Source organism: Azospirillum palustre, assembly GCF_002573965.1.
Taxonomy (GTDB): Bacteria; Pseudomonadota; Alphaproteobacteria; order Azospirillales; family Azospirillaceae; genus Azospirillum; species Azospirillum palustre.
In genome coordinates this window covers 927,226-984,589 of the sequence record NZ_PDKW01000042.1, presented here as the reverse complement: position 1 = coordinate 984,589, position 57,364 = coordinate 927,226, and the positions used below count along the sequence as shown (strand labels likewise).

The 57,364-nt window shown below is 67.4% G+C and carries 52 protein-coding genes (2 of these 52 running past the window's edge); 34 read left to right on the top strand and 18 right to left on the bottom strand.

The window, feature by feature from the left end:
* The 19 genes from CRT60_RS21855 to CRT60_RS21770 form a co-directional block, all read left to right on the top strand.
* Positions 1–310: the 3' portion of a hypothetical protein gene (locus CRT60_RS21855; protein WP_098738609.1), read on the top strand. 731 nt of this gene lie to the left of the window's left edge; 310 of the gene's 1,041 nt are visible here — the last part of the coding sequence; its start codon lies beyond the left edge, outside the window; its stop codon occupies positions 308–310.
* A 17-nt stretch (positions 311–327) separates the two neighbouring features.
* Complete coding sequence (locus tag CRT60_RS21850) at positions 328–1,338, top strand: N4-gp56 family major capsid protein (RefSeq protein ID WP_098738608.1); 1,011 nt, start codon at positions 328–330, stop codon at positions 1,336–1,338.
* 65 nt (positions 1,339–1,403) lie between these two features.
* Complete coding sequence (locus CRT60_RS21845; protein ID WP_098738607.1) at positions 1,404–1,757, top strand: hypothetical protein; 354 nt, start codon at positions 1,404–1,406, stop codon at positions 1,755–1,757.
* Between the two features lie 49 nt (positions 1,758–1,806).
* The gene (locus CRT60_RS36505) at positions 1,807–2,076 is read left to right on the top strand and encodes a hypothetical protein (protein WP_098738606.1); all 270 of its coding nucleotides are present in this window, start codon (positions 1,807–1,809) and stop codon (positions 2,074–2,076) included.
* A gap of 29 nt (positions 2,077–2,105) precedes the next feature.
* Complete coding sequence (locus CRT60_RS21835; protein WP_098738605.1) at positions 2,106–2,609, top strand: hypothetical protein; 504 nt, start codon at positions 2,106–2,108, stop codon at positions 2,607–2,609.
* 15 nt (positions 2,610–2,624) lie between these two features.
* On the top strand, positions 2,625–3,314 hold the full coding sequence (locus CRT60_RS21830; protein ID WP_098738604.1) for a phage adaptor protein: 690 nt from the start codon (positions 2,625–2,627) through the stop codon (positions 3,312–3,314).
* Positions 3,311–5,482, top strand: a complete 2,172-nt coding sequence (locus CRT60_RS21825) for a hypothetical protein (protein ID WP_098738603.1) — start codon at positions 3,311–3,313, stop codon at positions 5,480–5,482. Before CRT60_RS21830 ends, CRT60_RS21825 begins: the two co-directional genes overlap by 4 nt.
* Positions 5,479–6,519 (top strand): hypothetical protein, encoded by a 1,041-nt coding sequence (locus CRT60_RS21820; protein ID WP_098738602.1) that lies wholly within the window; start codon positions 5,479–5,481, stop codon positions 6,517–6,519. The genes CRT60_RS21825 and CRT60_RS21820 overlap by 4 nt, the downstream gene beginning before the upstream one ends.
* A 339-nt stretch (positions 6,520–6,858) precedes the next feature.
* Positions 6,859–7,350: a hypothetical protein gene (locus tag CRT60_RS36265; protein ID WP_098738601.1), complete on the top strand. Its 492-nt coding sequence runs from the start codon at positions 6,859–6,861 to the stop codon at positions 7,348–7,350.
* A gap of 10 nt (positions 7,351–7,360) precedes the next feature.
* On the top strand, positions 7,361–7,615 hold the full coding sequence (locus CRT60_RS21810) for a hypothetical protein (RefSeq protein WP_143273344.1): 255 nt from the start codon (positions 7,361–7,363) through the stop codon (positions 7,613–7,615).
* Positions 7,612–8,262 (top strand): glycoside hydrolase family protein, encoded by a 651-nt coding sequence (locus tag CRT60_RS21805; protein WP_098738599.1) that lies wholly within the window; start codon positions 7,612–7,614, stop codon positions 8,260–8,262. Before CRT60_RS21810 ends, CRT60_RS21805 begins: the two co-directional genes overlap by 4 nt.
* Before the next feature lie 11 nt (positions 8,263–8,273).
* Complete coding sequence (locus CRT60_RS36260) at positions 8,274–8,447, top strand: hypothetical protein (RefSeq protein ID WP_161958102.1); 174 nt, start codon at positions 8,274–8,276, stop codon at positions 8,445–8,447.
* An 11-nt stretch (positions 8,448–8,458) separates the two neighbouring features.
* A complete protein-coding gene (locus CRT60_RS21800) occupies positions 8,459–9,253 on the top strand; it encodes a hypothetical protein (protein WP_098738598.1) in 795 nt (264 codons plus the stop codon).
* Between the two features lie 3 nt (positions 9,254–9,256).
* Positions 9,257–10,018, top strand: a complete 762-nt coding sequence (locus CRT60_RS21795) for a hypothetical protein (RefSeq protein WP_098738597.1) — start codon at positions 9,257–9,259, stop codon at positions 10,016–10,018.
* On the top strand, positions 10,015–10,479 hold the full coding sequence (locus CRT60_RS21790) for a hypothetical protein (RefSeq protein WP_098738596.1): 465 nt from the start codon (positions 10,015–10,017) through the stop codon (positions 10,477–10,479). The genes CRT60_RS21795 and CRT60_RS21790 overlap by 4 nt, the downstream gene beginning before the upstream one ends.
* Positions 10,476–11,378: a glycine zipper family protein gene (locus CRT60_RS21785; RefSeq protein WP_098738595.1), complete on the top strand. Its 903-nt coding sequence runs from the start codon at positions 10,476–10,478 to the stop codon at positions 11,376–11,378. Before CRT60_RS21790 ends, CRT60_RS21785 begins: the two co-directional genes overlap by 4 nt.
* 11 nt (positions 11,379–11,389) lie before the next feature.
* Positions 11,390–12,100, top strand: coding sequence for a hypothetical protein (locus CRT60_RS21780; protein ID WP_098738594.1), 711 nt, complete (start codon positions 11,390–11,392; stop codon positions 12,098–12,100).
* A 1-nt stretch (position 12,101) separates the two neighbouring features.
* Positions 12,102–13,145, top strand: a complete 1,044-nt coding sequence (locus CRT60_RS21775; RefSeq protein WP_098738593.1) for a hypothetical protein — start codon at positions 12,102–12,104, stop codon at positions 13,143–13,145.
* A 7-nt stretch (positions 13,146–13,152) separates the two neighbouring features.
* A complete protein-coding gene (locus CRT60_RS21770) occupies positions 13,153–20,184 on the top strand; it encodes a hypothetical protein (RefSeq protein WP_098738592.1) in 7,032 nt (2,343 codons plus the stop codon).
* On the opposite strand, the gene CRT60_RS21765 is transcribed toward CRT60_RS21770, so the two are convergent.
* Complete coding sequence (locus CRT60_RS21765) at positions 20,165–20,386, bottom strand: hypothetical protein (RefSeq protein ID WP_098738591.1); 222 nt, start codon at positions 20,384–20,386, stop codon at positions 20,165–20,167. The genes CRT60_RS21770 and CRT60_RS21765 overlap by 20 nt on opposite strands.
* 1,179 nt (positions 20,387–21,565) lie before the next feature.
* Here CRT60_RS21765 and CRT60_RS35785 point away from each other — a divergent pair.
* Positions 21,566–22,414 (top strand): hypothetical protein, encoded by an 849-nt coding sequence (locus CRT60_RS35785; protein WP_143273342.1) that lies wholly within the window; start codon positions 21,566–21,568, stop codon positions 22,412–22,414.
* Positions 22,415–22,583: 169 nt separating this feature from the next.
* Here the strand turns inward: CRT60_RS35785 and CRT60_RS21755 are convergent, their stop codons facing one another.
* The 11 genes from CRT60_RS21755 to CRT60_RS21705 all read right to left on the bottom strand — a co-directional run bounded on the left by CRT60_RS21755 (position 22,584) and on the right by CRT60_RS21705 (position 32,584).
* The gene (locus CRT60_RS21755) at positions 22,584–22,934 is read right to left on the bottom strand and encodes a hypothetical protein (RefSeq protein ID WP_143273340.1); all 351 of its coding nucleotides are present in this window, start codon (positions 22,932–22,934) and stop codon (positions 22,584–22,586) included.
* Positions 22,931–23,164 (bottom strand): hypothetical protein, encoded by a 234-nt coding sequence (locus CRT60_RS21750; RefSeq protein ID WP_098738588.1) that lies wholly within the window; start codon positions 23,162–23,164, stop codon positions 22,931–22,933. Before CRT60_RS21750 ends, CRT60_RS21755 begins: the two co-directional genes overlap by 4 nt.
* Positions 23,161–23,436: a hypothetical protein gene (locus CRT60_RS21745; RefSeq protein ID WP_098738587.1), complete on the bottom strand. Its 276-nt coding sequence runs from the start codon at positions 23,434–23,436 to the stop codon at positions 23,161–23,163. The genes CRT60_RS21750 and CRT60_RS21745 overlap by 4 nt, the downstream gene beginning before the upstream one ends.
* A 128-nt stretch (positions 23,437–23,564) precedes the next feature.
* Entirely contained in the window at positions 23,565–25,028 is a 1,464-nt protein-coding gene (locus tag CRT60_RS21740; RefSeq protein ID WP_098738586.1) for a nickel-dependent hydrogenase large subunit, read from the bottom strand.
* Between the two features lie 4 nt (positions 25,029–25,032).
* Positions 25,033–26,046 carry an NADH-quinone oxidoreductase subunit B family protein gene (locus CRT60_RS21735; RefSeq protein ID WP_244592690.1) on the bottom strand — a complete coding sequence of 338 codons (1,014 nt, stop codon included), beginning with the start codon at positions 26,044–26,046 and terminating at the stop codon, positions 25,033–25,035.
* Positions 26,043–27,395 (bottom strand): sensor histidine kinase, encoded by a 1,353-nt coding sequence (locus CRT60_RS21730; protein ID WP_098738584.1) that lies wholly within the window; start codon positions 27,393–27,395, stop codon positions 26,043–26,045. Before CRT60_RS21730 ends, CRT60_RS21735 begins: the two co-directional genes overlap by 4 nt.
* A 58-nt stretch (positions 27,396–27,453) precedes the next feature.
* Complete coding sequence (locus CRT60_RS21725; RefSeq protein ID WP_098738583.1) at positions 27,454–27,663, bottom strand: DUF1656 domain-containing protein; 210 nt, start codon at positions 27,661–27,663, stop codon at positions 27,454–27,456.
* A complete protein-coding gene (locus CRT60_RS21720; protein WP_098738582.1) occupies positions 27,660–29,759 on the bottom strand; it encodes an FUSC family protein in 2,100 nt (699 codons plus the stop codon). The genes CRT60_RS21725 and CRT60_RS21720 overlap by 4 nt, the downstream gene beginning before the upstream one ends.
* 10 nt (positions 29,760–29,769) lie before the next feature.
* Positions 29,770–30,687 (bottom strand): efflux RND transporter periplasmic adaptor subunit, encoded by a 918-nt coding sequence (locus CRT60_RS21715; protein WP_098738581.1) that lies wholly within the window; start codon positions 30,685–30,687, stop codon positions 29,770–29,772.
* A gap of 92 nt (positions 30,688–30,779) precedes the next feature.
* A complete protein-coding gene (locus CRT60_RS21710) occupies positions 30,780–31,232 on the bottom strand; it encodes a MarR family winged helix-turn-helix transcriptional regulator (protein WP_098738580.1) in 453 nt (150 codons plus the stop codon).
* Between the two features lie 182 nt (positions 31,233–31,414).
* Positions 31,415–32,584 (bottom strand): MFS transporter, encoded by a 1,170-nt coding sequence (locus CRT60_RS21705; protein WP_098738579.1) that lies wholly within the window; start codon positions 32,582–32,584, stop codon positions 31,415–31,417.
* A 106-nt stretch (positions 32,585–32,690) separates the two neighbouring features.
* On the opposite strand from CRT60_RS21705, the gene CRT60_RS21700 reads away from it, so the two are divergent.
* The 3 genes from CRT60_RS21700 (at position 32,691) to mazG (ending at position 36,574) form a co-directional block, all read left to right on the top strand.
* Complete coding sequence (locus tag CRT60_RS21700) at positions 32,691–33,677, top strand: AraC family transcriptional regulator (RefSeq protein ID WP_098738578.1); 987 nt, start codon at positions 32,691–32,693, stop codon at positions 33,675–33,677.
* A gap of 325 nt (positions 33,678–34,002) precedes the next feature.
* On the top strand, positions 34,003–35,646 hold the full coding sequence (locus tag CRT60_RS21695) for a sensor domain-containing diguanylate cyclase (protein WP_098738577.1): 1,644 nt from the start codon (positions 34,003–34,005) through the stop codon (positions 35,644–35,646).
* Between the two features lie 118 nt (positions 35,647–35,764).
* Positions 35,765–36,574 (top strand): nucleoside triphosphate pyrophosphohydrolase, encoded by an 810-nt coding sequence (gene mazG, locus CRT60_RS21690; protein ID WP_098738576.1) that lies wholly within the window; start codon positions 35,765–35,767, stop codon positions 36,572–36,574.
* Positions 36,575–36,578: 4 nt separating this feature from the next.
* On the opposite strand, the gene CRT60_RS21685 is transcribed toward mazG, so the two are convergent.
* The 5 genes from CRT60_RS21685 to crtI are packed head-to-tail and all read right to left on the bottom strand — an operon-like array spanning position 36,579 to position 42,856.
* On the bottom strand, positions 36,579–37,691 hold the full coding sequence (locus CRT60_RS21685; protein ID WP_098738575.1) for a sulfotransferase family protein: 1,113 nt from the start codon (positions 37,689–37,691) through the stop codon (positions 36,579–36,581).
* Positions 37,688–38,869, bottom strand: a complete 1,182-nt coding sequence (locus tag CRT60_RS21680; protein ID WP_098738574.1) for a glycosyltransferase family 2 protein — start codon at positions 38,867–38,869, stop codon at positions 37,688–37,690. Before CRT60_RS21680 ends, CRT60_RS21685 begins: the two co-directional genes overlap by 4 nt.
* On the bottom strand, positions 38,866–39,735 hold the full coding sequence (locus CRT60_RS21675; RefSeq protein ID WP_098738573.1) for a lysophospholipid acyltransferase family protein: 870 nt from the start codon (positions 39,733–39,735) through the stop codon (positions 38,866–38,868). The genes CRT60_RS21680 and CRT60_RS21675 overlap by 4 nt, the downstream gene beginning before the upstream one ends.
* A 17-nt stretch (positions 39,736–39,752) precedes the next feature.
* Positions 39,753–41,306 (bottom strand): phytoene desaturase family protein, encoded by a 1,554-nt coding sequence (locus CRT60_RS21670; protein ID WP_098738572.1) that lies wholly within the window; start codon positions 41,304–41,306, stop codon positions 39,753–39,755.
* Entirely contained in the window at positions 41,303–42,856 is a 1,554-nt protein-coding gene (gene crtI, locus CRT60_RS21665; protein ID WP_098738571.1) for a phytoene desaturase family protein, read from the bottom strand. Before crtI ends, CRT60_RS21670 begins: the two co-directional genes overlap by 4 nt.
* Positions 42,857–42,919: 63 nt before the next feature.
* Between crtI and CRT60_RS21660 the strand changes: the two genes are divergently transcribed.
* Both CRT60_RS21660 and CRT60_RS21655 read left to right on the top strand, forming a co-directional pair.
* Positions 42,920–44,392 carry an aldehyde dehydrogenase family protein gene (locus CRT60_RS21660; RefSeq protein WP_244592701.1) on the top strand — a complete coding sequence of 491 codons (1,473 nt, stop codon included), beginning with the start codon at positions 42,920–42,922 and terminating at the stop codon, positions 44,390–44,392.
* Positions 44,393–44,454: 62 nt separating this feature from the next.
* On the top strand, positions 44,455–44,916 hold the full coding sequence (locus tag CRT60_RS21655) for a DUF4126 family protein (protein WP_098738570.1): 462 nt from the start codon (positions 44,455–44,457) through the stop codon (positions 44,914–44,916).
* Positions 44,917–45,031: 115 nt separating this feature from the next.
* Here the strand turns inward: CRT60_RS21655 and CRT60_RS21650 are convergent, their stop codons facing one another.
* Positions 45,032–46,600, bottom strand: a complete 1,569-nt coding sequence (locus tag CRT60_RS21650; protein WP_098738569.1) for a fatty acyl-CoA synthetase — start codon at positions 46,598–46,600, stop codon at positions 45,032–45,034.
* A 218-nt stretch (positions 46,601–46,818) separates the two neighbouring features.
* Here CRT60_RS21650 and CRT60_RS21645 point away from each other — a divergent pair, with 218 nt between their 5' ends.
* The 9 genes from CRT60_RS21645 to CRT60_RS21605 all read left to right on the top strand — a co-directional run.
* Positions 46,819–47,442, top strand: coding sequence for a TetR/AcrR family transcriptional regulator (locus CRT60_RS21645; RefSeq protein WP_098738787.1), 624 nt, complete (start codon positions 46,819–46,821; stop codon positions 47,440–47,442).
* A gap of 210 nt (positions 47,443–47,652) precedes the next feature.
* Complete coding sequence (locus CRT60_RS21640) at positions 47,653–49,014, top strand: globin-coupled sensor protein (RefSeq protein WP_098738568.1); 1,362 nt, start codon at positions 47,653–47,655, stop codon at positions 49,012–49,014.
* Between the two features lie 122 nt (positions 49,015–49,136).
* The gene (locus tag CRT60_RS21635; RefSeq protein ID WP_244592687.1) at positions 49,137–50,234 is read left to right on the top strand and encodes an AbrB family transcriptional regulator; all 1,098 of its coding nucleotides are present in this window, start codon (positions 49,137–49,139) and stop codon (positions 50,232–50,234) included.
* An 87-nt stretch (positions 50,235–50,321) separates the two neighbouring features.
* Positions 50,322–51,467 (top strand): trans-sulfuration enzyme family protein, encoded by a 1,146-nt coding sequence (locus CRT60_RS21630; RefSeq protein ID WP_098738567.1) that lies wholly within the window; start codon positions 50,322–50,324, stop codon positions 51,465–51,467.
* A gap of 191 nt (positions 51,468–51,658) precedes the next feature.
* Entirely contained in the window at positions 51,659–52,933 is a 1,275-nt protein-coding gene (locus tag CRT60_RS21625) for an imelysin family protein (protein ID WP_098738566.1), read from the top strand.
* Between the two features lie 140 nt (positions 52,934–53,073).
* Positions 53,074–54,558: a multicopper oxidase family protein gene (locus CRT60_RS21620; protein ID WP_098738565.1), complete on the top strand. Its 1,485-nt coding sequence runs from the start codon at positions 53,074–53,076 to the stop codon at positions 54,556–54,558.
* Between the two features lie 112 nt (positions 54,559–54,670).
* Positions 54,671–56,023: a di-heme oxidoredictase family protein gene (locus CRT60_RS21615; RefSeq protein ID WP_244592686.1), complete on the top strand. Its 1,353-nt coding sequence runs from the start codon at positions 54,671–54,673 to the stop codon at positions 56,021–56,023.
* A gap of 51 nt (positions 56,024–56,074) precedes the next feature.
* A complete protein-coding gene (locus CRT60_RS21610) occupies positions 56,075–57,190 on the top strand; it encodes an imelysin family protein (RefSeq protein WP_098738563.1) in 1,116 nt (371 codons plus the stop codon).
* Between the two features lie 2 nt (positions 57,191–57,192).
* Positions 57,193–57,364, top strand: the 5' end (the start) of a protein-coding gene (locus CRT60_RS21605; RefSeq protein ID WP_098738562.1) for a DUF1513 domain-containing protein. Its footprint extends 977 nt past the window's final position; only the first 172 of its 1,149 coding nucleotides appear in the window; it begins with the start codon at positions 57,193–57,195; its stop codon lies beyond the right edge, outside the window.

The following is a 57,364-nucleotide window of genomic DNA, read 5'->3' as shown; positions in this document are numbered from 1 at the left end:
GAAGTGGCTGGAAACCCAGCCCCGTTACGTGGTGGAAGCCATCCAGCGCAACGGAGAGGCCATTCAGGATGCGGCCGAAGCCGGTGACATCATCACCCGCTTCAAGGCGCACCAGGGAGTGGGGGCGGCAACGGCGGCACCGTCCGCATCCGGCGCCACGGCGACGGGTGCCCCCGCGAACCTCGCGGCCCGCCGGCAACGCCAGCTGGAGTCAGGGGCTGCGGTCACCAGCCGAGGCGCAGGCCCGGCCGGCGGACCGCCCGACGACTTCGACACTGCGTTCGACTATTACGCCAAGCGGGGCCGCTAAACTGAGGGCAGTGCCCCATGGCCACCGGTCAGACCACCTACGGCGATATCAACCAGCGCACCGCCGCCTGGGCCGCCAGTGAGATGCTTCGTCACGCCGAGCCCGTGCTCGTGCTCCAGAAGTTCGGCGCGACGAAGCCGATGCCGAAGAACAAGGCCGACACGGTCAAGTTCCGCCGTCCCATCCCGTTCACCGCCGCCACCACGCCGCTGGTCGAAGGCGTCACCCCGTCGGCTCAGAAGATGAGCTACGAGGATGTGACGGCGACCCTCAAGCAGTACGGCAAGCCCATCGAGATCACCGACGTGGTCGACGATCTGGCCGAGGATCCTGTGCTGAAGGATGCCTCCATGTTCGCGGGCGAGCAGGCGGCCCTGACCACCGAGATGGTGACCTATGGCGTCATCAAGGCCGGCACCAGCGTCTTCTATGCCAACGGCGCCAGCCGTTCGTCGGTCAACACCCCGATCAGCCTTTCCAAGCAGCGCGCCGTCACCCGCTTCCTGAAGGCGCAGAAGGCAGGGAAGCTGACCAACATCCTCGATGGGTCGCCGAACTACGGCACCAAGCCCATCGAGGCCAGTTACATTGCCGTCGCCCACACCGATCTGGAATCGGACATCCGCGGCATGCCCGGCTTTACCCCGGTGGCCGAATACGGCAGCCGCAAACCGGTGTGCCCGGAGGAGATCGGCTCCGTCGAGGATGTGCGCTATGTCCTGTCGCCCGAGCTGAATCCCTTCGTCGATGCCGGCGCGGCCTACAACGGCTCCGGCACGGCCATGGTCAGCACCAGCGGCACCAGCGCCGATGTCTATCCCATCCTGTACTTCGGCAAGGAAGCCTTCGGCACCGTCCCGCTGAAGGGGGCCGGCGCCATCACGCCGATGGTGCTGAACCCCGGCAAGCCGGACAAGTCCGACCCGCTGGGGCAGCGCGGTTATGTGTCGTGGAAGACCTACTTCACGGCCGTGATCCTGAACCAGAACTGGATGTCGAGGCTCGAGGTGGCGGTTACCGCCCTTTAAGCGACCGGCTCCACGCGGGCCGGCGCTCCCGGTCCGCCCCCTCTCCCTGACGAAGGACAGCCGCCATGGCCTCCAACTTCCGCTCCGGCACCGTCAACGGCACGGGCGCCGCCATCAACGTCAGCCTGGGCTGGCAGCCCGACTACGTGAAGCTGATCAACATCGCCGATGCCGGTAACCTCGACCCGATGATGGAGTGGACGAGCGACATGCCGGCCGCCGCGGGCATGAAGTACCTGCGCATCGCCGACAACGCCACCACGGCGAACAAGAGCCACGCCTACGTCACCACCAACGGCGTCAGCGTCTATGCCGGCTCCGCCTCCGCTGGTGAGGGCTTCACCATCGGTGCCGACGCCGACGTCAACGCGTCGGGCGAGAAGATCGTCTGGATCGCGATGCGCAATCAGCGCGGCTGACAGCGCGGGCCGCTCCGGCGGCCCGGCCCCATGAACAGGACTTTCGCCCATGCCCAGCAACCGCACCGCCGCCCTCCAGCTGATCGGCAAGATCCGCGAAGGCCGCGCGCTCGACACCCTGCTCCGGCAGGTCCACAGCGCGCCGGCCGTCGCCTCGCTGACCGACAGCACGGGAGGCTCCGCCAACAACACCCTCCAGGCGGTCGGCGCCACCAACGGCAGCGACCAGAGCGCCGCGATCAACAACAACTTCGCCGACCTCTCCGCGAAGGTGAACGAGCTGATCACCGCATTCAAGACCGCTGGCCTGCTGCCCTGACCTTCCAGCCCGATCCGAGGAGCTCTGCGATGTCCCAGGACGTCACCATCAAGATCGCCGATGCCACCGTCGACCAGCTGCGCTGGTTCGCCACCGCCGTGCTGGGTGTCGACCTCGGCCCGAATCCAAACATCCGGATCGAGACCCTGCGCTCGAAGATTTCGGCAGCCGGTTACCAGCGCGACGACATCACGGTTCCGGATACCATCGGCACCCCGGCCGCCGCCGCAGCTCCGGCCGGCGAAACCCCTGCCCATGCCGTCGATCCCGGCAGCTACCAGCGCGGACCGCGGGCCAAGATCGTCATCGCCCGCGACGAGAAGCCCGGAGGCGACCGCCCGGTGTTCGTCGCTGTCAACGGCAAGTCGATGCTGATCCCCCGTGCCGAGCCCTGCGACGTCGGCCTGCCCTATGTCGAGGCCCTGCTGCATGCGACGCAGACCCTCTACGACATGGACGAGGAGGGGAACATCACCTCGCGTGAGGTCCCGCTCTACCCGATGCAGATCCTGTCCATGCCGGCGGCGGCCTGATCGAGGCGCCCGGCGATGTCCACCTTCCTCGAACTCTGCCAAGCCGTGGCCCGCGACAGCGGCACCGTTTCCGGTGCGCAACCGGTCAGCGTCAGCGGTCAATCCGGCCGGCTGGCGAAGATCATCCAATTCACCGCCGAGGCCTGGACCGACATCCAGAACAGCCGCAGCGCGTGGCTGTGGATGCGTCAGGAGTTCCAGGCGGTCACCATCGCCGGCACCGCCGAATACACCTCCGCCGCCTGGAACATCACGGACCTCGCGGCCTGGATCGTCAGCGATGGCTCTGTCACCCTCTACGACCAGGCCATCGGTCCCGCCGATGAGCGTGAGATCGCGCCGATCAGCTGGGGCCGCTATCGCGTGATCTATGGGCGCGGCGCACAGGTCCAGCAGCGCCCGGTTGCCTGCTCCGTCAAGCCGTCCAATGGCGCCCTCCTTCTCGGGCCGGTACCGGACGGCGTCTATGTGGTGCGCGGAGAATATCGCGCGGCACCCCAGGTGCTGACCGCCAACACCGATACGCCGGCCATGCCAGTGCGTTTCCACGATGCCATCAAATGGCGGGCGCTCCAGCTGCTGGCCGAGCACGATGAGGCGCCCACGGCCATGGCAACCGCCACGGCCAACCTGCGCCGGGTGGTGGGCGAACTGGAGCGCGACCAGCTGCCGCAGATCGCCATCGGCGGAGGCCCGCTCGCATGAGCCAGCAGACCGGCCATTACCCGACCGTCGGTGGCATGGACCTCGTCACCCCCGCCATCCTGCGCAACCCCGGCGCAGCGCTGGGCGGGGTGAACTATGAGCCGCGCAAGGAGGGCTACACCCGGATTGCCGGGTATGAGCGGGTGGATGGTCGGCCGCTTCCCTCGGTAGCCTCCTACTGGGTGCTGCCCTTCGAGAATGGAATGACCGCGATCACGCAGGGCGACACTGTCACCGGCGGCGCCTCGGGAGCCAGCGGGCAGGCGCTGCGCGACGCCATCCTGCGCCAGCCGCGGGTTCTCACCCTGACCACCCGCGCCGGCAACGCTTTCGCCGCGGCGATGGGCAACCTGACGATCACGGCCGTGCTCGACCAGGGCGGCAGCTATGAAGAGGGCACTGCCCGCGGCTTCGTCGTGCTGACCTCTGTCGACGGGCAATTCACCGACGGCGAGGCGCTCAAGGTCGGCGGGGGCACCCGGGCCACGGCAGCCGATGGAGCGACCGAGCGCGGGGCTTCCAACGACAGCGATGATCGGGCATGGCTGCGCGCCGCTATCGAACTGCAGCGCGCCCAGATCGGCGCCGTTCCCGGCGACGGCCCGATCCGCGGCATATGGGGCTATGCGGGCGCGCTCTACGCCTTCCGTGACAACGCGGGTGGTGCAGCCTGCATCATGCACAAGGCGACGGCCGGCGGGTGGGTGGCGCAGTCGCTGGGCCACCGAGTGAAGTTCACCGCCGGCACTGGCGCAATCATCGAGGGGCAGAGCGTGATGGGCGCCACCTCCGGCGCCAGCGGCGTCGTGACGCGGGTGGTTGTGCGCGAGGGTGACTGGACCGGGGGCAACGCGGCCAAAGGCCAGCTGCTCTTCGCCACCGTCTCCGGCGCCTTCCAGAATGGCGAGAACCTCCAGGTCGGCGGCTCCACCAAGGCTGTGGCCGACGGCGGCTCCGCGGCGATTACCCTATTGCCGGGCGGCCGCTTTGAATTCCAGAACTACAACTTCACCGGTCTTGCCGGCGCCGACCGGATGTATGGTTGCGATGGCGTCAACCCGGCCTTCGAATGGGACGGCAGTGTCTTCGTGCCAATCCTGACCGGCATGGCGACCGACACGCCGCGCCACATCGCTGCCCACTCCAATTACCTGTTCCTCAGCTTCGACGCCTCGCTCCAGTTCAGTGGCTTGGGCGATCCCTACGCCTGGTCGGTTCTTACCGGCGCGGGAGAGTTGTCGATCGGTCAGACCATCGCCGGCATGATCCCGGGCTATGCCGGTACCATGCCGATCTGGGGCCGCAACCGGCTGGCGGTGCTCTACGGCACCGTGTTCAGCGGCTCCCAGGCCGATGGCGACCTGAAGGTGATCACAGAGGAAGCGGGCGCCATCGAATGGTCGGTGCAGGCCATGGCGCAGCCGGTGTGGCTGGATGACCGCGGCGTCCGCAACCTCGCTTCGGTGCAGGAGTTTGGCGACTTCCAGGCCGGCACGCTGTCGCGCCTGATCAAGCCCTACCTCGACGGCAAGCGGAAGGCGGGCGCCACGGTGGTGGCGAGCCTGCGGGTGCGTGACCTCAACCAGTGGCGGCTCTTCTGGTCCGACGGCACTGGGCTGGTGATGGACCTGTCCAGCGACGGTCCGGCCTTCATGCCGCTCGATCTTGGACGCGTGGTGCGCTGCGCCGCCTCGGTAGAGGGGGCCGACGGTGCCGAGCAGCTCTATTTCGGCTCCGACGACGGCTATGTGTTCCGGCTCGATAGCGGGACCAGCTGCGACGGCCAGCCCCTGGCCGGTTATGTGCGCCTCGCCTTCAACCATCTCGGCAGCCCGACCCTCAACAAGCGCTTCCACAAGGCGACGGTCGAGGTGACGGCAGCACCCAACACCACGCTCTATGCCTCCGCCGATTTCGATTACGGCAACCCCGACCTGCCGTCGGCTGCCGAACAGAGCTTCGACGTTGCCGGCCGCGGCGGTTTCTGGTCGGAGGCCACCTGGAACGAATTCTATTGGTCGAGCCCGGTGGAGGGTGTCGCCGAAGCGTACATCGACGGCAGCGGGGTCAGCATCTCGCTCGCCATCGGCACCGAGGCGACCTACGAGGATCCTCACACCATCCATGGCCTGACGCTCCACCATTCCGCGCGAGGGTTGCGGCGATGACGAACGGCTATTTCAACCACGACAACCCGGAATCGAAGCGCACGCTGGCCCGGGCAGAATCGGTCAACGCCACATTTGAGGCGGTCGCCGCCGGCTTCGATCTCTTGCCGGACGACATGACACTGAAGCAAGGCCGGGCGACCTGGGCGACAGCCACGGGCGGGCCGGCCACCTATCTGGTGACGCTGCCCTTCAATCCCCAGAGCTATGCAACTGGTCTGAACTTCCGCTTCAAGGTTCCGGCAACGAGTACCGGGGCTTGCGCCATCAACGTGATGGGGCCGACCGGCCTGCTGGGGGCGAAGGCCCTCAGGCGCTTCAACGGCGACGACACCCTGCCCGACGATCTGGTCGCCGGCGCGGTCGCCGATGTCGCCTACGATGGCGCGAAGTTCGTCCTCGTCGGCCAGCACGGCGCGACCGAAATGAATGCCACGGTCGCCGTCGATGCGGCAACGCGTGCGGAGGCTGCCGCCGACCGGGCCGCCATCTGGGACCCGGCGAATTATCTCTCGTTGGCCGGCGGCGCTTTGTCCGGCTGGTTGCGGAGCTGGGCCGGCGTCGATGCGTCCAACCTCGGCCTGCGGATCGGCGAGGCCACCAGCGGCTTCTATCGTTCGGCTCTTGGCGTGATTGGCTTTGTCGTCAACGGGATCGAGGTGTTCCGTACCGCCGCCAACGGCACGCTGACCTTCCGCAGGCCGGTGGTGCCCAAGGTGGTGACGGTGCCATGGGCATCCACCATTACCCTCGATCTTACCGCCGGCAACAAATTCGCGGTGACGATGGCGGGAGGGACAACCTTCGGCCCGCCCGCCCTGACCGATGACATGGAGGGGATGGAGTTCACCATCCTGCCCATGCAGGACGGCACCGGGAGCCGCTCGGTCGCTTTCGACAGCCTTTTCCGATTCCCAGGCGGTGCGGCGCCCATTCCCAGCGCAACGGCGGGCAAGCGGGACCGCGCCATCTGCGAGGTGGTCAGAACGCTCGCCGGCACGCTCGCCATCGACGCCGTCTATGTGAAGGGGTTCTGACCATGGACTGGCTCCGTCGCCCCTCGGGTCTGCTGGTCCCGCCGGAACCGAGCATCCGGCGGTCGCGCTATTGCGACCTGTTCGGTGGAAGCATGATGGCGGCCAACCAGTTGCCGGCCAATGTCAGTAGTCAAGCGAGGACGATCCAAACCCTCACAATCCCCGCTCCCTGCAACATGACATCAAAGCTGTGGGGTGCCGGCGGCGGGACAGCGACGGGCGGCGGCGGCGGATACGTGAAGGCGACGATCTCGCTGAACCCCGGCGACACCATCGCCTATGCCGCCGGTGGGGCTGGGGTCGGCTCGACCGCCGGGAGCAGCGGTTCCGGCCTCGGGAATGGTGGCGCGGGGTCGGGGGCTGGCGGGGGGGGGCGGGGCAAGATCGGAGCTGTTCATCAATGGCGTTCTGATTCTGGTGGCCGGCGGCGGCGCAGGAGGAACCGGCAACGGTCCGGGCGGTGCTGGCGGCGGATCGTCCGGCCAGGACGGCACGTCTTTCCTCGGCGGCAGCGGGAACGGCGGCACCCAAAGCGGGCCTGGCGCCGGCGGCAGTGCGAATGGCAGCAACGCCCAATCCGGCAGCGGCGGGAATGGTGGCGCAGGAGACGCCAACGGCAGCGGCGGTGGCGGCGGCTATTACGGCGGTGGCGGCGGGGCTTTCGGTTACATGGGAGGCGGCGGGTCTGGCCGCATCGCTGCCGGAACCGATGCCGAAGCCTCCACTGGTGATCGCCAGATCCCTGCCAACCCCGCCGATTCCGACCGCGTGAACAATGCCGGAGAGCCAGAGCATCCCGGCCTCGTCGTCCTGAAATTCACTGCGGCCTGATGGAGGCGACATGAGCAGCCATCACCCCATAGCCATGCCCCGTGTGGAGCGCATTCCCATGCTGCTGAAAGCCGCCCTCGCCGCCGCCCCCGACATCGCCTTATCGGGCGGCTACCTCTCCACGCCCTGGTGGCTCGACGACGTCCACGACATCGGTCAGGTCATCCTGATCGGCATCGGCATCGTCGTCGGTCTCCTGCGCATCGAAGCGATGTGGCGGGCGCGCCGCTCCTCCTCGACCTCCAATCCCGGAGACCAATCATGACCAGCAAGCCGGTATGCCGTGCCGCGGTCGATCTCGTGAAGCACCTCGAGGGCCTGTACCGCGAAGCCTACCTGTGCCCGGCCGGCGTTCCTACCATCGGCTACGGCCACACGGACGGTGTGCGGCTGGGCCAGACCATCACCGTCGAGCAGGCCGATGCCTTCCTGGCCTCCGACATCGCGGAAGCGGCTGGACGGGTCGATGCCCTGGTGAAGGTGCCGCTGAACGATGACGAGCGCGGGGCGCTCGCCTCCTTCGCCTTCAACTTGGGGGCGGGCAGCCTTGCCAGTTCCACCTTGCTGAAGCTCCTGAACTCTGGTGACAGGGAGGGCGCGCGCATCCAGTTCGGCCGCTGGGTCTATGCGACCGTGAACGGAGCGCGGACGCAGTTGCCTGGGCTGGTGGCCCGCCGGGCAGCCGAGGCAGCCCTCTTCAAAGGCCAGACTGCCCAGGCGCAGGCCGTGGTTGCCCCCGAAGGCGACGAGGAAAGCCGCATCAAGGCAATCCAGCGCGTCGTCGGGGTCAAGCCGGACGGTCATTACGGGCCCGTCACCCAAGCCGCCGTGACCCTCTGGCAGGCCGCCAATCATCTCCATGCCGACGGCATCGTCGGCCCCGTCACCGCCCGCGCCATGGGCATCGCCTGAAAGGATCCGTCATGGAACCGATGGACATCTCCACCATCAAGCGCGGCGGCATGCTGGCCGGCAAGAAGCGCTACCTGCTGATCGCGGCGGCGCTGGTTGGCCCGACCGTCGGCTACCTGACTGGCGATCTCGACCTGCAAGGGCTGCTGACGGCCGTCTTCCAGGTCCTGATCGGGATGAACTGAGGAGCATCCCCATGGCCTACAGCGCGGCGAACGGCGGCGGCTCCACGTGGACGCCGGAAGACGACAAGGTCGACAGCGAGGTTTCCCGCATCACGTCGGCCGGCGGCCCGCTCATGCAGCAGGCCAAGACCGACGGGTTGGCGACGGCCCAACGGCGCGGCCTGCTGAACAGCTCCATGGCCGTGGGGGCGGCGCAGTCTTCGGTGCTGGCTGCCGCCCTGCCGATGGCCCAGCAGAACGCCCAGCAGACCGCGGCGAAGAACCTGTCATCGCAGGATTACGGGCAGAACCGCGGGTTGCAGGAGCAGAAGTTCGGATATGACAAGGACCTCTCCGACCAAGCCTTCCGCCAGCAGCAGCAGCTTTCCGAGCAGGAGTATCAGCACCAGCTCGGCACCATCGATTCCCAGGGCAACTGGAACTCCCGCTTGCAGGTCGAGAAGGCGGGGCAGGACGCCTCGCTATCCCATCAGGACTACCAGCAGAAGACGGTGCTGGCCGATCAGGATTACCGGCAGAAGGTCGGGCTTCTCCAGATCGACAATGCGTCTAAGGAGAAGATCGCCGGTTGGAACGTCTCCCAGTACGAGAAGGAGCGGGCCATGTCGGCGGTCACGTCGATGGAGCAGCTCTACGCCAGCCAGTTCAGCGCGCTCGCCAACAACACCGATCTGCCGGCGGAGACCCGCAACGCCTACCTCCAGCACATCGCCTCCCTGCGCGACAGCAGCCTGAATCTGGTCGAGCAGATGTACGGCATCAACCTGAACTGGGCGTCTCCGGCCGCCCCCACGACGGCGGGGTAAGCCATGGACGACGCACAGGGCAACATCTCCCGTCGCGGTCTGGTGGCAGCCGAGCAGGCAGGACGAGGCGGGGACCGGGTGCTGGGGCACCTGACGCCGGGCGAGCTGGTGGTGCCGAAGTCCTGCCAGACGCCGGAGCTGATGGCGCTATTCGCCAAGGTCGCGCATGGGGCCGGGCTCGACCCGAACCGCTTCATCGTCGGCTCGCCTGAGGCGTCGAAGAACCCGCGGACGGGATTGGAGGAGTTTCTCGAAGGTGAATCGGGCGGCGTCGGCGATACGGGTGGCAACACCGGTTCGGCAGGAGCTTCCGGAGGAGGAAGCAATTCGAATGGCGCAGGTCCGATGGGCGGCGAGAATGCTGCCCATGGCGCCAATCAGTTTTCCACGACGGATCGTGACGCAGCATATGGCGGCGGCTGGAGCGACAGCAGCGGCGGCATCGACGGATGGCTGTCGGACAAGGTCTCGCAGGCATTCGCGGCGCCGACAGGCAGATCGTTGGGCGTGCTGGGCACGGGCATCGGCATGGTCGGCGGCCCGGTCGGGATGGCCATGGCCGCCGGTCCCGCCGTGGCAGAAACCCTTGGCAACGCGATCACCGGCGGCATCCAAGACGCCTTCGGCGTCACTGCCGACGCCCCTCCCGGCACGGTCGACTACAGCTACGGCGACGCCGGCACCGGTGGCTCAACCAAAACCGACACCCGCGAGTTCGTGCCGGAAATCCGCAAGCGCCGCGGCCTGCTGACGAGGGCTTCATGATCCGCCCCGCCAAGTTCGCCGACATCCTGCAGCTGGCCGAGCTGGCCGTCGAGATGCACCAGCGCAGCGTCTACGCCGACCGGGCGACGCTGGAGATCGCGCGCTTCAAGAAGCTGTGCATCCCGGCGATCCAGAACCACGGGAAGGGAGCCTGTCTGTACGTCGCCGATACCGGCGGCCGGGTCGACGGCTTCATCGTCGGCGTGATCGACCGGCTCTACGGCATCAGTGCCGAGTTCTACGCCACCGACCTCTTCTTCTACGTCAGCCCGACTGCCGATGCGCGCGCCGCCTTCGGCCTGGCTGACGCCTTCCTGCGCTGGGCAGAGGGCGCGCCGGGCGTGATCGAGGTGCGGCCGGGCATCAGCGGAGCCATGGAGGGCTGGGAGCGGGCCGGCAAGCTCTGGGAACGCAAGGGACTGCGCCTCGATGGCGCCATGTATGTGCGGAGGTTCAAATGAGCGGTGTCATCAAGGGGGTCGGCAAGGTCTTCAAACGGGTGGCAAGCGGCGCCTCCAAGATCCTGCCGGTAGCGCTCGCGGCCGGTGCCGTCATGTTCACCGCCGGCAACGCGCTGGGCGTCACCTCCAGCTGGGGCGACGCGGTCAAGAGCGTGACCGACAGCCTCGGCATGGGCAGTACGCTGTCCAACGTGATCAGCGGCGCCGTCACCAACGCGGGATACGGGGCGGTTGCCGGTGCCGCCACGGGAGCGATGACCGGCGACGCGATGAAGGGTGCCCAGTATGGCGCTGCCACTGGCGCCGTGATGGGCGGAGCCAAAGGTGCCTACGACAGCTATGCCGGTGGTGATGGCGGAGGTGGCGATCCTGCTCCGTCGGAAACCGCCAGCGGCGGCGACGCAGCGGGGACGGGCGCCAGGGTGGAGACCGCTCCGCCCCCGAGCGACTCGGCGCAAGGCGCCCGCAACGGGCTGCTGCGCACCAACATGCCGGGCAGCACCACGAACGTGGCGGCAACGCCCGCCAACGCCTTGACCGGCACCACCGCACCGGCTGCCGCCAACGCCAGCGGAGGAGGCATCTTCGACAAGGGCGGCTGGTTGGAGCGCAACCAGGGCTTGGTCGGCAACACCCTGACCGGCCTCGGCAAGGGTCTGATGACGGCCGATGCGGGCGATGCCCAGGTCAAGGCCATGAAGGAGCGCGCGGACATCATACGCTCCAACTATGGGGGCGCCCGCACCGGCCTTCTAACCGCCTCCAGCAATGCCCAGGCCACTGCCGGTCAGCAGCCCGGCATGGCGCCGTCCCAGCGCTTCAGCGCCGCGGGCGTGCAGGCCCAATACGTCTACGACCCCGCCACCGGCCGCTATGTGCTGGTGCCGGCCACCGTCTGAGGAGCGACATCATGGCAGGACTTCTCTCCGGCATGCAGGGTGGCATGCAGCGAGGGCCGGGCGCCCCGATGACGGATAGCCCGGCTGAAGAGCAGGCCGAAGATGCCGCCGGTCACAACCCGGAGGAGGAGGCAGCGGAGGCGCCTGCCGGTCCGGGCATGGAGCAGGGCGAACAGCCCAACGTCTCCCCCGAGGAGCAGGCAGAATACGACCGCTTCATCGATCAGGCTTTCCGGCTCGTCTACGACGAGAAGAGCTTCCCCGCGATCCTGAAGCGCCTCACCGCCACGCCGGATCCGGTCGAGGGGTTGGCGGCCGTGGTGGTGATGGTGGTCTCCCGCCTGAAGGATTCCGCCCAGCAGCAGGGCGTCGAGGTCAGCCCGGGCGTGCTCTTCCACGGTGGATCGGAACTGCTCGAGGACATCGCCGACACCGCGGCGAAGGCGGGCATTCACCAGTACACGGACCAGGAGATGGAGAAGGCGCTGTATCGCGCCCTCGACCTTTACCGGGCTATGGACCAGCGCGCCGGTGGTGACCGGCAGGCCTTCCAGCAGGACTGGGATGCGTTGGTGCAGGCCGACCGGCAGGGGCGGCTCGGCGATCTGGTGCCGCAGCTGGCAGGCGCCAGCGGGCAGGGTGGGGCGCCGCAGCAGGGTCAGCAGCAGGAGCACGCGCCGCCGTCGCGCGGACTGCTGCGCCAGCCGCAGGGAGGGATGTGAGATGGTTGGACTTCTCAGCGCCATTGGCGGCGCTGTCGCTGGCATCGGTCAGGGGCTGACGGCGCAGGCCGAAGAGGACGGCAAGGCCAAGCGCGAAGCTCGGCTGATGGAGCTGCAGCACGGTTACCGGATGCAGGAGCAGGGCGCGCAGAACGACTTCACCATGAGGCGCGATGCCACCCAAAATCAGTACCAGACCGACCGGGACGCCCGGCAGAACGATTTCCAGACCCAGCGCGACGAGCGCCAGCACGGCTACCGCATCGGCGAAATCGGCGCGCAGGGCGCCAGCACCCAGGCGAACACCCGCCTGTCCAACGACCTCCAGTCCAGGCGCGAGGAACAGTCGCGGGCGTGGGATCGCGAGCGGCTTGGCATCACCGGCGACCAGCAGTCCCAGCGGGACGAGCGCCAGCATGGCTACAAGCTGGAGGAGATCGAGAAGACGGCTGACGCGAAGGCTCGCGGCAAGGACGATGGCGACCTGACCCCGGCGGATCAACGCGAGCTGAATCTTGCCCGTCAGTCCAACATCAACCCCATCACCAAGCAGGTCGATTGGCTCGCTACCTATCGGCAGCTGAAGGGAGCCGGCCGCGACGATCTGGCCCAGCGCCTCGTGGCGGGCGAGGGCGGGGCCGTCACAGACGCGATCCGCAAGGAGGCGCAGAAGCGGGCCGAGGCGGAGGCCGATGGACGCGCCGGCTGGTTCAGCACCGATTCCTCCGACTTCAAGGATGACGGCGGAGACCGCTCCGCCTTCATCAAGCGACGGACCAGCGAACTCGTGCAGCAGGAGATGGGCGGCGGAACCGAGCGCGTGGGTGGCGCACGCCCGACGCCGTCCGCGGCCTCCGCTTCCTCCTCCAGCGCCGCGCCGCCGGCTGCGCAGGGAGAGGCCTCGTCGCTCGCGAAGCCGCCGGCCGGCAAGGGGACCCAGGCGGAGCCGTTCACGGCCAGCAGCCAAGCCGACATCGAGTGGTTCAAGACCTCCGCGCCAAAGGGCGCGGTGATCATCGTCAACGGCAAGCCCTTCACGAAATGAGACCGGCATGGACTTCGACACGTCGGGGCTGACCCCGCTCGACACCACGGGCCTCACTCCGGCCGGCAATGACCTCGACGTGTCGGGTCTCACCCCGCTGGACACATCCGGCCTTATGCCGCTGGACCGGCAGCCGGCCGCAAAGGGGTCACGCGGGCTCGACATGGAGAAGGTGAGGGCGGAGACGCCGCCTCCTTCATCCACGATCCCGGTGGATGGCGCTGCGGAAGCCGACCGGGCTTGGGCCAACACGCCCTTCACCGACCGGGTGCTGAACCCGTTGACGGCCGGGGTCCTGAGCCTAAAGCAGGGCGTGGCCGGGCTTGGCGCCGACATGTCTGCCCGCTCGCTGGCCGTGATGGACCGCGTCGACCGCGGCGAGGCGGTGCCGGAGATGGACGACCCGGTCGGCTACCAGCAGATGACACCAGAGCAGCGCGCGGCCGCCCGGCGCCAGGCGGAGGCCGACATCGGGCAATCGGCAGGCTCCATGGTCCAGACCGGCCGGCGGATCGCCGACATTCCGCAGAACCCGGCGGCGCAGCGCATGATGGGTGCCAAGACCTGGGGCGATGCCGCGAGCGCCTTCTGGTCCGACCCGCTCGGCGTCATCGGGTCGGTGGGCTTGCAGTCCCTTCCGGCCATGGCGCCAGCCTTGGTGGCGGGCACCCTTGGCGGTCCCGCCGCGGGTGCGGTCGCCATGGGCGCATCGTCCGCCGGCACGGAATACCTGTCGTCGATGATAGAGGGGCTGTCCCAGGAAGGGGTGAATGTCGGCAGCGAGCAGGCGCTGGTGCAGGCCTTCCGCAATCCGGAGCTGATGACCCGCGTCCGCGACCGCGCTGCGACCAGGGCCGCCATCATCGGCGGTGTCGATGGCGCCACCGGCGGCCTGGCCGGCAAGACGCTGGTGCCGGCGCGGGTGAAGAGCACGCTGGCGCGGGAGGTGCTGAACATCCCGGCGCAGACCGTCGCGCAGGGTGCCGCGGGTGCCGGCGGTGAGGCCGGTGCCCAGATCGCCACCGAGGGGCGGATCACCGAGCCGGGGCAGGTGCTGGGCGAGATGGTCGGCGAGGCATTCGGCGCGCCAGCCGAGGTGGCGGCGTTGCGCAGCCATGCGGCAGCCCATCCGGTCGAGGTGGCGCCACCCAATGTCACCCCGGCCGACGTGGCGTCCCCCATTCCCACGGATCTGATCTCGCATGGGCGCTCCATCGTGGACGATCTGCTGGCGCCCAAACCGGCGCCGTCGATGGAGCCTGCGCCCAATGTCGCCGATCTGCCACAAGGGGCGGTGCCGGCAGAGGTGCTGCTGGGACAGGTCGCCGAACCGGAGCCCGTGGTATCGCCGCCCGCGGAGCCCGTCCGTCCTGCCGATCCGGTGACCGCGCCGGCCGCGCAATCGGTCGATGGGTTGACGCCATTCGAGCCGGCCATGCCGCTGGAGGCTCCAGCGATTGACACCGCGCCCCACCCGGTTGCCGATCAGGCCGCTCCGGTTGACAGACTAGCCGAACCGTCGGGTTCGGTTGCCCAAGCGTCGATGGCAGACGTTGCGGTTCCGCAGCTCGCCGAAGGTGCGCCGCCTCGCCCGCCCTCAAATGAGACGGCGGAAATTAACACGGCTGCGCCCGCCCTCGATGTGACCGGCCTCATGCCGCGGGAAGAGGCTGCGCCAAGGTCGCAGCCCGCATCAAGCGCAGCGGCAGAAGTGGCGGAGGCGCCCGACGATTTTCCAGGCATTGCCAGCCAGTTGCCGCAGCCGGGATACGAACAGGTGCCGGCAACTGCCGTCAACCAAGCTCCGCCCCCGATCCTGAAGAAAGACGGGACCGCATTCTCCACCCCGCAATCTGCGGCTCTGGCCGCCCGGTCGCGCCCCGACCTGAAGGGGCAGGCGCTTGAGCCGGTGCAGGTCGAGGGTGGGTGGGGGCTGCGGCCAGTGGAGAATGGCGCCCAACCCACCGCCCAGCCGGCGGACATGACGCGCCCACCCAGTCTGTTCGAGTTCCTCGCCAGCAAGGGCGGCATCCAGGATCAAGCTGGAGAGCTTCGCGCACTCGACCTGAAGCGCCAGTTCCTGCCGCGGCAGGGGGCGCTCGTCCGGCCGAGGGGACTGACCCTCGACCACGCCCGTGAGCTGGTAGAGGAGGCGGGCTATATTCGACCCTCCGACCGGACGGAGGGCTTTGGCCGCACAGAAATCACCGACCTTCTGGACGCCATCGATCGTGAGGGCCGGGGTGCCAAGGTCTATCCGCTCGATCAGCAGGCGGATGTTGCCCAGCAGGATCGCGTCCGGCGGCAGATGGACGAGGAGGCTTCACGCCGCGCCGATGCCGAGGCTGGAGTGCGCGCCGTGCTGGAAGAGTATGGCGTTCGCCTGCCCGAAGACCTGCACCGACAGGCCGTCGAGGCGGCGATGCATGGGCTGGACCATGAAGATGCCGCCGTCGAGGCCCTGGAACGGCTCGCGATCCAGCGAGAGGCGGATTACATTCGGGAAGGTGGCACGGACGTCGATCCGTTCCCATTCGAGGACATCACCGATGCGCAGCAGCGAGGACTACAGCAAGAAGGCGGCGTCGCTGCGGCAGCAGGCGGCCGACCCGAATCCGCGGGTGTCAGAGACAACCCGGAAGGGACTGATCGAAGCCGCGGAGGGGATGGACGCCGCGGCGAAGATCGCGGCCAAGCGGGAAGCGGCGAAACTCCGGTAAACCGCGCCACCGAGCGCACCGACCAGGGTGAACAGTTCATCGTCGACGGCCTGCGGCCGGTCACCGACCGCGACCGCATCGAAGCCGCCATGGCGAAGCCGATGCAGCCGAAGAAGCGGCAGCAGGCGGCGGACCAGGGGTTGTTCGATGTCGGCGGCCGGGGGCAGAGCGACATGTTCGGCGAACCGCCCCGGCGTTCTGCTGCGGAGGAGGTGGCAAGCGCTAAAGCACCATCCACCAATCCGGAGATCAACCGCCTCCTTTCCGATCCGGCAATGGTTGGCGCGGTGCGCGCGAGCCGCGCGATGGGCGAAGAGGCGACCCGATCCAATACCCAGGCAGCCGGGCTGCAAAAAAGCGCGGGCGTCTCGGAGGCTGAATGGGCGGCCTACAACCGGTATCAGCTACTCGCGAAGGGCGAGACGCCGTCGGCTGATCTGGAACGGCGCGTCCAGGATTACCGCCGCCGCCAGGATGAGGCGGACGCGGCGAGGGGGCCGGAGGAATCCGACCGAGACCGCCGGAAACGGTTCGGTACGACGGCCAAGGCCGAGCAACAGCTCGACCGTCTTCTGGACAACAATCGCGGCCTCTATGACGCCCTTCATGAAGCCGTCGGCAAGATGGACGACGGCGACCGCTTCCGCCTCGCGCCCGCCTTCGAGCAGACCCTGCCCAATATTGGGACCGACCTCGCAGCGCGCCTCCAGCGCTACGGCATTGCCGACCACATCGGCCTGAAGCTGGTCGACACCATCCGCGACCGCGACACTAACGAGCCGATGGATGACGCCGTCGGTCGCTACGGTCGTCGCGTCATCGAGGTGGCGCTGAACTCCAACTCCCGCACCTTCACCTTCGACCACGAGGTGATCCACGGGCTGCGCGACCTCGACCTGATCCGGCCGGCGGAGTGGGCGGCGCTGCGGCGTGCGGTCATTCAGGATCGTGCCCGCATGGCGGATGTCCGCGCCCGCTACCCGGAGTTCACCCGCTGGGGCGACCGCCCGGAGGCGACGGACCGCCTGATCGAGGAGGGCGTCGCCGACCTGTTCGCAGAGTGGCAGGCCGGCCGCGTCGAGGCCAAGGGCTTCGTCCGGACGGCGATGGAGCGCATCCGGGACTTCCTTCGCGCCGTCGGACAGACGCTGCGCGGTCTGGGCTTCCGAACCGTCGACAGCGTGTTCCGGTCAATCGACCGCGGCGAGATCGGCGCTCGCTCTGGAGGAGAAGCGATGGCGGGCGGTCTGGCGGAGGCCCACCACGCCCAGATGCAACCCCGCGACGAGCAGGGGCGTTTCGTGCCCGGTGCGCCGGGGGATCGCTTCTCCATCGAGCGTGACGACCCCGCACCGCAGGCGGCGGAAGCCCGGCGGGGCCTGATGGCGAAGCTGGCCGGCGCCCAGCCTCTCGACCGCGTCGCCCGCATCCCCTTCGACCTGTTCGGCGGCATCAATGGCCGCAACGAGTGGCAGCCGGGCCTCTACATCAACAAGCAAGCCGCCCGCATCCTCACCGAGGCGACCTTCGCCGACGGCGGGAAGCTCGGATGGATGAACGGGATCCTGCACCGAGCCCGCGCCGGGCTGATCGACCGCTACGGCCTCGACGCCGCCTATGTCGAGCGGGACCGGCAGCGCCAGCTCGACGAGCGCCGCATCATGGCGAAGGTGCCGGAGCTGATGAAGACGCTGGTGGATCAGGATGTGAAGCCGGAGGAGATGGCGACGCTCCAGGCGGTGCTGACCGGTGAGGAAGTGGCGGACGCCCGCTGGAAAGGTATCGCCGCCCCGATCCGGCAAGCCATCGACCAGATGGGGGCGGAGGCGGTGGAGCTTGGACTTTTGTCGCCGGAGGCTTTCGAGCGGAACCGCGGCAAGTACCTGCACCGGGTCTATGCAAAGCATGAGGCCGACCAGGGCAGCCTGACCGCCTGGGTGGACCGGAAGCTGACCGGGCGTCGGCGGCAGATCGTTGGCGACCAGTTCAAGGGCCGCGGCATGTTCATGGAGGTGTCGCACGGCACCCTGATGCGCAACACCGACGAAGCCCAGACCGCGCGGGAGCGGTCCGGTCGGCTACGAGCCCTGGAGAAGCGCCGGGACGAGCTGCTGCGCCGGCGGGAGCTTGCGCTCGCCCGGACCGAGGAGCGCCACGACGAGATGGAGGCGACGCTCGGCCGTCGGATGGACACCAGCGAGGACGCCAAGGCGCTGAAGCGGCCCGGTGGGGCAACAGTGGTGCTGAAGCCCAACCGGTACCAGAAGGGGCAAGCCCGCGAACAGGGCGTCGCGTTGACCCGACTCAACATGAAGGGGCAGCGCGCCCGCGCCCTGGTCGACCGCATCAACGGCCAGCTGGCCGACGTGAACGGCCGGATTGTCGATACCGAAACCCGCCTCTTTTCCGCCGACGATCTGAAGGCGTCCAAGGGGCAGAAGTTCCGGGTCCTCGACAAGCTGGCCGAGACGGAGGAGGGCAAGCCGCCGCGGGTGCTCCACCGCGCCTATCTGCCGGAGGGGCAGGCGATCCCGACGGAGATGGAGGGCTATCAGGACCGCGGCGTCTGGGAGGTTCGCGGGGAGAAGGGCGGCAAGCCGGTCCTGTGGCGCGACTTCGACAAGGGCGAGCGCCAGTCCATGGGCGAGATCGTCGATGCCCGCTACACGGTCGCCAAGACCTACATGCTGATGGCGCACGATTTCTCGACCGGCCGTTTCTTCCGGGACATCGCCGCCAGTCCCGAATGGTCGCGGGACGGCAAGGACGAGCCGCCGTCCGCCACCTGGAAGGAGGCCGGGGAATACAGCCGCTTCTGGGCAGACCCGGCTATCCAGTGGGTGAAGGTGCCGGACACCAAGATCCCGAAGAGCGACACCAAGCGCTATGGCGCGCTGTCCGGCCGGTTCGTGCGGGCGGAAATCTGGCGTGACATGGCCGAGCTGGAATCGATGCAGAAGCCGGGCTTCTGGGATGCGGTGCTGCGGCAGTGGAAGGCGAATAAGACCTTCCGGTCCCCGGTCGTCCACATGAACAACATCATGTCCAACGTCATGTTCATGGACATGGCCGACGTGCGGGCCACCGACCTCGTGCGCGGCACCCGCTCGCTGCTGAAGCGGGATGCCGCATATCGGGAGGCTCTGGATCACGGCGCCTTCGGCTCCGACCTGCTGGCCCAGGAAATTCGCGAGGAGGTGCTGAAGCCGATCCTGGAGGAGATCGAGCGGGCGGCTCAAGGAGGGCAGGGTGAGGCGCAGGCGCGTTTCGGTGTCGTCGGCAAGCTGGCCCACCGGCTTTGGTCGGGAGCGAAGGCTGCCGATGGCGCGATGCAGCGCGCCTACCAGATGGAAGACGAGTTCTTCCGCATGGCCCTCTACCTCCGCCGGCGGGAGCAGGGGCAATCGCCTGAACAGGCGGCGCTGGATGCCCGCGACACCTTCCTGAATTACGACATCCGAGCGCCGTGGGTGAATGCAGCTCGCCGCTCGGTCCTGCCCTTCATCTCCTACACCTATCGGGCCGCCCCGATGATCGCCCGCACCCTGGCGACCCGGCCGTGGAAGATGGCGAAGTACTTCACGATGATGTACGCGCTGAACGCCCTGGCCTACTCGCTGGCGCCCGGTGACGAGGACGAGGAACGCCGCTCCCTGCGGGAGAACGAGCAGGGCTGGGCTTGGACCGGGGTGCCGCGCATGATGCGACTGCCCACCCATGACCAGCACGGCAACCCGGTGTTCCTCGACATGCGGCGGTGGATACCGGCCGGCGATGTCTTCGACACGGGCCAGGGGCAATCGGTGATCCCGGTGCCGTCTTGGATGCAGCCCGGTGGACCGCTGGCCATCGGTGCCGAGCTGCTGCTGAACCGCTCCGCCTTCACCGGTCAGGACATCATCAACAAGAACACGGACACGACGGGCGAGCGGGCTGGGAAGGCGGCTGGCTATGTCTATCGGTCTTGGATGCCGTCGGCCGCCTGGGTGCCGGGGTCATGGTACTGGCAGAGCATCGGCAATGCGATGGACGGAGCGCGGGACTGGTCCGGCCGGCCCTATTCGGTGCCGCAGGCGGTGGCAAACTCGGTGGGCATCAAGATCAAGCCGCAAGATGTGCAGGACGGCTTCGCCGCCTGGGGGCGGGAGTTCGATAAGACGGAGCGGGAGTTGGAGGCCTTGGCCCACCGCGCTGGACGGGACCGGGAGCGCGGGCTGCTGAGCGAGGTCGGCTATCAGCGGCAGATGGAGGGTCTGATGGAGAAGATGGGCGAACTGAACAAGCGCCGGAAGGAGACCTTCACAAGGTCCAGCCGATAAGGATCAGGATCACGCCGACGATCAGCCCTGCCACTGCGCCCATGTCACGCCGGTACCAGGGCGGCGCGGATCGCCGGCGGATCAGGTGGCGGTCGAGACGGTGGCCCATGATCAAGGCGCTGCTGACCGTCCACAGGGCCGCCCAGCCATCCATTGCGCCGCGGAGGCTGAGGCGGGATATGAGGTCGCTCCACCAGGGCATGGATGGAGCATGGCGGGGGAGGGTGGAAGCGTCCAGAATTGTGAGGGTGCAGGAATTGTGGGTCGCTGATACCGACTTGGATTCGGTCGCTGGTCCCGATGCTCGGCCTCGGGGCCTACCGGACTTTCGAGAAGGTCAAGGGAGTGGCGCGGTAGGCAATGCAAAAGGGCGGCCCGCTTCCGAGCCTCCCCATTGATCGAGTGGGCTGATGTCAGCAAACAACCCACGATGTTTCGTCCACTGGGCGAGCGAACTCGTTCATGTATCAGAAGGCCACTTCTTGAACGCGACCACCCAAAGATAGAAAAATGCGACGAATGGAATCAGCGCGAAGATCGAAAGGATGGGAGGGATTCCGGTTCGACGGAAAAGGCGCCAAAACGGAACCACCGAGATCATAGAGATTATCGAGAAGATAGGCAGAGCGTTAATCCAATGCCAGATGCTGAAGGTTCCCATTTACTCCCCCTTTTGGCGATGAGGGGCTGAACCTACCACCATTGCGCGCAGCAGGGGAGGGAGTGCATTTTCGTGACTTCGCCGCGTCACGGAAATCCGTTGGCCAAAAGTCCGGAAAGGACTATTTTCGGGGAAGGCGTGCCGAGGATGCGACCCCCGGCACGCCCGCCCGGTCTCAGTGCAGAAGGTCAAGCAACCGCTTGATGATCTCCAGCACCAGGATCAGGCAAGAGAGGAACTCTTTCATCCTCTTGCCCTCCAGTTGGCAGTTCGGGGCGGTGGCTCATCTATCGCCCCGACTGCTGCTCCTACTATAGCGGCGCAGTCGCCTCATTACGCGTGATTCGCTAAGAAACTTGTGGATAACTTTAGCCTCAGAGAAGGCCGTCCCAAAGGTCGGCTTTTTGTCATTTGGGCTATAATGGATCGCCCGGCGGCTCGCTATCGCGTGGCGGACGTTGGAGATTATGGACAGGATCCAGGCCAGGCGTGTGGACTTGGTTGGGGGAGGGCGTTGAGACGAAATGCTTGGGTGATTCTGATAGGGTCGGGTTTCGCAACGGCACTCTACAAGCCGTCAGCCACTTAGTTCAAACAGTGTTGACGATAACCAATTCGGCTAAAACAGAAAATTAATGCCGCTATGAGCTGTATGAGCTTGAGTTATCAGTCCAAATCGGTTATTAAATTCCTTCTTCATTCTTATGTGGGTTGCAAGTCATGGTGCAGGAAATTGTTTCAGAAAATCGGCTTAAGGAAGAGCGACGAGACCGAAATTTGAAAGTTAAAAATATTATATTGCAAGCAGCACTTATGATTTTCGTGATTATTGCAGCAATATTTATGTACAAAACCTATCATGAGTATAATAGCGTCTTTTCTGATATTGCTCCGCCCGCAAACATTTCCGATGCATCAGTGAGTGCTCAACCACCATCTTCAAACGGGGTGGAGGCTAGGGCTGCTTATGGTCAGTACGGAGATTTCATTGGTGGCTCTCTAAATCCGATATTGTCGTTCATGAGTCTTATAGCCGTTCTTTTTACTGTGTCTCTCCAGATAACCGAATTGCAGCAGAACCGTGAGGAGTTGCGCGAGACGCGTGAAGTTGCGGTGCAGCAGAAAAGACATTTTGAAAATGAAGCAAAGAAAACAGAGATAATGCAAGCGCTGCAGCAATATGAATCTGAGTACGAACAGAGAATTTCTGTTAAAACCGATTCTTGGAGTGGTGGTGAATATTATACAGTCAATCAGATTCTGAATCAACATGGAGAAAACGCAGCGAGTAATTCATTTAATCTTACTATTAATGAAATGAAATGGGGGTCTTCGGCGGTCAATTTTGATAACAAAATAAACTCTGTGCTTTTAATGATGTATAAAATGGATAAACTTCTTGAGGAATATGGAAAAGTTTCCACAATAGAAGGGGAAGTACCTCTCATAGAATACTACAGAATTAAGTACAAATATCATGCGGTAGCTCTTTCTGCTTGGCGTGGAAATAAAGAATACAGTCTATCATTAATATCAAAGGGCCTATTTAAAGAAGAACAAAGTTCATAAAATAAAACAATGATCGGGTTTCGTGCAAATTGCTAGGTAACATGAAATTTATGTATTGAATCCACCATCAGCGGATATCGGTGGTGGTGGGATCAGGCCAGGTCTCCCTAACTTGCTGCAGACCTGACAAAGATGGGGCGCCAGGTCTGGGCCGGTTGCGCCATTGTGTTCAGGCATCATTCATTTCTTTCAGCTCCGCTTCGGCCAGCAGGATAAAGTCCCGCCGCCGCGCAATCTCGGACATCAGCCACAGCGTATAATCGCGGTGCTCTGGCTTCGGTGGGTCCGCCGGCTGAACATGGCAGCCCCGCCGGCCGCAAGCCGAGCAGCGGGCTTTGCGCGCCAGTTCCACGAACGGCGTCGACGTCTTGGCCTTGCCGATCAGCCTCTCGATGCTGACCCGCACCATATGAGGACAAGCAAGGCACCAGAACTCGACATAGAGGCAACCCGACTGCCGCCAGTCTTCCAGGCCTCGCTGGCCATGGTAGCCAAATGCGAATGTCGGGCCGCTCGTCACAGCTGGATCGCCCCAAGGTCGGCCTCGCTACCTCGTGCCGGCCGGGACGCCTCGAAGGCCGCACACTCTTCTTCTTCCGGCTCCCGCACCACCAGCGCGTCCCGCTCCAGCGCGTGAGGGCTGCCGAGCAGCATCATGGCGGCGATGGTACGGGCCTGACCGGCATCGCGCGCGGAAGCCACGACTCGACGGCGGGCATCCTCCACCACGAAGAGGCGGCGATCTGTCATGGCTTGATCATGGCGCCAGCAGCCGTGCCGGCCGGGGTGCCGTGTTCGGGTGCCCCCGGCCCGAAGGTGATTCGGTATCCGGAGCGCCGCAGATGGGCAATCACTTCGCGGGCGATGATCTCTCGCGTCATGCTATCGGCCCGGCGGGTGGTGAGAAGGCCGCTGTGCTTCGTCAGCGCGGTTCCGATGCTGATGAGCAGGTGGATATCCGGGACTGGCTCCCCCTCTTGCGACCATGGGTAAGGCGGCGCTGCGTCAGGGGTGTCGGCCATTTTTGTTCTCCATGCGTTCCTTGCGATGAGAACAACAGTGGGACGAGCGAGTCAATCCGCTGCCGAATGAATTTTGGAAAAAGTTTCGGAGGGGTCACTATAGCGCATTGATTCAAAACACTTATTTTTCAATGCACCGTACATACCATGCAGGGATCGAAAGATCTTACGATGTGTTGAACGGAAATTGGTGTGCGCTCTTCTTCCGTAACCGGCGCTCCGACAAGAGCCTTTTCTAGAGGGCCGGGCACTCCGTCCAAGTCGCGCGGTGAAAAGTTCCAAGTGGTCGGAGCGATGATCTGGTAACCGGCGATCTTCCCGCGTTCAACCCGCAGCCAATGCCCCAATGCCCCGCGTGCCGCCTCCGTCAGCCCAACCGCCTGCGCGCTGTCCGGCATTTCCGAAGCCGCACACCATGGGGCGGACGGATCGATGGCACGCAGCCAGCCTTCCATCGCCTCGGTTGTGCGGGCCAGTTCAAGCAAACGGGCGATCACGCGGCTGCGCACCGAACCGCCATCCTGTGCCGCCAGCGCCCGGATCAGCGGATGGCCGTCCACCAGTTGCCTGGCAATGGCGCCGGTCTCATAGGGCAGGCCATCCAGGCGTGGCGCCTTGCACCAGCTGTAACCGGTCTCGTCCATGCCGTCCGGGACGGTCGAACCGGAGAAGGGCGGATGCGGGCGATCCTGTCCGGCCATGCGGCTGAACCGGTGATGCTCCGCCACCCGATCCGGATCGAAGGGGCCGTCCTGCCCGTCGGCAAAGGTGCCGCGGCGATAAAGATGTCCGCCCTCCGGGTCCACATAGGCGCCGTGGCTGAAGAACCGGCCATAGGCGCGGCCGAGGCCGGCAAGCTCCAGATCGTCGGCGATCTCCAGGAACAGGCGGAAATCTCCGACCGGACCGGAGATGCGCCAGCGCTCCAAATCCTCCGGCCCGGCGAGGGCCAGCACCCGGTCGAGCGGCGCGCCGAACAGGCTGTCCTCCAGAAAGCGGCGGAAACTGCGGACGGTGGCGAGCAGCCGCACCCGGTCGCGCGCATCGACCGCACGGGTGACGCCGCCGGGCTGAAGCGTCAGGGTATGCGGCCACTTGCCGCCCAGAATGCCCAGCACATGGAACAGCTCCGCCCGTGCTGCAGTGGCACTGCGCACCGCAACGCCCTGGGCCGCCTTGAACCGCGCCTCCGCCCTCTCGAACCACGGTCGGCCCCGGTAGGTGGGGCGGGCGAAGTCGGGCATGAAGAACAGGTGGAAATGGGTCAGATGGTCGGCGACATTCTCGGTCGCCGTCATCAGGTTGGTCGCCAGAAGCCCATTGCGCGGCACCTCCAGCTCCATGACGCCGGCCAGTGCCAGCGCCGCCGCATGGCTCTGCGAGACAGAGCAGATGCCGCAGATCCGAGGGGCCACCACCAGCGCATCCATCGGGTCTCGCCCCTCCAGAATGCGCTCGAAGCCGCGGAACAACGGCGAGTTTACGTAGGCAGCAGAAACGCTTGTGCCGGTTATCTCAAGTCGGACTTCAAGATCGCCTTCCACGCGGTTGAAGGGGCCGACGATCAGGCGGCGGTTTGGCGCTTCGCTCACCGGTTCAGCCTTTCCGGGTGGGGCGGACGGTGGGGGCGACGACGATGCGGTCGGCGGCGGCGTTGCGGCGCACCCGTTCCGGCGTCGCCGCCTTGGCAAGGGAGGCCAGCGCGACGAACCACGCCTTCGGCATGTCGGTGGGCAGGCCGATGGGGATGCCGGCGAATTTCGGCGTCTGCTGGAACGGATGTCCGGGCTCCTCGAATCCCGGTGCCGTGCAGTTGATGCAGGCATAGCCGCCACGGGTGCAGGAGCCTTCGCCATTCCACAGGCGGGTGTTGCAGTCGGCATGCGCCTGGGTGCCGAGGCAGCCCATATGCTCCATCAGGCAGCCGAGATCGGACGGCTTCTCCGCACTGGCCTTGTATTCGTAATACTCGTTGCGCGGACAGCCATGGTGGACCAGATGGTCGGCGTAGAAGCGCGGACGCTGGTAGAGATCGAGGTCGGTGGCTGTGAGGGTGTTTTCAGCCAGCAGCATCAGCGTTTCGGTCACCCAGTTCGGATGGGTTGGACATCCCGCGACATTGATCACCGGCAGGCCTTCCCGTGCGCGGAACTCCGCACCCAAGGCGCCGCCGCGCTGCGTGCCCTCATACTGAAGGCCACAGGCATCGGCGATGTTCTCGCCGCCCGCGGTGATGCCACCGAAGGCCGCGCAGGTGCCGATGGCGACCACGGTGCCGGCGACCGCCGCCAGATCGCGCGCCCAATCGATGGTCGGCCGGCCGGTCCCCGCCAGAACATGGAAGCGGCCGGTGCCGTTCGGCCCACGCAGCAACGATCCCTCGACGCACAGCACGTCCAGCGGTTCCGCCCCCGACAGGATGCGCTCGAACAGCTCGACCGCCTCCGCCCCGGTCTCTTCCGACAGGCTGGGGTGCCAGAGCAGGCGGATGCCGGCGGTCTCCAGCAGCATCGGCAAATCCGGGGATTCGGCGCAGAGCAGCGACATGGTGCAGCCGCCGCAGCCGCCCGATTGGAGCCACAGCACCGACAGCGGGCGTTCTCTCATCATGCGGCTCCTTCGCGCTGACCGGCGGCCGGCAGGGTCAGGGTGAACTGCGCCCCGCCGTCCGGATGGTTGGCGGCGGACAGCGCGCCGCCATGGTCGTGCACCAGCTGGTAGCTGATCGACAGGCCGAGGCCGGTGCCCTTGCCGACCGGCTTGGTGGTGAAGAAGGGATCGAAGATGCGGGCCAGGATCGCCTCGGGAATGCCGTGGCCGGTGTCGCGGATGGTGACGATGACCGTCCCAGCCTCTTCCCGGCCATGCAGTTCCAGCCGCTTGACCGCAGCGCCGGCCATGGCGTCGATGGCGTTCTGGACCAGATTCATCGCGACCTGATGCAGATGGCCGGGATGGCCGGCAATGTCCAGCGTGTCGGGCAGGTCGAAGACGACGGTCAGGTCGGGCATCTGCGCCTTGGCGACCCAGGTAACCGCGGAACGCAAAAGTCCGGTCAGATCAAAGCGTTCCGAGGCGTGCTTCTGTTCCGACGAGAAGCGGCGAAGCTCCGCCACGATGTCGCGCACCCGCTCCGTCCCCTCCAGCATGCCGTCCAGCGTCGCTGCGGCATCGGCACGGGCGCGGTCGATGCGCAGGTCCTTGCGCAAGCCCGCCAGTTCGGCCGCCGCGGCGCCGTCATGCACGCGGTCGAGATAGGCGGTCATCCGGTCGACATAGCGGCGCATGGCATGGGCGTTGCCGTAGACGAAGGAGATCGGGTTGTTCAGTTCATGCGCCACCCCCGCCACCAGCCGGCCGAGCGACGCCATCTTTTCGGAATGGACAAGCTGCTGCTGGGTCTGCTTCAGCCCTTCATGGGCGGCGGCAAGGTCGCGGTAGGCGCGGCGCAATTCCCCGATGGGCCGGCCGACCAGAACCAGCCCGATGGCATGGCCGCGCTGGTCGTAGCGAACCGTGCTGTTGACCGCGACCGGGAAGGGGCCGGTGGGGCCGCGCAGCGACAGCTCGACATCGCTGACCTCCTCGCGCTGGAGGGCGGCGCTGCACAGCCGGGCGAAGGCGGGATGGAAAGCCGGGTCGAGGAAATCGCGCAGCGGCCGCCCCGTCAGGTCGCGCCCGGCGCAGCCGAGCGCCCGTTCGGCCGCCGGGTTGGTCTGCTCGATCCGGCCATCGCGGTCGCAGGCGATCAGGACGTCGGTCATGGAGCCGAGAACGCTGGCGATGAAGGCCTGCGCCTCCTCAAGCTCCGCGTTCTTGCGCTCCAGCTCCACCTGTTGCGTCACCAGATTGGCGTAGGTCTCGTCCATCTTCCGGATCACGTCGATCCAGGCGCTCTCGGCGTCGGCATCGGACGGGATGCCGGGGATGGAGAAGGGCTGCGACAGGGGGGCGGTCATGGCGGCCAGACTAGCATGCCGGATGGCTCGCGGTGTGGACGATTTCAGCCGGAACGGGTCAGGCCGACCAGACCGACCACAGGCCGGCGAGCCCGCTCAGCACCAGCACATAGAGCGCGAAGTCGAACAGCGGCGCGTGCCACACCCAGCCATAGGCGCCGATGGCGCGCAGCCCCCGCCGCAACAGCGCCGACACCGCCCAGGCGACCACGGCCATGATCAGCAGCGGCGGCAGGAACAGGCCGTAGACATCGATTTCGCCGATCATGCGCGTGCCCTTTCCTGATGCATCGTCGGAGGGATCTCCTCGTTGGCCAATGGCGGCGGTTGCAGGGCCGCAACCGGGAACAGGCTGCGCCGCAGCGAGGCGAGCGCCACCACGGCACGGTCGCGCTCGGGGCAGGGCGGGGCGGTGCTTATGGCGGACAGAAGCTCGTCCATGCTGCCCAGCAGTTCGGCCGGCGCCGGGTCCGGTCGTTTGGCCGACAGGGCGCGGAAATGGACGGCGACGCCACGCAGAAGCCGGTCCAGCGCCGCTTCGCCTGCACGGCCCAGCACCGGGCGTGCCCGCTGAAGCTCGACGATGTTCAGCCCGACCCGCAGGTCGCGCACCGCATCGATGGCGTCCACATCCACCGACCCGCCGGCCTGCGCCAGCCGGGCGGACAGCAGGCCGACGCGGTCCAGCATGCGGCTTTCGAAGCCGTCATTGGCCGGTACCCCGCGTGTCCGCGCCATGTCGGCAATCTCGCGCCAGCCGATGTGCAGCAGGCGCCGGGCGCTCCACGCCGCACCGACCGACCTGCACATGCGGGTGACCAGCATGGCGCCGACGATGCCGACGATCTGCCCGGTGCTGCTGTTCAGGAAGGAGGCGAAATCGCCGTTGCCGGTGTCGAGCAGGCTGAGCGAGCCGCCGACGCCGAAGATCAGCGCCATCGCCTTGCCCATCGTCGCCGGGCGCGCAACGAAGATGCCAAGCGTCACCAGCGTCGGCGCCAGGCAGAGCACCAGCATCGGGAAGCTGTCGAAGGATGGCAGGACCACCAGCAGGTAGAAGGCGGACAGCGGCAGCGAGGCCATCGTGTAGACCAGGAACAGGCGAATGCCCGGCACCGGATCGTCGAAGGACGCGAAGAAGCAGGTGAAGACCGCCACCATCATCGCCGCCGCCGATCCGGACGACCAGCCGGTCAGGATCCAGAAAGCGCAGACGCTGGTGATGCCCAGCAGGGCCGCCGCCCCCGACCATGCCGCCATCCCGTAATCCAGGTGGAAGACGCCGCGCGAGCGCTTGCGGGCCAGCGGATCGAGATGGTCGGGCAGGGCCTGGTCGCCGGTTGCCAAGTGCGCCCGCAGGTCCCGGCAATCGCGGTGGATTTCCACAAGCGACCGCAGGCGGCGGATGAAGCTGAAGCGGGTCGCGGCCTCCCAGCCGTCCGTCGCCTGCGAGGACTCCGCCGTCTCCAGCCGGTCGAGCCGATCGATCAGCCGGGCGGCGTCCGCCGGATCGGCGGCGGCACCGGCGGCGATCCAGTCGCGGACCGCGGCCACCACCGGCGCCAGATCCGGCGGCATCGCGCCATCCGGGCGGCGCAACGCGCCCAACCGGTCATGCACGGCGGTCAGCACCGGCAGTAGATAGACCATGCGGTCCTGCAAGGCCCGCATCGGCCGGGTCATCCAGCGCCGGTTGGAGGTGTCGTAGGGCAGGTGGGTGGTCATCACCCGCAATTCGGTCAGATCGGTCGCCATCTTGTGGCGGTCGCGCAGCCGCGCGTCGGTGGCGACCTGCTCCAGCGCGTCGAGCGTCCAGCGTTCCGCATCGCGCAGCGAGGCATCGAGCTTGCCGAGCAGGACCGGCCCCATGCCGCGCGGCAGGATGACGCTGTGGATGACGGTGGCGCAGACGATGCCGAGGATGATCTCTTCGACCCGGGCCAGCCCAGTGTCGAAGATGGCCTCCGGATTGGCGACGCCGGGGAAGACGATCAGGCCGGCGGTGTAGCCGGCCAGCATGAAGGCATAGCTGCGCGGCGTACGGTCCAGCAGCGAGATGAACAGGCAGCCGCCGACCCACAGCCCGACCGCCAGCGACAGCAGTTCCGGCGCATTGACCAGTTCGACCGTCAGGACGATGGCGGCAATGCAGCCGACGACCGTGCCGGCGACGCGGTACACCGCCTTCGACCGCACGGTTCCCGACAGCGGGCTCGACACCACATAGGCGGTCAGCATCGCCCAGAAGGGCCGCGGCAACCCCATGCCGAAGGCGATGTAGAGCGCCAGCATGGAGGCGGCGAAGGACTTCAGCGAGAAGACCAGCTCGTTCAGGGATGGGGCCCAGGAAGATGCTTTTGGCATGGCCGTGCGCTCACTGCCCGGCCGGCAGCTGGGCAACCTTGGGCGCGCTGTCGGGAGACCCGATCACCGACACGGTCGCTGTGCGGCCGGCGACCAGCTGCAGGCCGTCCGGCACCTCGTCCAGCGCGATGCGCACGGGGATGCGCTGGGCCAGCCGGACCCAGTTGAAGGTCGGGTTGACGTTGGCGAGCAGCCCGCTGCCTTCCGCCCGGTCGCGGTCGACGATGGCGCGGGTGATGCTGTCGACCCGGCCGCGCAGATCGGCGCCCGCCCCCATGATGCGGACGGAGACCGGAGCACCGACATGGATGCGCGGCAGTTTGGTTTCCTCGAAATAGCCTATGACATAGAAGGAGTGGCTGTCGATCAGCGCCACCACCGCCTGACCGGCGGCGACATAGTTGCCGGCCTTCATCTGGAGGTTGGTGACATAGCCGTCGACCGTCGCCTTGACCTCCGTCCGCTCCAGGTTGAAGCGGGCGAGGTCCAGCGCCGCCTCGGTCTGCTTGGCGGCGGCGGCGGCTTTCGACATGGCCGACGCCACCTCCTGCTTCTGGGCGGTTGAGACGACGTTGGTGCCCAGCTGCTCGTACCGGCGGGCCTCGGCGGTGCGGTAGGCCAGTTCCGCCTTGGCGCTGTCGAGGTTGGCCTGGGCCTGCTCCACCGCCAGCTTGTAGCGTCCGGGATCGACGACGAACAGCAGGTCGCCCTTGCGGACCAGCTGGTTGTCGGTCACGCGGACGTCGGTCACCAGACCGGCGACGTCGGGGGACACCTGGACGATGTCGGCACGGACGCGGCCGTCACGGGTCCAGGGCTCGTTCATGTAATAATCCCACAGCCACAGCCCGCTGCCGGCCGCCGCCACGGTCACCAATAGGGTCACGGCGATCCGGACCACCGTCCGGAAGGAAGGAAAGAGTGTCACAATCTTGGTTCCTCAATCACCGCACCGATGCGACCGGAGGTCGCCGCGGCCGGAACCGGCCATGGCGCGCATCCCCGGAGAACACGGCACGATCAGGTCTGTTCACGCTTGGCGTTGGCTTCAATGATCGAAAGCACGCGATAGCAGGCCTCGACATCGGCCTCCGCCGCTTCGGCCATCAGGCGCTGGCGGACGTCGTTCAGCGCCTCGTTCACCTGCATCAGCAGGTGCCGGCCGGCGTCGGTCATGTGCAGGGTCTTCGCCCGGCGGTCGCAGGAATCCTCGCGCCGCTCCAGCAACCCCGCACTTTCCAGCCCGTCGAGCACACGCACGAGAGACGGGCCTTCGACGCCCATTTCCTCTGCCAGCTCGCGCTGGCGCAACCCGTCGCCGAGTTCGGCCAGCAGCATCAGCGGCGTGATGGCCGATGCGGAAAAGCCGCTGTCCGCCAGCACCTTGTTCGCCGCCCGCCGCCACAGATGGGAGGCGCGGAACAGGTGCAGGCCAAAATTCGGGGGGAGGCGCAGAGCCTTATCTTGTAGCATTCCTATTTAATAGGTTTGCTATCTAAATCCGGCAAGAGGCAGGTGTGGTCCTGAGGCCCCGATCGCCGCATGGCTGGATTGCCGCAGTGCAAAAACATGACGGCCCCGCCGGTCGCCTGCGTGGCGACCGGCGGGGCCGGGAAATCGCTCCCCTCCGGACGTATCGGTTGGGGATGCGATGCTCAGGCGGCCTCGACCGTCCGTGTGCGGACGCCGAGCAGGATGGTCAGGACGGCGATCAGCAGCACCGTTCCGGCCATGGTGAACACCCCGGTCACGCCGCTGACACCGAAGATGGCTCCCCCCGCCGCGGCGCCCGTGGCGATGGCGAGTTGCACCGCGGCGACGATCAGGCCGCCGGCGCTCTCCGCCTCGTCGGGCACGGCACGGGTGATCCAGGTCGACCACGCCACCGGAACCGCCCCGAAGGCAAGACCCCACAGCGTCACCAGCACCGTGTCGATGGCCGGTGTGCCGCCCATGCTTGCCAGCCCCAGCCCGAGCAGCGCCATCAGCAGCGGCATGGCGACCAGCGTCAGGCGCATGTTGCGCTCCAGCAGCATGCCGCCCAGCGCGGTTCCGACGAAGTTGGCGAGTCCGAAGCCCAGGAGAATGCCGGACACGCCGTCGAGCCCGACGCTGGTCACTGTTTCGAGGAATGGCCTGATGTAGGTGAAGAAGGCGAAATGCCCGGTGAAGACCAGGACCACGGCCAGCATGCCGATGCCGACACCCGGCCGCGTCAGCACGTCGAGCAGGGTGCGCAACCGCGCATCTCCGCTCGGCGCCATGCGCGGAAGCGTTGCCGCCTGTGCCGCCAGGGCAAGGAGCCCGAGGACGGCGCCAAGCAGGAAGACGGGCCGCCAGCCGATCAACCCGCCGACATAGCTGCCGAGCGGGGCCGCGAACACCGTTGCCGCCGACACGCCGCTGAAGATGATCGACAGGGCGCGAGGCACCAGTTCGGGCGGAACGAGCCGCATCGCCGTCGCCGCGGCCATGGTCCAGAAACCGCCGATCGCGATGCCCAGCAGCACGCGCCCGACCAGGAGGACCGGCAGGTTCGGCGCGAAAGCGACTGCCAGATTGGAGGCGATCAGCAGCACGGAAAACGCCAGCAGCACGATCCGCCGGTCGACCCTGCGGGTCGCCGTGGCGATCAGCAGGCTGGTCACCAGCGCAACGGCCGCGGTGGCCGTCACCGCCTGTCCCGCCAGCCCTTCCGAAACGCCGAGATCCGCCGCCATCGGCGTCAACAGGCTGGCGGGCAGGAACTCCGCTCCGACCAGCCCGAACACACCCATGGACATCGCGAAAACCGCGCCCCAGGCCGGCTTCATCACATCACTCATGTCTCTTTCCCTCGTTCGAAGGTGTTTTTGCTGCGTTGCAGGCTAAGCTTGAAAGGCCGGACGATCCATGCCATACCGTCCGTAGTTTTTGATCGAAAGTCTGGATATGCCCCTATCCACCGCCAGACAACCCTCCGCACCTCCACCGCGTGATGGCGTCAGCGAGCTGTTGCTCGGCATGCGGCTTTACGGCGTCAGGTACCGCCGGATGCAGTTCGCTCCGCCGTTCGGCATCCGTTTCGGCGGGGATGAGGGCAGGGCGCAGTTCCATTTTGTGGCCTGCGGAACCGCCATCCTGCGCGGTCAGACGGGGATTTTGCATGAATTGCACGCCGGCGATGCGGTCCTGCTGCCACGGGGTGGTGTTCACGATCTGGTTTCCGATGCCGACGGGCAGGGGCTGGATCTGGGCGGCTTCGACGAGGCGGCGCTGTGTGAAACGGTCGGCAGCATCAAGTCCTGTCCGGCGGACACCTGCCGCAGCAAGGACACGGTGATCTTCAGCGGCTGCATGGAATTCGACCTTGGCGCCATGCATCCGCTGATCGGCCTCATGCCGGAGGTGATGCTCGTCGGCACCCTGCTCGACCGCTATCCGGAAATCCTTCCGATGCTGGAGGCGATGGAACGGGAGGCGCGGACCGAACGCGCCGGCTTCGCCGGGATCCTGGCGCGGCTGGCCGACGTCGTGTCGGCCTTCATAGTGCGCGGCTGGGTGGAATGCGGCTGCGGCGACGCCCGCGGCTGGGTGGAGGCGCTGCGCGATCCCAGGCTGGGGCGTGTCATCGCAGCGCTTCACCGCGATCCCGGACGCGATTGGACGGTCGCCCAGCTGGCCGCCGAAATGGGCAGCTCGCGGTCCGTCTTCGCCGAACGCTTTCTGGCAGTTACCGGCATGACGCCGCTCCAGTATGTCACCGAACTGCGGATGCGGCTCGCCGCGCAATGGATCGGGCGCGAGAACATGCCGATTGAGACCGCGGCCTACCGCTTGGGCTACGGCTCGCAGGCCGCCTTCAGCCGCGCCTTCAAACGGGTGACGGGACAACCGCCGGGAGCCGCCCGCAACAGATCGCCCGGCCCGTCGATATAATTTCCATAATGATTGTTATGTGTTTTATACGCGTAAAAAGTTAAAATTCCCGTCTATTGCAATGAAAGGATGTCAATGATCGGCCAAAGTCTCGATGGCATGGCCGGGTTGCATCAAGCATAAGCCGATTTAACAAGAAGAACTGGCATTTCCGAAATCCCGAAGGCATACGGTCTCTTCAACCGGCTCCATGGAGGGTTCCGGTGCGTCCCTTCGGACCGTGGACGCTTTGGCGCAACTGTAACTTCAGTCTTCTTGCTGGACCGCTTACCTGTGGTGTTTTGAAGCTCGACCATCGAAATACTCCTGCCGTTCTGGAAATGACATGTTCATTGGGTCTGTAAAAAAATCCATAATGAATATCTGGGGCGGTATGGGTCTGCGTGTCCGACTCGAAATTTTTATCGTAACCGCATTTTTGCCGTTGGTCGGTCTTGTTCTGTCGCTCTACCTGCAGCAATGGAACGCCGACATCGAACATGCCCGTCAACGTGTTCTGATGCTTGCCGAGCAAGGCGCATCCCAGCAGGCCGATGCCATCGCCCGGGTTCGCGAGACCTTGCAGACGCTGGCTTTGATTTCCGAAGTCCGGGGGGACGGGGCCGAGGATTGCGGCCCGCCCCTGCGCAGGGCCATGGCGTTCCAGCCCTGGAGCACCGGCTTTGCTGTCGCCGACCCTGACGGCCGGATTCTCTGCCGGACAGGGCTTGGCAACAGCCCGGTGACGACAGTGGCCGATCAGGATTACGTCATGCTGGCGCTGGCCACGAAGTCATTCAGCACCAGCAATTTCCGTATCGGACGCGCATCCGGCAAGCCGCTTCTGGCAGCCGCCCTGCCCTTGCTCAATGAGGATGGAACGGTCAAAGCGGTTCTGCTGACGGGACTGGACCTGAAATGGCTCGGCGACCTGACGAGGGAGGCTGCGGAGGCTCCCGGCACCACGGTGACCCTGTTCGACGCCCAGGGAACCATCCTGGCGCGGGAACCGGGGCCGGGCGCCCTGGTTGGCAGGCACGTGGCCGACCATCCGGTCACCCGCGCGATCTTCCAGGCCGACCGCGGGATCGTCGAGGGTCCCGGCTTCGCAGAGCAGCCGCGGATCATCGGCTTTGCGAAGCTGACGGACACCGGCGGCCGGATCGCTGTCGGGGTGCCGCGCGATCTCGTCCTCGACGAAGTGAACCGCAAGATCATGTGGGGCATCGCGATCCTGGCCGGCGTCGTCGCGACCATCGTTGCCGGCGTCTGGTTCCTGCTCGACGTCCTTGTCCTGCGCGGGCTGCGTGATCTTCAGCGCTCCGCCACCGACCTGTCGGCGGGGCGGATCGATTCCGTTTCGAAGAATGCCGCAGCCGGATTCCGGACACGGGAGATGGGAAACGCCGCCCAGGCGATCCACGATATGGGCGCCACCCTGCACGGCTTCGCCTACAAGGATCAACTCACCGCCCTGGGAAATCGCCGCTACCTCGAAGCCAGGGTTCGGGAGTTGGCCGACCTGCCGCCCGGCAGGCGCCCGACGGTGGCTGCGCTCTGCATCGACCTGGATGGCTTCAAGCCGGTGAACGACCGCCATGGGCATCATGTCGGCGATGCCGTGCTGGCGGAGGTCGGGCGCCGGCTGCTCAACTGCGTGCGTGACGGTGACGAGGTCATCCGGCTCGGTGGCGACGAGTTTGTTGTCTGTCTGGCGCTCCCGCAGGCCGACTGGCTGACGCCGCAGGAGGTCGCGGCCCGCATCATCGCCTCGCTGTCGGCTCCGATGAGGCTGGAGCAAGCGGAAATCGGCATCGGGTGCAGCATCGGGATGGCGCTGTGGCCGGTCGACGACACGGATTTCGACACGGTCCTACGCTATGCCGACCAGGCATTGTATGCCGCCAAGCGCAATGGACGCGGGCAGGTCGGCCTGCATGGGCGTCCGGTTACGGCGTCGGTCGATGCGGCCGGCGCCGGCTCCGCCTAGGTTGCCCGGTCTGCAACGGCGTCCGCCCTCACCGCTTCCGCCCTCACCGCTTCCACAGCCCGCTCCGCTCGGTTATCGTCGCGGACTTTCACCTCCCGGCAATCGGAGACGGCACGACATGACCCGCAACATCGACCGGCTGCTCGACGTGATGGCGCGGCTGCGGAATCCAGACGGCGGATGCCCGTGGGATCTGGAGCAGACCTATCGCACCATCGCGCCGCACACGATCGAAGAAGCCTATGAGGTCGCCGACGCCATCGAGAAGGATGACAAGGCCGCCCTGCGCGAGGAACTGGGCGATCTGCTGTTCCAGGTCGTCTATTACAGCCAGATGGCGCGCGAAGAGGGGCTGTTCGATTTCGACGAGGTCGCCGGCGTCATCACCGACAAGATGATCCGCCGCCATCCCCACGTCTTCGGACCGGAGGAGGTGAAGTCGTCGGACCAGCAGACCTCGCGCTGGGAGGACCACAAGGCGGCCGAGCGGGCGGCCAAGGCCGCCGAGGAAGGCCGGGCGCCGTCGGCGCTGGAGGGCGTCATCGCCGGGCTGCCAGCGCTGACCCGTGCGCTGAAGCTGCAGAACCGCGCCGCACGGGTCGGCTTCGATTGGACCGACGCCCGCGACATCCTCGACAAGATCGAGGAGGAGGTGCAGGAACTGCGGGCCGAGATGGACGCCGGTTCGGGGCAGGAGCGGGTGGCTGACGAGCTGGGCGACCTGCTGTTCGCGCTGGTCAACCTCGCCCGCCGGATGAAGGTGGAGCCGGAAACGGCGCTCCGCGGCACCAACGCCAAGTTCGAGCGCCGTTTTCACCGGATCGAGGCGCTGCTGTCCGCCGAGGGGCGTAAACCACAGGATGCCACGCTGGACGAGATGGAGGCCATGTGGCAGCAGGCCAAGCGCGAGGAACGCGGCGAAGCCTGACGCGTCAGTAGCCCCAGCGGTCGAAGGCGAAGGCCCACCGGCGGCGCACCGCACGGCGGGCCGGATCCTCCAGATCGTGACGGGCACGGCGATAATCGCGCACGCTTGCCAGATAGCGTTCCATTTTCGGCTGAACCGGCGCGAAGGGGCCGAGACTGAGCCCGTCATAGATCCCAGCCAGCGTCTCCAGCGGAGCGGCAACGAAGCGGTCGTAGCGGATCTCCACCAGCCGGCCGGGCGGCAGCAGCGCCCGGTCGCGGTCGAACTTCGCCATCATCGCCGGGTAGAGGTCGAGCACCAGATCGTCCACCGCCTGCGGGTCGTAGGATTGCAGCGAGAACTCCCGCAGCAGGGTCAGCAGCATGCGGCGGGTGGAGCTGAAGACTTCGTAGGGGTCGCGGTGGATGTGGACGAAAACGGCATCGGGACGCATCGCCAGCAGTTCCGCCAGCTTCGGCGTGTGCGCCGGATTCTTGATCAGCAGCCGCTTTCCGCCGCTCTGGATCTGCATCTTGCTCAGGTAATGGTCCATCCGCCGGCGCCACAGCGCTATGGCCTTTGGCCGGCACCCCTCGAACAGCACTCCTTGGCGGAAGGCACGGTGCAGGTGCCTGGGGAAGAAGATGCCGTGGTAGTAGGACAGCGGCTGCATCAGGGCCAGCGCCAGTTCGTCCTCCTGCGGAGAGGTCGGATCGACCGGCATGGCGTCGATGATGCGGTCGGGCGGCAGCCATTCCTCCAGCCGCGCACGCCAGAAGGTATTCAGGCCGAGGAAGCCCCAGGGCAGGCCGACCGCCAGCGGATCGGGTGCGGCAAACCGCTCATCCTGCGCCAGCAGGTTCAGCAGATGGGTGGTGCCGCTGCGCCAATGGCCGAGGATGAACAGCGGCGGCGGGCCCGCGGCCCTGCCCTGCCCGACCAGCCCCACCACCCGCCGCCGCTCCAGCAGGTCGAGCGGTGCGCGGATCGCGGCGGCGCCCAGCGCGGTCGCGACGCGATGCAGGTGCAGCGGCCCGACACCGCCGCCGTCGCGCAGCACCGTCGTCAGCGTGGCGGCATCGGCCCCGGCCAGCGGGTGGAAGATGCGGTGGCCGTGGCGGCGCAGCCAGGGCGTCATGGAGCACCTTCTCCTGGTTTCACCCCCGGTTCAGACCCCGGCCCTGGTGCAGCCGGATAGGCCCTGCCGCGCCATTCCGACGGCTTGCCATGGCGGGCGCGCAGCAGGGCCGACCATTGGATCGCCAGCATGATCAGCACGCCGACCGGGTGCAGCAGGGCGCCGACGACGCTCTGGCGGAAGCGGACGGCCAGCAGCAGCCGGAAGACCAGCCCGGCCATCACCGCCAGCCCCGCCAGCATAACGGCCGAAATGGGCAGCGGATGGAGCGCCGCCCAGCCGAGCAGAATCCAGGGCAGCACATGGCCGCCGAACAGCAACAGCGTCCAGACCGGCAGGGCGGCCGGGGTCGCCATCCCCTCCGTCGCGTTCTTGGAGAAGCCGGACCACACCTCGCGCCAGCCGCGGTACATCCGGCAGCGGGCAAAGCCGGTGGCGTCGAACAGGTCGGTGCCCTGCCCCGCCCGGCGGAAGGCGCGCGGCAGCGTCACCCCATCATGCAGGGACGTCGCGATGGCCGCATGCCCGCCGGCTTTCAGATAAGCATCCCGCCGAACCGCGATCAGCTGGCCGCAGGCAGCGCCGAAGCGTGGATCGGCCGAGCGCCGCATCGCCGCCATAGGCAGAAAGCCCAACAGCAGGAAATGGATCAGCGGGATCACCAGGGCTTCCGCCAGCGTGCGGGTCTCCTCGCGCGGGAAGCCGCTGACCAGACCGCATTCCCCCGACAGCAGGGCACCGCCGACCCGGCGCGCCGCCGTCGGCGACAGCCGCACATCGGCGTCCTGGAACAGCAGCACCGGGTACTGTGCCAGACCGGCGAGCATCTGGCAGGCATGTTGCTTGCCCGACCAGCCCGGCGGCAGTGGCGGCGCGCTCTCCAGACGGACGCGCGGGTCGCGGGCGGCGATGGCCTGGACGATCTCCGCCGTGCGGTCGGTGGAGTGGTCATCCAGCACAACCACCTCGACATCGACACCGCGGCTGAGCAGCGCCGCGTCGACGGCGGCGGCGATGCCGGCCTCCTCGTTGCGGGCGGGGATCAGGATGCTGACGGCGGCGTCCGGCGGCGGTTCGGCGGTCGGGCGGCGGTAAAGGAACAGGTTCACGATCCCCTGCCCCAGCGGCAGCAGGGCCAGGATCAGCGACAGCGCGGCGATCAGGACGACGACGCTCATGGGCCCTCGATCTCCTGCTGCATCTCCTGCCGCATCTCCTGCTGCCGCGCCGGTCCTTGCCGGCTGCTCCCTTGCCGGCCACCTTCCTCCCGGCTGCCGTGGGCCGGAGAGAAGGCCTGTCCGCCGGCCAGGGCGCGCAGCCGGCGCCACAGGTCGTAAATGCCGCCGACGCCGACCGTTCCCTCGATCAGCGTCAGGAAACGCGCCGGATCGCGGCTCTGCGCATCGTGCGCCAGCTGGTCCATCACCGCCTCCAGCCGGCCTTCCAACTCCGCCGCGATGTCCTGCACCGGCAGACCGGCAAGGGCGGCGGCTTCGAAGGGATGGCCGAACCGCATCAGCGCCTCCGGCGTGCGCTCGTCCCAGAACGGGTATTCGACCGCCAGCGGCACCAGCAGGGCGGTGGGCATGCGCCGGACCAGATGGGCGATGCCGGGCCGCAAGGTCACCGGCCGGCGGCGCGGGTCGGTGAAGGCGCCCTCCGCCGTGATCCACAGCATGGCGCGCGGGTCGCTCAGGATGTGTTCGGCGTTGCGCAGGAAGGAGACGGCCCCGGCGCGGCCGGGATCCAGCCCGAACAGGCCGATGCGGCGCATGAAGCGGTAACGGCGCAGCATCTTCGTATCGATCGGCCCATAGCCCGGCCGGCCGCGGAACCGGGTGGTGCCCATCACGATCAGCAGCGCCGGATCCCACCAGGATGGGTGGTTCAGATAGACGATGACCGGACGATCCGGCGACAGGGCGGGCCAGCCCGGCCGCGCCAGCCGCACCGCATGGAAGCCGCGCCGCAGCCGCCGGGCCATGACCCCGCCGAAGAACCAGCAGAGCAGCCGGGACCGTAACGCAACCGGATCGTCCATCATCCTCCCGCCGCCTTCCGTCAGGCCACGGCGCGCGCGGAGCCCGCCCCGGCATCACCGTGGACACCGTCGCGCATGTCCTGGTCGAGGCTGTCGGCGGCGATCCACCCCGACATCAGCACCATCGGCATGCCCGGTCCGGGATGGGCGGCTCCCCCGGCCAGATACAGGCCCTCGACATCGCGGGAGCGGTTGCCGGGCTTGAAGGCGCCCATGAAGCGGCCATGGCTCGCCAAGCCATAGATGGCGCCGTTCAATACATTGTAGCGGTCGTTGATGTCCTGCGGGGTCAGCACATGCTCGACCCGGATGCGGTCCTCCAGATCGGGCATGCCGGCGGTGCGCTTCAGCTTGTCGAACACCACGCGGCGGTAGGCCGGAAGCATGCGGTTCCAGTCGTGACGCTCGCGCAGATAGGGGGTGTGGACCAGCACATACAGCGCCTCGCCGCCCGCCGGTGCGACGCCCGGTTCGGTGCGGGCCGGGGCGGCGATGTAGCAGGTCGGGTCGGGCGCCGGTTCCCCCTGGCGATAGATCCAGTCGAACTCCTCCTCCGGATCGCGTGAGAAGACGAAGTCATGGTGCAGCAGGTGATCGTAGGCGCGGTCCAGCCCCAGATAGAACACCACGCCGGAACAGGCCGGCTCGTAGCTGCGGCGCTTGGCGAAGCGCTTGGCCGGGGGGCCGCCGATCAGTTCCTGATATGTGCGGACCGAATCCATGTTCGACACGGCGGCCGAAACCGGGATGCGCTCGCCGCCGTCCGTCTCGACCGCCACCACCCGGCCACGCTCCACCTGAAGTCGGCGGACGCCGGTGCTGGTGCGGATTTCCACGCCCAGCCGCCGCGCCACCCGCTCCAGCGCCGTCGGTACGGCGCGGGTGCCGCCCATCGGGTACCAGACGCCGTCATTGGTCTGCATGTGGGCGATGGCGCACAGCACCGCGGGAGAGCCGTAGGGCGAGGAACCGACATACTGGGTGAAATGGTCCAGCATCTGCGCCGCCCGCGCATCCGGCACATGGCTGCGGATGGTGCCGGCGACCGTGCTGCCCATGCGGAGCGCCAGCACGTCCGACAGGGTGCTGGCGTTGAAGCTGTTGCGGAAGTTCAGCGTGTCGCCGAGATCCTCCACCGACTTCCAGAAGAAGAAGCGTTCGGAGATGCCGTGCAGCCGTTCCGACATCGCCTGGAAACGGCGATAGCCCTCCCCTGCCCCGCGCCCGGGCGCCAACTTGTCCAATTCCGCCGCCATGGTCCCGACATTCTCCGACAGGTCCAGCACCGTGCCGTCGTCGAAGAAGCAGCGCCATTGCGGCTCCAGCCGGACCATGTCCAGCTCCTGGTCCAGATCGCAGCCGGCCTCCTCCAGGATGCGGCGCAGGACGCGCGGCACCGTCAGGATTGTCGGCCCCATGTCGAAGCGGAACCCGCCTTCCTCCAGAACGGCCGCCTTGCCGCCGACCCAGGCATTCTTTTCCAGCAGGGTCACCTTGTGCCCGCGCGCCGCCAGCACCACCGCCGCCGCGAGGCCACCCAGGCCCCCGCCGATCACCGCGATCCGATCCGTCATGCCATTCCCCCTGCAACGGCCTGCCTCAGCATGCCGGACAAACCCATGGTCTTTGTGCGCCAGGGCGTCGGCAGGCCCAGTTCCTGGGCCAACAGCCGCACCGTGATGCGTGCGCCTTCGAAAATGACCGGCAGGCCGCTGCCGGGATGGGTGCCGCCGCCCACCAGATAGACGCCGTCCAGATCCTCGAACCGGTTGCGCGGGCGGCGGTGAAGCATCTGGTCCAGGCTGTGCGCCAGATTGAAGGTGGCGCCGCGGTGCACGGCGAACTCGCTGTCCCAGTCGGCCGGCGTCACAACCCGTTCCACCCGGATGCGGCGCTCCAGATCGGTCAGGCCGAAGCCCGCCAGCCGGTCGAGCACCAGCCGGCGGTAATGCGGCGCCTCCGCCTTCCAGTCGATGTGGCCGCGCTGGTGGCCGACCGGCACCAGGATGTAGAGCGTGCTGCCGCCCGGCGGCGCCAGATCCGGATCGGTGACGCAGGCGTTCTGCACATAGATCGACGGCCGGCGCGGCAATTCCCGGCACTCCTCGATCTCCGCGAGGTTGCGGGCGTAATCCTCCGCCAGATAGACGGTGTGGTGGTCCAGCCCGTCCATTTTGCCGTCGATGCCCAGATACATCATGAAGGTGGAGCAGGAGAATTTCTTGGTGGCGAGGCGAGCGTCGCTCCAGCGCCGGCGCAGATCGTCGGGCACCAGCGTGGTCATGGCGCGGGCGAAGTCTGCATTGATGACCAGCGCGTCGGCCGGATAGTCGCCGGCGTCCGTCCGCACACCGACGGCGCGGCGGCCCTGGAACTTGATGTGGCGCACCGTTTCGTTCAGCCGGACGGTGACGCCCAGGCTTTCCGCCGCCCTCCGCATCGCCTCCATCACCGATTCCGTCCCGCCGCGGGGATGGAAGATGCCGTGTTCATGCTCCAGGAAGGACAGGATGGTGAACAGGCTGGGGCAGCGGAAGGGCGACATGCCCAGATATTTGCTCTGGAACGAGAAGGCGAGGCGGATGCGCGGATCCTGGAAATAACGGGACAGGTCTCGGTCCACCGAGCGGTGCGGCGCCAGCTTGCCCAGGGCCTTCAGCATCGGCAGCGAGGCGAGCGCCCAGGGGCTGGAGAAATCGGATTCCAGAACCGGGCGGAAACGCTCCATCTTCGCCCGGTTGTCGGCCAGGAAGCGCGGAAGCCCGTCGGCGTCGCCCGGACTGAGCTTGGCGATCTCCGCCATCAGCGCCTTCATCTGGGCATGGACGCGCAGCTCCCCGCCGCCTTCGAACACCAGCCGGTAGAGCGGGTCGAGGCGGATCAGGTCGACCTCGTCCGACAGGCGCCGTCCGCAGGCTTCGAAGATTTCCTCCAGTATGCGGGGATAGAGGAAGAAGGTGGGACCGCTGTCGAAGCGGTAGCCGTCGAGCGAGAAGCCCGCCGATCGTCCGCCGATGCGGTCCTGCCGTTCCAGCACCGTCACCTTCGCTCCGGTGAGCGCAAGGAGCATCGCGGATGCCAATCCGCCCGGTCCCGCGCCGATGATCACGACTTGTCGTTCCATCCGCTTGCCAAACGCTCCTGCGCTGCAAAATTCAGTCGTGATCTCTACGAAGCCGGGTCGAAAATGGATCGCAACAACAACCCCTTTCCTGACGTCTTATCTCCTTGGATAAGAAAAGCGATCCCTCGGGGGGCGGTCGGCTTTACGGCATGGTCCGAACAGGATATTTCTCTACGCCTTTCCACCATTCGTGGACTCCGCCACCGCATCGCCGCCGGTGCGGAAGAACTCGTCGAGGCACTGCATACGCGCCCCGGCCGAACCGCTGCCGAGAGCGTCAGCGCCGAAATCCTGCCGTTGGCGGAGGCCTGCCGGTTCCTGGAGCGGGAAGCGTCCAGACTGCTGGCGCCAAAGAGGCTGGGCCGGCGCGGGCGCCCGGTCTGGCTGTTCGGGGTCGAGGCGGAGGTGCGGCGGGAGCCGGTCGGCACCGTGTTGATCGTCGGCCCATCCAATTACCCGTTGCTGCTGCCGGGCGTTCAGGCCGTCCAGGCTCTGGCGGCCGGAAACCGGGTGCTGGTCAAGCCGGCGCCGGGATGCAGCGCGCCCATGATCTTGCTTGGAGTCTGGCTGGAGGAGGCCGGACTGCCGCCCGGGCTGTTCCGAGTGTTGGACGAATCCGCCGCCGCGGTGGCGGAGGCCATTGAGGAGGGTATCGACAAGCTGGTGCTGACCGGATCGGCCGATACCGGACGGGCGGTGGCGGAAAAGCTGGCCCGGCATCTGGTGCCCTCGACGATGGAGCTGTCGGGCAACGACGCCGTCTTCGTCCTGCCGGGTGCGGATCCGGAGCAGGTCGCCCGTGCGCTGGCCTTCGGCCTTCGGCTCAACGGCTCCGCCACCTGCATCGCGCCGCGTCGGGTGTTCGTCCCGCATGGCATGGCGGCGGGCCTGGAGGCCGCGCTGCTCCGCCATATCGGCACGATACCGGCAGTGCCTGTGTCCCCGCCGACCGGACGCCGGCTCGCCGCCCTTGCCCGGGATGCGGTGGCGGGCGGAGCCCGTGCGCTGGGCGCTTTGCCGGGGGAGGACAGTCCGGCGATGGCGCCGCTGATCCTTGCCGACGCGACGCCTGACATGGCGCTGCTGCGCGAGGAGATCTTCGCCCCGCTGCTGTCGCTGGTGCCGGTGCGGGACATGGGCGAGGCGCTGACGGTTGCGGCCGCCAGCCCTTATGCGCTGGGGGCATCCGTGTTCGGGCCGGAGGCGCAGGCCCGGGAATTGGCCGGGCGGGTCGACGCCGGGACCGTCACGATCAATGACCTCATCGTGCCGACCGCCGACCCGCGCCTGCCCTTCGGCGGACGGCATGCCAGCGGCTGGGGCGTCACCCGTGGCGCCGAGGGGCTGCTGGAGATGACGCAGGTGAAGACCGTCTCGGTCCGAAAAGGGCGGCTGCGCCCCCATTTCGACCAACCGCGCGCCGGTGACGAGGCGCTGATGCTGGCGGCGCTGCGCCTGTTCCATGGCGGCCCCGGCACCCGCGGCGGGGCGCTGCGGCGGCTGGTGCAGGCGGTGCGCGGACGGTCCGCCGGATGACCATGGCCTTCCTGACTTTAGCCCACGACTGACTTTGACCCCAACGAAACACGGATGACCGTATGCTTGCCCTGGCCCTTGCCTTTCTGATCGGCGCCGTCGCCGGCTCGCGCACCCTGATTGCCCCGGCCGCCGTCAGTTGGGCCGCCTATGGCGGCTGGCTCGAGCTGTCGGGAAGCTGGCTGTTCTTCCTCGGGCACCCGGTGTCGCCCTGGGTCTTCACCGCCATGGCAGTGGCGGAACTGATCGTCGACAAGCTGCCGACCACTCCCAGCCGCAAACTGCCCTTTCCCTTCGCCAGCCGCATTGCCGGCGGCACCATCGCCGGTGCTGCCATTGGGGCGAATGCCGGATTCTGGATCGGCGGGCTGGTGGCCGGCGGCATCGGCGCCGTGGTGGGCACGCTGGTCGGCTATGCCGCCCGCATGCGCATGGCCGCCGCCTTCGGCCGCGACCGTCCCGCCGCCCTGCTGGAGGATGCGGCGGCGCTGGTCGCGGCCCTGCTGATCGTCTCCGCTGCGTGAGGGACAGGGCCACCCTCCGCCGTCCCACCGCGCGGGTCGCGATCTTCGCAGTGGCTCGGTGACGAGGAAACGGACGGCGTGCGGCGGCGGTTCGTACACGCTCATGCCGCGGCCCTCACGCCGTGGTGTCGCTGTAGGCCCGGCGAAGCTCCCGCTTCAGCAGCTTGCCGGCGGTGTTGCGCGGCAGGCTGTCGACGAAATGAACCTGCTTCGGCAGCTTGAAGGGCGCCAGATGACCGCGGCAATGGGCGATCACCCCTTCGGCATCGACGCTCTGGCCGGTGCGCAGCACGACGAAGGCGGTCACCGCCTCGATCCATTTCGGGTCGGGCAGCGCCACCACCGCGACCTCGGCGACGGCGGGATGGGTGTAGATCGCCTCCTCCACCTCGCGGCTGGCGACCACAACGCCGCCGGTGTTGATGACGTCCTTGATGCGGTCGACGATGTGGAGATAGCCGGACTCGTCCAGATAGCCGACGTCGCCGGAGTGGAACCAGCCGCCCTGGAAGGCCTCCTCCGTCTCGCGCTCCTTGTCCCAATAACCGACCATCAGCTGGGGGGAGCGGTGGACGATCTCGCCATGGCCGCCCGGAGCGAGATCGTTCATCTCCAGATCGACGACCCGCGTCTCGACGTTCAGCACCGGGCGGCCGGCGGAGGCTGGACGCTCCTCATGCTCTTCCGGGGCCAGCACGGTGGCGAGCGGGCCGATCTCGCTCTGGCCGTAGCAGTTGAAAGGCTTCGCGTTGGGCAGGCGCCGGCGAAGCTCCTGCAGCACCGGAACCGGCATGATCGAGGCGCCGTAATAGAGCTTCTCCAGCGATCCCAGATCGTGAGCGTCGAAATCCGGATGGCGCAGCAGCCCGACCCACACCGTGGGCGGCGCGAAGAAGGAGGTGATGCGGTGCGCCTCGATCAGTTCCAGGCACTGCTTCAAGGCCGGAGCCTGGATCAGCAGCGTGGTGGCGCCGACCATCAGTTGCGGCATCAGGAAGACATGCATCTGCGCCGAATGGTAGAGCGGTAGCGCCGCCAGCGCCCGGTCGCTCTCGGCGAAGCGGCAATCGTGGATGGCGCTCTCATACTCCGCCAGCAGGCCGCCATGGGTCATCATCGCGCCCTTCGGCGCAGCGGTGGTGCCGGAGGTATAGAGAAGCTGGACCACCGTGTCGGCATCCACGACCACATCGATGTCCGCTGGGGCGCCCCGGTCCTGTGCGATGGCCAGCACGTCCAGAGAACCGGCACCGGCAGCCAGCGTCCCGACCCACTCCATCCGCGCCGCTCTTCCGGCATCGGCAAGAGTGCCGGCCAGATCGGCGTCGTGCAGCACCATCCGCGCCCCCGACTGCGTCAGGATGTAGGACAGCTCTTCCCCCGTCAGGGCGTAGTTGACCGGCACATGGATGAAGCCGCCGACCGCGCAGCCGAGCCAGGCCACGACATAGGCGTCGGAATTGCGCCCGAAGGCCGCCACCCGGTCGCCCGGCCGCAGACCCATGTCGTGAAGCCGCCTGGTCACCCGCTTCGCAGCCGCATGCAGGCCGGCGAAGCTCCAATCCCGCCCGTCGTGGCGCAAAGCGATGCGGTCGCCATAGCGCCGCGCCGCCCGTGCCAGAGCCCCGCCGATGCTGGTGCCGCGCGCCGCGGCGATGGCGTCCTTGGCAACATCCCTGGGCATGTCTGTCCTCCCGGTTCTGCAGGGTTCTGGCGCCGTCGCCGCACACCCCGGTCGCGGGCTCGGCCGGTCCTTTATTTACTGTATGGAACCTAAGTTACTTGAAAGTAGGCAAGGAAACAAGTTTGCTGAACGAACTGATTTTTTGCCGGCCTGGACATGGGCACAGCCAAATGGGAAAGCGATAGGCCGGAAGAATGAGCGAAGGGAGCCAGCACCGCATGTCGGACTCGCCATGGAAGACCGCCGCCGACCGCCGCAGCGAACGGGAGGAAAAGCGGATCGCCGTGCTGCGGACGGCGGCGCAGGCCTTCAACGAGCTTGGCTATCACGCCACCTCGCTGGACGACATCGCCCGACGGCTGAACGTGACCAAGCCGACGATCTATTACTATGTGAAGAACAAGGAGGAGATCCTGTTCGAGTGCGTGCGGATCGGGCTGGAAATGCTCGACAGCGCTTCCAACGACGTGACCGGTCATGGCGGCAGCGCCTATGACGAGCTGGTGGCGGTGATGATCACCTATGTCGACATCGTCACCATAGATTTCGGCATGTGCGTGATCCGGGTCGGCGAGGAACCGCTGACCGAGGACAGCCGCCGTACCCTGCGCGGGCTGAAGCGCCGCATCGACCTGAAATTCCGCAGCCTGATCGAACGCGGCATCGCCGAGGGCAGCATCGTCCCCTGCGATCCGAAGATCGCCGCCTTCACGCTGTCGGGTGCGCTCAGCTGGGTCGCCCGCTGGTACAGTCCGGACGGCGATCTGGACCCGGCGGAGATCGCCCGCCAGTCCATCGCCCTGCTGCTGAACGGCCTGCGCCCGCGTCCCGACATGGGATGACTCCGCCGTCGGGCCCCGGTCGACCATAGGCCCAAAGTGCACCGGCCGACCTGCCGTCGGCGTTGTATGATCGTCCACTGCTCTCCTTCTTATACATATGTGGGTATGATGAAAATGGGGTGGTGGGTTGCCGTCGATGTGCGATCCAGAAGAACATTCTTGACGTAGAACAATCCATGTGTGGCCCCGGAACCGAGGATCGTCCCGAAGATGACCGTCGAACTGACTGATGTGCAGGCGAAGCGACTTCACACCTTCTCGATAACGTATGACGATCTGGACCGGTTAAGGGGCAACCGGGAGTTCGCGGAGCAGCGTCTTCCCGCATTGTTGACCGAGTGGCACCGGCATTTCGATGCATGGCCGGAAATCCAGGCGGCGCTGCAACGCCCTGATGTGCATGCCGCCCGCCTGGATCATTGGATGCGGGCCGTATCCGGTCGGATCGATGCCGGCTTCGCCGACTCCGCGAAACGGCTTGCGACCCAGTTCTATAAGAACGGCGTCCCGGCCTATGCGGTGTCGATCTGCCATTACATCGTCAGCTCCAACATCGCCCGCGAACTCGGGCTCACCGGCGGCGACGAGGGGCTGAGGGCCGGCCTGTTCGGCGCCGCCGCCCGCCGCAACCGGATGGCGCAGCTGGAGACGCTGAACAAGGTTGCATGGTTCGATATCGAACTGCTGCTGGAGACCTATCGGGTGGCGGAGGAGGAGAGCAAGCGCGCCACCCTCGACCGGCTCGCCGGCACCTTCGAAGACAGCGTGAAGAGCATCGTGGAGGGCACGGTCGCCGCCTCCAACCAGATGCAGGCCCACGCCCAGCGCATGTCGCAGATTGCCACCAGCACCAGCCGCCGCTCCGCCGATGTCGCGTCGGAGACGGAATTCGCCTCGTCCAGCATGCAGACGGTGGCCGCGGCGACCGAACAGCTTGCCAGTTCCATCACCGACATCAGCCGGCATGTCAACGAGTCCTCCCGCATCTCCACCTCCGCCGTCGGCGAGGCGGAACGGACCAAGGGAACCGTCAGCGGTCTGGTGGAAGCGGCCCAGCGCATCGGCGACGTGGTCAACCTGATCAACAACATTGCCAGCCAGACCAACCTGCTGGCTCTGAACGCCACCATCGAGGCGGCACGGGCGGGAGAAGCGGGCAAGGGCTTCGCCGTCGTCGCCAATGAGGTCAAGAGCCTCGCCAACCAGACCGCCAAGGCGACGGAGGACATCTCCAGCCAGATCGCCGGCATGCAGAATGCCGCCGGCCAGGCGGCCGACGCGATCCAAGGCGTGGGCCGCACCATCGTCCACATCAACGAGATCGTCACCACGGTCGCCGCGACGGTGGAACAGCAGACCGCCGCGACGCAGGAGATCACCCGCAACGTGCAGGAGGTCGCGGTCGGCACCCGCCGGGTCACCGGCTCCATCGGCGAGGTCACGCAGTCCTCGTCGGAGACCGGTATCATCGCGCAGGAGGTGCTGGCCGCTGCCGGGTTGCTGCACCGGCAGGCGGACGATCTGAACCGGGGTGTCGGCGATTTCCTGACCAGCATCCGCACCGCAAGCTGATCGCCGATCCGGATCCGCCGATCCGCCGCGCATGGCTGCCGCGCCCCCTCGCCTGCTGGACGGACGGGGGCGGCGGCGGGCAGCATGGGGCGGTCGAAAATCATTCGTACAGGTATGGGTTCGTGGTCAGCGCAAAGGATGGCGGCGGGAATGGCCCCGGGAATGACGACGGCTCATGGCTCCGCCCGCGGACGGTCGCGCAATGGGCGGGACTGCTCGCCCTGTCCGCGGCGGCGACGCTCGGTCTCGATGCGGCCGGGCTGCCGGCGGCCTGGCTGATCGGGCCGATGATCGGCGCCATCGCGCTCGGCGTCGGCGGTGCCACCATCCGCGTTCCGGCCTCGGGCTTCACCATGGCGCAGGCGATCATCGGCTGTCTCGTCGCCCATGCCGTCACCTCGTCGATCCTGCTGTCCATTGCCCGGAACTGGCCGCTGATGCTGGGAACCGTCGGGCTGACGGTGCTGGCCAGCGGCATCGTCGGCTGGCTGTTCGTCCGCTACGGAAGCCTGCCCGGCACCACAGCGGCCTGGGGCGTGTCGCCGGGTGCGGCCTCCGCCATGGTCGCCATGGCCGGCGACCATGGCGCGGACGTCCGGCTGGTCGCGGTGATGCAGTATCTGCGCGTCGTGCTGGTGGTGCTCAGCGCCTCGCTGGTGACGCATGCGCTGACCGCCGGTTCGCAGGGCGCCGCCATCCCGGTGGCCCCGGTCGAGGCGCTGGACCTGCGCGGGCTGGCGGCGACGCTGCTGGTCGCCGCGGCGGGCGGCTGGATCGGCCACCGTTTCCGCATTCCCTCCGGCGCCCTTCTGGTGCCGATGGTGCTGGGCGCGCTGGTCCAGACCGGTGCGGGCATTACCCTGCAACTGCCGCATGCGCTGCTGACAGTCACCTACACCGTCATCGGCTGGAGCATCGGCCTGCGCTTCACCCGCGAGGTGCTGAGTCACGCCCTGCGTGCCGTGCCGCAGATGCTCCTGTCGACCGGGCTGATGATCGCCCTGTGCAGCCTGTCGGCCTGGGTGCTGGTCACGCTGCTGCCGACCGATCCGCTGACCGCCTTCCTCGCCACCAGCCCGGGCGGGCTCGATTCGGTGGTGGTGATAGCGCTGGGCAGCGGGGTGGATCTGCCGCTGGTGCTGGCCCTGCAAACCCTGCGGCTTTTCGTGGTGGTGCTGTCGGGGCCGCCCCTGGCCCGCCTGATCGCGCGCTACGCCTGACGGTTGAGCGGCGCCATTGCGTCCCGGCGTCCGGCGGACGTATCCTTGATACCCCCCTTTCATGACCGATCCCGGAGTGCCCCGGCAATGACCGACCGTCCCCACCGTCCCGAAACCATCGCCGCCGGCGCCCTGGGCTTTGAGGATGCGGCCAGCGGCGCGGTCATCCCGCCGATCCACCCGTCCACCACCTATGTCCGCGACCCCGACAACGGCTATGGCCGCGGCCGGGTCTATGCCCGCGCCGACAACCCGACCTTCGACATTCCGGCCAGGACCATCACCGAACTGGAAAAGGGCACCGACACGCTGCTGTTCGCCTCCGGCATGGCGGCGGCGACCGCGGTGTTCCAGGCGCTGGACCCCGGCGACCATGTGATTGTGCCCGACGTGATGTACTGGGCCTTCCGCAGCTGGGTCCATGGCCCCGCCACCCGCTGGGGCCTGAAGGTCGAAGGCGTCGACACCAGCGACACCGATGCGGTGCGCGCCGCACTCCGTCCCGGCCAGACGCGGCTGGTGTGGGTGGAAACCCCGGCCAACCCGCTGTGGACCGTCACCGACATCGCCGCGGTGGCCGAACTGGCGCACGAGGCGGGCGCCTGGCTGGCGGTGGACAGCACGGTCGCCACCCCGGTGCTGACCCGTCCGCTGGAACTGGGCGCCGACATCGTCATGCATTCGGCGACCAAGTATCTCAACGGCCATTCCGACGTCGTCGCCGGCACCCTGACCGCTGCCCGCAAGGACGAGTTCTGGGCCCGTATCAAGGCGGTGCAGACCCAGCAGGGCGGCATCCTCGGCAGCTTCGAGGCATGGCTGCTGCAGCGCGGCCTGCGCACCCTGTTCGCCCGCGTCCGCTGGCAGAGCGACGCCGCCATGGCCCTGGCGGAGCGGCTGTCCGCCCATCCGCGGGTGGCCGAGGTGCTCTATCCCGGCCTGCCCGGCTTCCCCGGCCATGGCATCGCATCGCGCCAGATGACCGGCGGCTATGGCGGCATGCTGTCCGTCCGCGTGAAGGGCGGCACCCAGGCGGCCATCGACACCGCCGCCCGCGTCGAAATCTGGCGCCGCGCCACTTCGCTCGGCGGGGTGGAGAGCCTGATCGAGCATCGCGCCAGCATCGAAGGGCCGAGTTCGCCGGTGCCGGGCGACCTGCTGCGCCTGTCGGTCGGGCTGGAGTCGCCGGACGACCTCTATGAGGATCTGTCGCAGGCGCTTGGACAGGGCTGAGGACCGTCCAGCTCCCGTCGCCCGCAGGCCAGGGCGGCGGGACATATCGACGCGGCACGGCGGAGCCTGCGCATTTCCGAGTACCCCCAACGCGGATAGGGCTTGACAGTGAGAATGATTCGCGACGTTATTCGCTGAGAATAAGTCGCACTTGCTGTCATTACCGACCACCGACGTTCGAGGAGACCTCCATGTCGAAGCGCGCTGCCGGCTTTGCCGCCGTAGCCGTCGTTGCCCTGCTGCCGTACGGTGCCCAGGCTGCCGGTCCGGCCTACAAGGACGTGGCGAAGAACTACGCCGACATCGCCCATGCCGCCTATGAGGACGCCACCAACGGCGCCAAGGCGCTGAAGAAGGCGGTGGACGCCCTGGTCGCCAACCCGACCGAGGACAATCTGGCGAAGGCGCGCGACGCCTGGAAGGCCGCCCGCGTTCCGTACATGCAGACGGAAGCCTTCCGCTTCGGCAACCCGATCGTCGACGAATGGGAAGGCAAGGTGAATGCCTGGCCGCTGGACGAGGGCCTGATCGACTATGTCGACGACGGCTATGCCGGCGGCGAGAGCAACCCCTACGCCAAGGCGAACGTCATCGCCAACCCGAAGATCACGGCCGGCGGCAAAACCATCAACGCCTCCAAGATCACCAAGGATCTGCTGACCGATAAGCTGCATGGCGCCGGCAAGGTCGAGGCGAACGTCGCCACCGGCTACCACGCCATCGAATTCCTGCTGTGGGGCCAGGATCTGCACGGCACCGGTCCGGGGGCCGGTGAGCGCAAGGCCACCGACTACGGCAAGGGCAAGGACTGCACCAACGGCCATTGCGACCGCCGCGTCCAGTACCTGAAGGTCGCCACCCAGATGCTGGTCGACGACCTGTCGGAAATGACCGCCGATTGGGCCGCCAAGGGCAAGGCCCGCGCTTCAATCGCCAAGGCTCCGGAGAGCGAAGGCGTCGGCCGCATGCTGACCGGCCTGGGATCGCTGAGCTATGGCGAGCTGGCGGGCGAGCGCATGAAGCTCGGCCTCATGCTGCACGATCCGGAAGAGGAGCATGACTGCTTCTCCGACAACACCCACAACTCGCACTATTACGACGAAGTCGGCATGGTGAACGTCTACAACGGCAGCTACAAGCGCACCGACGGCAAGACCGTGTCGGGTGCCTCGCTGTCGCAGCTGGTCGCCGCCAAGTCCGCCGACGCCGACGCCGCAGTCAAGACCGCCATGACCAACACCATGACGGCGATGCAGGCGATCAAGGACACCGCCGACAGCGGTAAGATGGCCTACGACCAGATGATCGCCGCCGACAATGACGAGGGCAACAAGCTGGTGTCCGCCGGCATCGACGGGCTCGTCGCCCAGAAGAAGGCGCTGGAAGGCGCCGTCGCCGCGCTCGGCGTCTCGGTCGAGGTCAAGGGCTCCGACAGCCTCGACGACCCGTCGAAGGTCGGCAAGTAAGCACGCCTGTCCGGCTCCGGTCCCGCGCTCTCCCGCGCAGGACCGTTTCCCCCGAGCTTCCCTTCCGGGCCGACCCGGCGGGGGATGGCGAAGGGACCGGAGCCGGCCCTTTCCTGCCTGAAGTTTTTTGGACCGCCGTCATGCCGCATCGCCCCGCCTCCGCCCTGTCCCGTCGCACCCTCCTGCGCGCCGGGGGTGCCGCCTTCGCGGCGGCGGCGCTGGGCGGAACCGGCCTTGCCGCCCCCGATGCAGGTGCGCTGAAGGCCGGTCTCGCCGGCCCGACGCCGGTCACCGCCGCCGGCGAGCTGGTCGAGGTCGAGCTGGTCGCCAAGGAGCGGATGCTGCGCATCCTGCCGGAACCGGCCGGGCCGTCGCCGCTGATCACCTATGCCGACAGCTTTCCCGGCCCGATCATCCGCATGCGCAAGGGCCAGCGGCTGCGCGCCACCCTGGTGAACGGGCTGGGCGAGCACACCTCGATCCACTGGCACGGCATCCGCCTGCCGAACCTGGAAGACGGCGTGCCCTATCTGACCCAGCCGCCGACCAAGCCGGGCGAGCGCCACGTCTATGAATTCACCCCGCCCGATGCCGGGTCCTTCTTCTTCCATCCCCACTGCAACACGGTGGAGCTGCTGGGCCGCGGCCTTGCCGGCGTTCTGATCGTCGAGGAGCCGGACGCGCCGAAGGTCGATGCCGACGTCGTCTGTCTGGTCAAGGACTGGCAGCTGGACAAGACCGGAAAGTTCGGCACCTTCATGACCGACCGCGGTGCTTCCCGCGCCGGCACCTTCGGCAGCGTCTCGACCGTCAACGGCGCCATCGAGCCGGTGATCGAGGTTCCGGCCAACGGCGACATCCGCGCCCGCCTCTACAACATCGACAGCACCCGCGTGGTCGATCTGCGGGTGGAAGGGGCCGAGGCCTGGATCATCGCCGTCGACGGCAACCCGCTGCCGCCCCGCCCGCTGGACGGCTGGCCGATGGGTCCGGCCATGCGCATCGACGTGCTGTTCCGCGCTCCGCCCAAGGCTGGCCAGACCCTGCGGCTGACCAACGTCTATTCGGCCGAACCCCGGCCGCTCGCCACCTTCCGCGCCGTCGGACCGAGCCTGCCCAACAAGCGCTTCAAGCCGCGCGCCCTGCCCGCCTCCGCCATTCCGGAGCCGGATTTGAAGGACGCGCCGATCATCCCGATGGCCTTCTCCGCCACCGCGGTGGCACAGAGCTTCGACGCGGCGGCCCTGCCCGGCCTGCCCTATGCCGACGCGCTCTGCCTGTCGGCGAAGACCTTCTGGGCGATCAACCAGCAGAGCTGGCCGGAGGGCGGGCACGAGCGTCTGCCGCCGCCGCTGGTCACGCTGGAGAAGGGCCGGAGCTATATCTTCGAGCTGGCCAACCTGACGCCGCATCTGCACCCGATCCACATCCACGGCTACACCTTCAAGGTGCTGTCCTCCGATGCCCGCAAGGTGGTGCCTCACCATGCCGACACGGTGCTGCTGGAGCCGAAGGAACGGCTGCGCGTCGCCATCAAGGCCGACAATCCCGGCGACTGGATGTTCCACTGCCACATCATCGAACATCAGGACACCGGCATGATGGGATACATCCGCGTTGCTTGACTCACGAATCGTACAGTTGGAATTCCCTCTCCCCCCCGGGGAGAGGGTAAGGGTGAGGGGGCAGCGCGGGCGTCAGCCCGTGCCAGGGGATTGCCAAGGGGCAGAATGCCCCTTGGCGGCGCGCGACCGCGCGCCGGCCCCCTCACCCTCCCCACGCCTGCGGCGCGGGTCCCCTCCCTCTCCCCGGGGGAGAGAGGGTAAGTGGCGGCACGCGGCCCTGACCGCCCTGCTCCTTCTCGCAGCCCCCACTGCCGCCCAGGCCGCCGACAGCCTCGACAACCGCATCGGCGAGGCGCTGTTCCGCCGCATGTGGGTGGCGGCGCCCACCGCGACGCAGGCGGCGGACGGGCTCGGTCCGCTCTATAACGCCCGCTCCTGCGCCACCTGCCATCCGCGTGGCGCCGGCGGCCGGCCGCCCGATCCGGCGGTGAAGGACGACCAGGGCATCGGCTATGCGATCAAGCTGAACGCCGATCCGGTCTATGGCCGGCAGATCCAGTCGAACGCCATTCCGAGCCAGTTGGTCGAAGGCCGCCCCCGCGTCACCTACCGCGAGGAGACGATCCGCTTCCCCGACGGCGAGACCGTCCGGCTGCGCCATCCGACGCCGGTGGTCGAGGATCTCGGCTATGGCCCGCTGGCCGAAGCGACGGTGATGTCCGCCCGCGTGCCGCCGCGCGTCCATGGCATGGGCCTGCTCGACCGCATCCCGGCCGAGGCCATCGAAGCCGAAGCCGCCAGACAGGCCGCCTCCGGCGGTCCGGTCGCCGGCCGGGTGAATTATGTAACGCTGGACGGCAGGCGGCAGGTCGGCCGCTTCGGCTGGAAGGCGATGCACCCCACCCTGGACCACCAGGATGCGGAGGCCTTCAGCCTCGACATCGGCATGTCGACCCCGGCCTTCCCGGAGCCCTGGGGCGACTGCACCCCGGCACAGACCGCCTGCCGCAATGCGCCCCACGGCGATTCCAAGCAGTTCGAGGGGCTCGAGATCCCCAGCACCGTCATCGGCCTGATCGACGGCTACCTGCGCGACCTGCCGCCCGACGGCAGCCTGGAGGCGCCGAAGCACAAGGCCGGTACCTCCCTGTTCGCCGACACCGGCTGTGCCGCCTGCCACCGCCCGTCCTGGCGCACGGGGGAGGATGCCGAGCATCCGTCGCTGTCCAACCGCGACATCTTCCCGCACAGCGACATGCTTCTCCACGACCTCGGCCCCGGGCTGGGCGACCGGCTGCCGATGGGCGAGGCGAACGGGTCGGACTGGCGCACCACGCCGCTGTGGGGCTTGAACCGGCTCGCGGCCAAGGATGGGCAGCTGTCGCTTCTGCATGACGGACGCGCCCGCAGCGTCACCGAAGCGATCCTGTGGCATGGCGGCGAGGCGGAAGCGGCCAAGGACCGCTTCAAGTCTCTGCCGGGTGAGGATCGGAAACGTCTGGTGCGTTACGTTCTGGGTTTGTAAAGGAAGAGCGGGGGGCTCGTTCCACCTCGAAGGCAGAAGGGATTTGATCGTATGCGACGCCGCATAGTGCTGGGACTGATGTCGGCCGCCGCCGCCGTGGCGGCCCTGCTGCCGCGGACGCCGGCCTTCGCCGCCCGCCAGTCGGACAAGGATGCCGCCTTCCTGGGCGGCATGGTCCGCACCCATGCCCTGCCCCGCTTCGATGCGCTGGTGGCGGCGGCCACCGCCTATGCCGACACGCTCGACCGTTTCGCCGCCGGCCCCACCGCCGCCGGGCTTGAGGAGGCACGCGCTGCCCATTTCAAGGTGACCGACGGCTGGGCCGCCGTGCAGCATCTGCGCCCCGGCCCGCTGACCATGAATCTGCGGGCCGACCGCATGTCGTTCTGGCCGGAACGGCCCGGCGTGGTCCAGCGCCAGATCGGCCAGATCCTGCGCGACCATGACCCCAAGCTGCTGGAGCCAGGCGCGCTGGCCCGCCAGAGTGCGGCCGTCCAGGGTCTGACCGTGCTGGAGCGGCTGCTGTTCGACGAGGGCGTCACCGCCGACGGCTTCACCGGCAGCGACGCCAAGCAGTACCGCGCCAAGCTCGCCGCCGCCGCCACCCGCAACATCGCCGCCATCGCCACCGATGCGCGCGACGGCTGGAAGGAACTGGAGCCGCCGGTCGCCGCCGGGCAGGCGACCGTTCTCGGCCCCAATTCATCGGAAGCGGTCAACACACTCTATTCCTCGGCCATCACCGCGATGCAGGTGGTGATCGACCAGAAGCTGATGGCACCGCTCGGCACGAGCGTCGAGGATGCCAAGCCGACGGTGGTGGAAGCGCTGCGCAGCGGCCGGTCGCTGCGCAATGTCGTGCTGAATCTGGAAGGGCTGCGCGCCCTGCTGATGGGCGAGCATGGCGGTCCGGGCTTCGTCTCGCTGCTGCCCGCCAACGACGACGGCGCCACCGCCAAGCAGGCCATCGACGAGAGTTTCGCCGCCGCGATCAGCGCGGTGGAGGCGGTCCCAGGCCCGCTGAACAAGGCGGTGACCGATCCCGCCGCCCGCAAGAAGACCGAGAGCGCGCTGCGGCTGGTCAAGGCGGCGCGGGTGGAGATGCTGGGCACGCTGGCGCCGCTGCTGGACATCACGCTGGGCTTCAATGAACTGGACGGAGACTGACGATGGCGGTCGACCGCAGGAACATCCTGAGCCTGCTGGCCGGGCGCATCTTCGGTGGGCGCGTGCTGTCGGGCGCCGGCCTGTCGGGCGGGCTGCTGGCGGTGCTGACGGGCAAGGCCCATGCCGCCGATGCCGGCACGCTCTATCTCAACGCCTATGCCACCGCCGGGGCCG

Bases quoted from the DNA above. Each gene is read 5' to 3' on its own strand.
- CRT60_RS21850 (WP_098738608.1), top strand. From the start codon at position 328: ATGGCCACCGGTCAGACCACCTACGGCGATATCAACCAGCGCACCGCC.
- CRT60_RS21845 (WP_098738607.1), top strand. From the start codon at position 1,404: ATGGCCTCCAACTTCCGCTCCGGCACCGTCAACGGCACGGGCGCCGCC.
- CRT60_RS36505 (WP_098738606.1), top strand. From the start codon at position 1,807: ATGCCCAGCAACCGCACCGCCGCCCTCCAGCTGATCGGCAAGATCCGC.
- CRT60_RS21835 (WP_098738605.1), top strand. From the start codon at position 2,106: ATGTCCCAGGACGTCACCATCAAGATCGCCGATGCCACCGTCGACCAG.
- CRT60_RS21830 (WP_098738604.1), top strand. From the start codon at position 2,625: ATGTCCACCTTCCTCGAACTCTGCCAAGCCGTGGCCCGCGACAGCGGC.
- CRT60_RS21825 (WP_098738603.1), top strand. From the start codon at position 3,311: ATGAGCCAGCAGACCGGCCATTACCCGACCGTCGGTGGCATGGACCTC.
- CRT60_RS21820 (WP_098738602.1), top strand. From the start codon at position 5,479: ATGACGAACGGCTATTTCAACCACGACAACCCGGAATCGAAGCGCACG.
- CRT60_RS36265 (WP_098738601.1), top strand. From the start codon at position 6,859: ATGGTGGCGCGGGGTCGGGGGCTGGCGGGGGGGGGCGGGGCAAGATCG.
- CRT60_RS21810 (WP_143273344.1), top strand. From the start codon at position 7,361: ATGAGCAGCCATCACCCCATAGCCATGCCCCGTGTGGAGCGCATTCCC.
- CRT60_RS21805 (WP_098738599.1), top strand. From the start codon at position 7,612: ATGACCAGCAAGCCGGTATGCCGTGCCGCGGTCGATCTCGTGAAGCAC.
- CRT60_RS36260 (WP_161958102.1), top strand. From the start codon at position 8,274: ATGGAACCGATGGACATCTCCACCATCAAGCGCGGCGGCATGCTGGCC.
- CRT60_RS21800 (WP_098738598.1), top strand. From the start codon at position 8,459: ATGGCCTACAGCGCGGCGAACGGCGGCGGCTCCACGTGGACGCCGGAA.
- CRT60_RS21795 (WP_098738597.1), top strand. From the start codon at position 9,257: ATGGACGACGCACAGGGCAACATCTCCCGTCGCGGTCTGGTGGCAGCC.
- CRT60_RS21790 (WP_098738596.1), top strand. From the start codon at position 10,015: ATGATCCGCCCCGCCAAGTTCGCCGACATCCTGCAGCTGGCCGAGCTG.
- CRT60_RS21785 (WP_098738595.1), top strand. From the start codon at position 10,476: ATGAGCGGTGTCATCAAGGGGGTCGGCAAGGTCTTCAAACGGGTGGCA.
- CRT60_RS21780 (WP_098738594.1), top strand. From the start codon at position 11,390: ATGGCAGGACTTCTCTCCGGCATGCAGGGTGGCATGCAGCGAGGGCCG.
- CRT60_RS21775 (WP_098738593.1), top strand. From the start codon at position 12,102: ATGGTTGGACTTCTCAGCGCCATTGGCGGCGCTGTCGCTGGCATCGGT.
- CRT60_RS21770 (WP_098738592.1), top strand. From the start codon at position 13,153: ATGGACTTCGACACGTCGGGGCTGACCCCGCTCGACACCACGGGCCTC.
- CRT60_RS21765 (WP_098738591.1), bottom strand. From the start codon at position 20,386: ATGCCCTGGTGGAGCGACCTCATATCCCGCCTCAGCCTCCGCGGCGCA.
- CRT60_RS35785 (WP_143273342.1), top strand. From the start codon at position 21,566: ATGGTGCAGGAAATTGTTTCAGAAAATCGGCTTAAGGAAGAGCGACGA.
- CRT60_RS21750 (WP_098738588.1), bottom strand. From the start codon at position 23,164: ATGACAGATCGCCGCCTCTTCGTGGTGGAGGATGCCCGCCGTCGAGTC.
- CRT60_RS21745 (WP_098738587.1), bottom strand. From the start codon at position 23,436: ATGGCCGACACCCCTGACGCAGCGCCGCCTTACCCATGGTCGCAAGAG.
- CRT60_RS21735 (WP_244592690.1), bottom strand. From the start codon at position 26,046: ATGATGAGAGAACGCCCGCTGTCGGTGCTGTGGCTCCAATCGGGCGGC.
- CRT60_RS21730 (WP_098738584.1), bottom strand. From the start codon at position 27,395: ATGACCGCCCCCCTGTCGCAGCCCTTCTCCATCCCCGGCATCCCGTCC.
- CRT60_RS21725 (WP_098738583.1), bottom strand. From the start codon at position 27,663: ATGATCGGCGAAATCGATGTCTACGGCCTGTTCCTGCCGCCGCTGCTG.
- CRT60_RS21720 (WP_098738582.1), bottom strand. From the start codon at position 29,759: ATGCCAAAAGCATCTTCCTGGGCCCCATCCCTGAACGAGCTGGTCTTC.
- CRT60_RS21710 (WP_098738580.1), bottom strand. From the start codon at position 31,232: ATGCTACAAGATAAGGCTCTGCGCCTCCCCCCGAATTTTGGCCTGCAC.
- CRT60_RS21705 (WP_098738579.1), bottom strand. From the start codon at position 32,584: ATGAGTGATGTGATGAAGCCGGCCTGGGGCGCGGTTTTCGCGATGTCC.
- CRT60_RS21700 (WP_098738578.1), top strand. From the start codon at position 32,691: ATGCCCCTATCCACCGCCAGACAACCCTCCGCACCTCCACCGCGTGAT.
- CRT60_RS21695 (WP_098738577.1), top strand. From the start codon at position 34,003: ATGTTCATTGGGTCTGTAAAAAAATCCATAATGAATATCTGGGGCGGT.
- mazG (WP_098738576.1), top strand. From the start codon at position 35,765: ATGACCCGCAACATCGACCGGCTGCTCGACGTGATGGCGCGGCTGCGG.
- CRT60_RS21685 (WP_098738575.1), bottom strand. From the start codon at position 37,691: ATGACGCCCTGGCTGCGCCGCCACGGCCACCGCATCTTCCACCCGCTG.
- CRT60_RS21680 (WP_098738574.1), bottom strand. From the start codon at position 38,869: ATGAGCGTCGTCGTCCTGATCGCCGCGCTGTCGCTGATCCTGGCCCTG.
- CRT60_RS21675 (WP_098738573.1), bottom strand. From the start codon at position 39,735: ATGATGGACGATCCGGTTGCGTTACGGTCCCGGCTGCTCTGCTGGTTC.
- CRT60_RS21670 (WP_098738572.1), bottom strand. From the start codon at position 41,306: ATGACGGATCGGATCGCGGTGATCGGCGGGGGCCTGGGTGGCCTCGCG.
- crtI (WP_098738571.1), bottom strand. From the start codon at position 42,856: ATGGAACGACAAGTCGTGATCATCGGCGCGGGACCGGGCGGATTGGCA.
- CRT60_RS21660 (WP_244592701.1), top strand. From the start codon at position 42,920: ATGGATCGCAACAACAACCCCTTTCCTGACGTCTTATCTCCTTGGATA.
- CRT60_RS21655 (WP_098738570.1), top strand. From the start codon at position 44,455: ATGCTTGCCCTGGCCCTTGCCTTTCTGATCGGCGCCGTCGCCGGCTCG.
- CRT60_RS21650 (WP_098738569.1), bottom strand. From the start codon at position 46,600: ATGCCCAGGGATGTTGCCAAGGACGCCATCGCCGCGGCGCGCGGCACC.
- CRT60_RS21645 (WP_098738787.1), top strand. From the start codon at position 46,819: ATGTCGGACTCGCCATGGAAGACCGCCGCCGACCGCCGCAGCGAACGG.
- CRT60_RS21640 (WP_098738568.1), top strand. From the start codon at position 47,653: ATGACCGTCGAACTGACTGATGTGCAGGCGAAGCGACTTCACACCTTC.
- CRT60_RS21630 (WP_098738567.1), top strand. From the start codon at position 50,322: ATGACCGACCGTCCCCACCGTCCCGAAACCATCGCCGCCGGCGCCCTG.
- CRT60_RS21625 (WP_098738566.1), top strand. From the start codon at position 51,659: ATGTCGAAGCGCGCTGCCGGCTTTGCCGCCGTAGCCGTCGTTGCCCTG.
- CRT60_RS21620 (WP_098738565.1), top strand. From the start codon at position 53,074: ATGCCGCATCGCCCCGCCTCCGCCCTGTCCCGTCGCACCCTCCTGCGC.
- CRT60_RS21610 (WP_098738563.1), top strand. From the start codon at position 56,075: ATGCGACGCCGCATAGTGCTGGGACTGATGTCGGCCGCCGCCGCCGTG.